The sequence below is a fragment of the Pseudomonas sp. Xaverov 259 genome (genome assembly GCF_019352915.1).
In the GTDB taxonomy this organism is placed as follows: Bacteria; Pseudomonadota; Gammaproteobacteria; order Pseudomonadales; family Pseudomonadaceae; genus Aquipseudomonas.
This window is the reverse complement of the sequence record NZ_JAAAFV010000023.1, coordinates 275,238-327,812: the sequence shown is the minus strand read 5'-3', so window position 1 is coordinate 327,812 and position 52,575 is coordinate 275,238. Positions and strand designations below refer to the sequence as shown.

At 60.5% G+C, this 52,575-nt stretch carries 53 protein-coding genes; 21 read left to right on the top strand and 32 right to left on the bottom strand.

The annotated features are described in order from the left end of the window. Positions 1-70: 70 nt before the first annotated feature. Positions 71-1,654 carry a murein L,D-transpeptidase gene (locus tag K0H48_RS08670; protein ID WP_219267142.1) on the bottom strand — a complete coding sequence of 528 codons (1,584 nt, stop codon included), beginning with the start codon at positions 1,652-1,654 and terminating at the stop codon, positions 71-73. A 41-nt stretch (positions 1,655-1,695) separates the two neighbouring features. Here K0H48_RS08670 and K0H48_RS08665 point away from each other — a divergent pair, with 41 nt between their 5' ends. Both K0H48_RS08665 and K0H48_RS08660 read left to right on the top strand, forming a co-directional pair. Then, the gene (locus K0H48_RS08665; RefSeq protein WP_219267141.1) at positions 1,696-2,409 is read left to right on the top strand and encodes a murein L,D-transpeptidase catalytic domain family protein; all 714 of its coding nucleotides are present in this window, start codon (positions 1,696-1,698) and stop codon (positions 2,407-2,409) included. Between the two features lie 30 nt (positions 2,410-2,439). Beyond that, complete coding sequence (locus tag K0H48_RS08660; RefSeq protein WP_200433656.1) at positions 2,440-3,186, top strand: creatininase family protein; 747 nt, start codon at positions 2,440-2,442, stop codon at positions 3,184-3,186. 132 nt (positions 3,187-3,318) lie between these two features. Here K0H48_RS08660 and K0H48_RS08655 read toward each other — a convergent pair whose 3' ends face one another. Next, positions 3,319-3,660 carry a hypothetical protein gene (locus K0H48_RS08655; RefSeq protein WP_219267140.1) on the bottom strand — a complete coding sequence of 114 codons (342 nt, stop codon included), beginning with the start codon at positions 3,658-3,660 and terminating at the stop codon, positions 3,319-3,321. 33 nt (positions 3,661-3,693) lie between these two features. Continuing rightward, positions 3,694-4,338 (bottom strand): ATPase, encoded by a 645-nt coding sequence (locus K0H48_RS08650; protein WP_219267139.1) that lies wholly within the window; start codon positions 4,336-4,338, stop codon positions 3,694-3,696. A 143-nt stretch (positions 4,339-4,481) separates the two neighbouring features. Here K0H48_RS08650 and K0H48_RS08645 point away from each other — a divergent pair, with 143 nt between their 5' ends. Beyond that, entirely contained in the window at positions 4,482-4,727 is a 246-nt protein-coding gene (locus K0H48_RS08645; protein WP_219267138.1) for a hypothetical protein, read from the top strand. A gap of 3 nt (positions 4,728-4,730) precedes the next feature. Here K0H48_RS08645 and yfcF read toward each other — a convergent pair whose 3' ends face one another. Then, complete coding sequence (yfcF, locus tag K0H48_RS08640) at positions 4,731-5,363, bottom strand: glutathione transferase (protein ID WP_219267137.1); 633 nt, start codon at positions 5,361-5,363, stop codon at positions 4,731-4,733. A 98-nt stretch (positions 5,364-5,461) separates the two neighbouring features. After that, entirely contained in the window at positions 5,462-6,340 is an 879-nt protein-coding gene (locus K0H48_RS08635) for a hypothetical protein (RefSeq protein ID WP_257626882.1), read from the bottom strand. A gap of 263 nt (positions 6,341-6,603) precedes the next feature. Between K0H48_RS08635 and K0H48_RS08630 the strand changes: the two genes are divergently transcribed. Next, on the top strand, positions 6,604-8,043 hold the full coding sequence (locus tag K0H48_RS08630; protein WP_219267136.1) for a lipase family protein: 1,440 nt from the start codon (positions 6,604-6,606) through the stop codon (positions 8,041-8,043). On the opposite strand, the gene K0H48_RS08625 is transcribed toward K0H48_RS08630, so the two are convergent. Then, positions 8,040-8,582 (bottom strand): DUF924 family protein, encoded by a 543-nt coding sequence (locus K0H48_RS08625; RefSeq protein ID WP_219267135.1) that lies wholly within the window; start codon positions 8,580-8,582, stop codon positions 8,040-8,042. The two genes, K0H48_RS08630 and K0H48_RS08625, sit on opposite strands and share 4 nt — an antisense overlap. A 142-nt stretch (positions 8,583-8,724) precedes the next feature. On the opposite strand from K0H48_RS08625, the gene K0H48_RS08620 reads away from it, so the two are divergent. Next, positions 8,725-9,789 (top strand): HoxN/HupN/NixA family nickel/cobalt transporter, encoded by a 1,065-nt coding sequence (locus K0H48_RS08620; RefSeq protein ID WP_219267134.1) that lies wholly within the window; start codon positions 8,725-8,727, stop codon positions 9,787-9,789. A gap of 30 nt (positions 9,790-9,819) precedes the next feature. Here K0H48_RS08620 and K0H48_RS08615 read toward each other — a convergent pair whose 3' ends face one another. Further along, positions 9,820-10,425, bottom strand: a complete 606-nt coding sequence (locus tag K0H48_RS08615; protein ID WP_219267133.1) for a LysE family translocator — start codon at positions 10,423-10,425, stop codon at positions 9,820-9,822. A 131-nt stretch (positions 10,426-10,556) separates the two neighbouring features. On the opposite strand from K0H48_RS08615, the gene K0H48_RS08610 reads away from it, so the two are divergent. The 7 genes from K0H48_RS08610 to K0H48_RS08580 all read left to right on the top strand — a co-directional run bounded on the left by K0H48_RS08610 (position 10,557) and on the right by K0H48_RS08580 (position 17,344). Then, positions 10,557-12,200, top strand: coding sequence for a sensor domain-containing diguanylate cyclase (locus K0H48_RS08610; protein WP_219267132.1), 1,644 nt, complete (start codon positions 10,557-10,559; stop codon positions 12,198-12,200). After that, positions 12,200-12,649 carry a GNAT family N-acetyltransferase gene (locus K0H48_RS08605; protein ID WP_219267131.1) on the top strand — a complete coding sequence of 150 codons (450 nt, stop codon included), beginning with the start codon at positions 12,200-12,202 and terminating at the stop codon, positions 12,647-12,649. The genes K0H48_RS08610 and K0H48_RS08605 overlap by 1 nt, the downstream gene beginning before the upstream one ends. 172 nt (positions 12,650-12,821) lie before the next feature. Beyond that, positions 12,822-13,919: a carboxynorspermidine decarboxylase gene (locus tag K0H48_RS08600; protein WP_219267130.1), complete on the top strand. Its 1,098-nt coding sequence runs from the start codon at positions 12,822-12,824 to the stop codon at positions 13,917-13,919. A 28-nt stretch (positions 13,920-13,947) separates the two neighbouring features. Then, complete coding sequence (locus K0H48_RS08595; RefSeq protein WP_219267129.1) at positions 13,948-15,192, top strand: saccharopine dehydrogenase family protein; 1,245 nt, start codon at positions 13,948-13,950, stop codon at positions 15,190-15,192. A 236-nt stretch (positions 15,193-15,428) separates the two neighbouring features. Continuing rightward, on the top strand, positions 15,429-15,779 hold the full coding sequence (locus tag K0H48_RS08590) for a hypothetical protein (RefSeq protein ID WP_200433667.1): 351 nt from the start codon (positions 15,429-15,431) through the stop codon (positions 15,777-15,779). A gap of 532 nt (positions 15,780-16,311) precedes the next feature. Then, the gene (locus tag K0H48_RS08585; RefSeq protein ID WP_219267128.1) at positions 16,312-16,647 is read left to right on the top strand and encodes a DUF6124 family protein; all 336 of its coding nucleotides are present in this window, start codon (positions 16,312-16,314) and stop codon (positions 16,645-16,647) included. A gap of 193 nt (positions 16,648-16,840) precedes the next feature. Next, entirely contained in the window at positions 16,841-17,344 is a 504-nt protein-coding gene (locus tag K0H48_RS08580) for a signal peptidase II (protein WP_219267127.1), read from the top strand. 41 nt (positions 17,345-17,385) lie between these two features. Here K0H48_RS08580 and glsB read toward each other — a convergent pair whose 3' ends face one another. Together glsB and K0H48_RS08570 are read right to left on the bottom strand one after the other, a co-directional pair. Further along, complete coding sequence (glsB, locus tag K0H48_RS08575; RefSeq protein WP_138817417.1) at positions 17,386-18,294, bottom strand: glutaminase B; 909 nt, start codon at positions 18,292-18,294, stop codon at positions 17,386-17,388. 136 nt (positions 18,295-18,430) lie between these two features. Continuing rightward, a complete protein-coding gene (locus tag K0H48_RS08570) occupies positions 18,431-18,841 on the bottom strand; it encodes a hypothetical protein (RefSeq protein WP_219267126.1) in 411 nt (136 codons plus the stop codon). Positions 18,842-18,950: 109 nt separating this feature from the next. Between K0H48_RS08570 and K0H48_RS08565 the strand changes: the two genes are divergently transcribed. After that, positions 18,951-19,802: a helix-turn-helix domain-containing protein gene (locus tag K0H48_RS08565; protein ID WP_219267125.1), complete on the top strand. Its 852-nt coding sequence runs from the start codon at positions 18,951-18,953 to the stop codon at positions 19,800-19,802. Here K0H48_RS08565 and K0H48_RS08560 read toward each other — a convergent pair whose 3' ends face one another. Together K0H48_RS08560 and K0H48_RS08555 are read right to left on the bottom strand one after the other, a co-directional pair. Further along, complete coding sequence (locus K0H48_RS08560) at positions 19,803-20,432, bottom strand: ribonuclease T2 (RefSeq protein WP_219267124.1); 630 nt, start codon at positions 20,430-20,432, stop codon at positions 19,803-19,805. Between the two features lie 37 nt (positions 20,433-20,469). Next, positions 20,470-21,450: a Gfo/Idh/MocA family protein gene (locus tag K0H48_RS08555; RefSeq protein ID WP_219267123.1), complete on the bottom strand. Its 981-nt coding sequence runs from the start codon at positions 21,448-21,450 to the stop codon at positions 20,470-20,472. A gap of 127 nt (positions 21,451-21,577) precedes the next feature. Between K0H48_RS08555 and K0H48_RS08550 the strand changes: the two genes are divergently transcribed. Further along, the gene (locus K0H48_RS08550; RefSeq protein ID WP_219267122.1) at positions 21,578-21,940 is read left to right on the top strand and encodes an NUDIX hydrolase; all 363 of its coding nucleotides are present in this window, start codon (positions 21,578-21,580) and stop codon (positions 21,938-21,940) included. Here K0H48_RS08550 and K0H48_RS08545 read toward each other — a convergent pair. The 9 genes from K0H48_RS08545 to K0H48_RS08505 form a co-directional block, all read right to left on the bottom strand. Further along, the gene (locus K0H48_RS08545) at positions 21,926-22,639 is read right to left on the bottom strand and encodes a transporter substrate-binding domain-containing protein (protein WP_219267121.1); all 714 of its coding nucleotides are present in this window, start codon (positions 22,637-22,639) and stop codon (positions 21,926-21,928) included. The two genes, K0H48_RS08550 and K0H48_RS08545, sit on opposite strands and share 15 nt — an antisense overlap. Continuing rightward, positions 22,632-25,280, bottom strand: a complete 2,649-nt coding sequence (gene acnA / locus K0H48_RS08540) for an aconitate hydratase AcnA (protein ID WP_219267120.1) — start codon at positions 25,278-25,280, stop codon at positions 22,632-22,634. The genes K0H48_RS08545 and acnA overlap by 8 nt, the downstream gene beginning before the upstream one ends. Continuing rightward, complete coding sequence (gene rocD / locus K0H48_RS08535) at positions 25,277-26,470, bottom strand: ornithine--oxo-acid transaminase (RefSeq protein ID WP_219267119.1); 1,194 nt, start codon at positions 26,468-26,470, stop codon at positions 25,277-25,279. The genes acnA and rocD overlap by 4 nt, the downstream gene beginning before the upstream one ends. A gap of 154 nt (positions 26,471-26,624) precedes the next feature. After that, complete coding sequence (locus K0H48_RS08530; protein ID WP_219267118.1) at positions 26,625-27,743, bottom strand: succinylglutamate desuccinylase/aspartoacylase family protein; 1,119 nt, start codon at positions 27,741-27,743, stop codon at positions 26,625-26,627. Positions 27,744-27,890: 147 nt separating this feature from the next. Continuing rightward, positions 27,891-29,144: an OprD family porin gene (locus tag K0H48_RS08525; protein ID WP_138815865.1), complete on the bottom strand. Its 1,254-nt coding sequence runs from the start codon at positions 29,142-29,144 to the stop codon at positions 27,891-27,893. Positions 29,145-29,266: 122 nt separating this feature from the next. Further along, positions 29,267-30,910 carry an ABC transporter ATP-binding protein gene (locus tag K0H48_RS08520; RefSeq protein WP_219267117.1) on the bottom strand — a complete coding sequence of 548 codons (1,644 nt, stop codon included), beginning with the start codon at positions 30,908-30,910 and terminating at the stop codon, positions 29,267-29,269. Further along, positions 30,907-31,785: an ABC transporter permease gene (locus K0H48_RS08515; protein WP_219267116.1), complete on the bottom strand. Its 879-nt coding sequence runs from the start codon at positions 31,783-31,785 to the stop codon at positions 30,907-30,909. Before K0H48_RS08515 ends, K0H48_RS08520 begins: the two co-directional genes overlap by 4 nt. Continuing rightward, positions 31,782-32,723 carry an ABC transporter permease gene (locus K0H48_RS08510; protein WP_078743062.1) on the bottom strand — a complete coding sequence of 314 codons (942 nt, stop codon included), beginning with the start codon at positions 32,721-32,723 and terminating at the stop codon, positions 31,782-31,784. The genes K0H48_RS08515 and K0H48_RS08510 overlap by 4 nt, the downstream gene beginning before the upstream one ends. Positions 32,724-32,725: 2 nt before the next feature. Beyond that, positions 32,726-34,288 carry an ABC transporter substrate-binding protein gene (locus K0H48_RS08505; RefSeq protein WP_219267115.1) on the bottom strand — a complete coding sequence of 521 codons (1,563 nt, stop codon included), beginning with the start codon at positions 34,286-34,288 and terminating at the stop codon, positions 32,726-32,728. A gap of 379 nt (positions 34,289-34,667) precedes the next feature. Here K0H48_RS08505 and K0H48_RS08500 point away from each other — a divergent pair, with 379 nt between their 5' ends. Genes K0H48_RS08500 through K0H48_RS08490 form a run of 3 tightly spaced genes read left to right on the top strand, consistent with a single transcriptional unit; the run spans position 34,668 to position 37,483 of the window. Then, positions 34,668-35,582, top strand: coding sequence for a LysR substrate-binding domain-containing protein (locus K0H48_RS08500; protein WP_219267114.1), 915 nt, complete (start codon positions 34,668-34,670; stop codon positions 35,580-35,582). A 24-nt stretch (positions 35,583-35,606) separates the two neighbouring features. Next, complete coding sequence (locus tag K0H48_RS08495) at positions 35,607-37,034, top strand: serine hydrolase (protein WP_219267113.1); 1,428 nt, start codon at positions 35,607-35,609, stop codon at positions 37,032-37,034. Next, a complete protein-coding gene (locus K0H48_RS08490; protein WP_219267175.1) occupies positions 37,031-37,483 on the top strand; it encodes a LysR substrate-binding domain-containing protein in 453 nt (150 codons plus the stop codon). The genes K0H48_RS08495 and K0H48_RS08490 overlap by 4 nt, the downstream gene beginning before the upstream one ends. A gap of 248 nt (positions 37,484-37,731) precedes the next feature. Here K0H48_RS08490 and K0H48_RS08485 read toward each other — a convergent pair whose 3' ends face one another. Genes K0H48_RS08485 through K0H48_RS08470 form a run of 4 tightly spaced genes read right to left on the bottom strand, consistent with a single transcriptional unit; the run spans position 37,732 to position 39,574 of the window. Further along, positions 37,732-38,226: a periplasmic heavy metal sensor gene (locus K0H48_RS08485; RefSeq protein WP_219267112.1), complete on the bottom strand. Its 495-nt coding sequence runs from the start codon at positions 38,224-38,226 to the stop codon at positions 37,732-37,734. After that, the gene (locus tag K0H48_RS08480; RefSeq protein WP_219267111.1) at positions 38,223-38,654 is read right to left on the bottom strand and encodes a hypothetical protein; all 432 of its coding nucleotides are present in this window, start codon (positions 38,652-38,654) and stop codon (positions 38,223-38,225) included. Before K0H48_RS08480 ends, K0H48_RS08485 begins: the two co-directional genes overlap by 4 nt. Next, positions 38,651-39,229 carry an RNA polymerase sigma factor gene (locus K0H48_RS08475; RefSeq protein WP_219267110.1) on the bottom strand — a complete coding sequence of 193 codons (579 nt, stop codon included), beginning with the start codon at positions 39,227-39,229 and terminating at the stop codon, positions 38,651-38,653. Before K0H48_RS08475 ends, K0H48_RS08480 begins: the two co-directional genes overlap by 4 nt. Before the next feature lie 33 nt (positions 39,230-39,262). Beyond that, positions 39,263-39,574, bottom strand: coding sequence for a YXWGXW repeat-containing protein (locus tag K0H48_RS08470; RefSeq protein WP_099547786.1), 312 nt, complete (start codon positions 39,572-39,574; stop codon positions 39,263-39,265). Positions 39,575-39,791: 217 nt separating this feature from the next. On the opposite strand from K0H48_RS08470, the gene K0H48_RS08465 reads away from it, so the two are divergent. Then, entirely contained in the window at positions 39,792-39,932 is a 141-nt protein-coding gene (locus K0H48_RS08465; RefSeq protein ID WP_178112676.1) for a hypothetical protein, read from the top strand. Here K0H48_RS08465 and K0H48_RS08460 read toward each other — a convergent pair. Continuing rightward, positions 39,929-40,177 (bottom strand): DUF1652 domain-containing protein, encoded by a 249-nt coding sequence (locus tag K0H48_RS08460; protein ID WP_138815854.1) that lies wholly within the window; start codon positions 40,175-40,177, stop codon positions 39,929-39,931. The two genes, K0H48_RS08465 and K0H48_RS08460, sit on opposite strands and share 4 nt — an antisense overlap. A 246-nt stretch (positions 40,178-40,423) precedes the next feature. Here K0H48_RS08460 and K0H48_RS08455 point away from each other — a divergent pair, with 246 nt between their 5' ends. Next, positions 40,424-41,368, top strand: a complete 945-nt coding sequence (locus K0H48_RS08455; RefSeq protein WP_219267109.1) for a sensor domain-containing diguanylate cyclase — start codon at positions 40,424-40,426, stop codon at positions 41,366-41,368. Positions 41,369-41,656: 288 nt separating this feature from the next. Here the strand turns inward: K0H48_RS08455 and K0H48_RS08450 are convergent, their stop codons facing one another. The 5 genes from K0H48_RS08450 to K0H48_RS08430 form a co-directional block, all read right to left on the bottom strand. Then, positions 41,657-41,917: a hypothetical protein gene (locus tag K0H48_RS08450; RefSeq protein ID WP_219267108.1), complete on the bottom strand. Its 261-nt coding sequence runs from the start codon at positions 41,915-41,917 to the stop codon at positions 41,657-41,659. 3 nt (positions 41,918-41,920) lie between these two features. Next, entirely contained in the window at positions 41,921-42,367 is a 447-nt protein-coding gene (locus K0H48_RS08445; protein ID WP_219267107.1) for a GNAT family N-acetyltransferase, read from the bottom strand. Positions 42,368-42,450: 83 nt separating this feature from the next. Further along, entirely contained in the window at positions 42,451-43,359 is a 909-nt protein-coding gene (locus tag K0H48_RS08440; RefSeq protein ID WP_219267106.1) for an AraC family transcriptional regulator, read from the bottom strand. Positions 43,360-43,395: 36 nt separating this feature from the next. Continuing rightward, positions 43,396-44,091, bottom strand: a complete 696-nt coding sequence (locus tag K0H48_RS08435; protein WP_219267105.1) for a fumarylacetoacetate hydrolase family protein — start codon at positions 44,089-44,091, stop codon at positions 43,396-43,398. Between the two features lie 66 nt (positions 44,092-44,157). Next, the gene (locus tag K0H48_RS08430; RefSeq protein ID WP_219267104.1) at positions 44,158-45,213 is read right to left on the bottom strand and encodes an AbrB family transcriptional regulator; all 1,056 of its coding nucleotides are present in this window, start codon (positions 45,211-45,213) and stop codon (positions 44,158-44,160) included. A 106-nt stretch (positions 45,214-45,319) separates the two neighbouring features. Here K0H48_RS08430 and K0H48_RS08425 point away from each other — a divergent pair, with 106 nt between their 5' ends. Further along, entirely contained in the window at positions 45,320-46,219 is a 900-nt protein-coding gene (locus K0H48_RS08425) for a LysR family transcriptional regulator (protein WP_219267103.1), read from the top strand. 13 nt (positions 46,220-46,232) lie between these two features. Here K0H48_RS08425 and K0H48_RS08420 read toward each other — a convergent pair whose 3' ends face one another. Both K0H48_RS08420 and K0H48_RS08415 read right to left on the bottom strand, forming a co-directional pair. Further along, complete coding sequence (locus K0H48_RS08420) at positions 46,233-46,562, bottom strand: hypothetical protein (protein WP_219267102.1); 330 nt, start codon at positions 46,560-46,562, stop codon at positions 46,233-46,235. Positions 46,563-46,652: 90 nt separating this feature from the next. After that, positions 46,653-49,145, bottom strand: coding sequence for a TonB-dependent siderophore receptor (locus K0H48_RS08415; protein ID WP_219267101.1), 2,493 nt, complete (start codon positions 49,143-49,145; stop codon positions 46,653-46,655). 255 nt (positions 49,146-49,400) lie between these two features. On the opposite strand from K0H48_RS08415, the gene K0H48_RS08410 reads away from it, so the two are divergent. Then, the coding region (locus tag K0H48_RS08410) for a DUF6531 domain-containing protein (protein ID WP_219267100.1) at positions 49,401-52,575 on the top strand (3,175 nt) is incomplete at its 3' end.

Genomic DNA, 52,575 nt, shown 5'->3' with positions numbered 1-52,575 from the left:
CCCCCTGCCACAACAAACCCGTCTGCCACAGTAGGCCAGCCCACAGTAAGTCCATCTGCCACATCGAGCTTCAGAGCACCGCCCCCATCGCCTTCACCAACACCGGGTCACGCCCATAAATATCCGGCGAGTACACCAACCCGCCTTGGCGATCGACCTCCACCGTCCAATAACCCAACAGCACCGGCACCGGTGTGGCCAGCCTGAATTCATGGGTTGTGCCGGTGGCCAGCAATTCTTCGGTGCGCGTGCGTTCGGCCGGGGTTACCAGCAGGTCGCGTAGCATCATCGGTTGCTCAACCCGCACACAGCCCGAACTGAAGGCCCGTGGGCCTTTGGTAAACAGCGGCTGGCTCGGCGTGTCGTGCAGGTAAACGGAATAAGGGTTGGGGAAGCGCATCACGATGCGGCCCAGCGGGTTGCGTGGGCCGGCCTCCTGGCGCAGCAGAATGTTGCCGGGGCGCGACCAATCCACCTGGTCGGCCGTGAGTGGGCGGCCTTGAGCGTCGAGCACTTGCAGGTTTTGCTGGCGCAGGTATTCGGGGTTGAGGCGGATGGCCGGGAGTTTGTCCTCACGCATGATGGTCGGCGGGATGGTCCACGTGGGGTTGAGGGTCAGCCGGGTGATGCGCGACTTGAGCAGCGGCGTTTGGCGTTCGGCACGCCCGACTTGCAGGCGGGTTTGCCACACCGGGATACCGGCCTGGTAGACGCTCAGTTGCGCGGCCGCAACGTTGACCACTACGCCTTCGGGCTCCAGGTCCTGGGCCAGCCAGCGAAAACGTTCGAGGTTGATGCGCAACTGGTCGCGGCGCATCGCCGGGCTGATATTCAGTTCGGCCACGGTGCCGGCACCAATCACGCCGTCGGCCTGCAACGAATGGCTGAGTTGGAAGGCCTTGACCGCCTTGACCAACTCGTCACGGTACTGCTGGCTGTTGCCCGTCGGCGCCTTGGCCAGGTAACCACCGCTGTACAAGCGCCGCGCCAGTTCGGGCACGCGCGGGTCTTCCATGCCAGGCTTGAGCAGCGGCCCGTTGGCAACCGGGTCCCAGTGGGGCAGCGGCTGCAGGCGCACAGTGGCATAGGTATTGCGCAAGCTGCGGTACAGGTCGGCGCTGGGGCGTGCCTGGTCAAAGGCTTGGGCCATGTCTTGCAGGCCGGCAGCGGCAAAAGCCAGCACTTGGGTATTGGGGTCGAGGGTGGGTGGCTGAGAATGCCACAGCGGCTCGAAACGCGACTGTTGCAGGCGCCCGTAATGCAAATCCTGCAGGGCCTGCAGGTATTGCCGGCTGCTGCCGATATCGCTGCACAGCACGTTACCCGTAGCCTCCACGGTAGGCAGGCTATAGTGGGTGGGGTCCAGGCCATCGTCGGCCAGCATCAGCAACTGAGATTGCAGTGCGTGGCGGCGCTCATCGGTCCACAACGGCACATTGCCCTGCTGCTGGTAGAGCGCCTGCAAGCGCGCTTGGGCCGTAGCGTCTGTCTGCGCGGCAAGGTTGGGGCAAACGCTGGGCAGTTGAGAAAGGGCCAATTGCACCGGGCTGGTTGAAACCACCGGCACAGCGTCCAGCGGCAGCTCATCAGCTGTCGCGACCAATGGTGCAACGAGCAGGCAAATGCTCAAGTAACATGCGTGTTTTTTGAACAATTGACTTAACTCCAATCCACAGCGGGGGGGATGTACTGTAGATGCTGACTTTTATATGCCGCGTCGGCTTGATCGCCGTGACCCTGGCTACGCTGAGCACTGTTGCGCTCGCCGCCACTGCCAACCCTCCTACTTTGTATAGCAGCCTGGCGCGCTCGGCTCCAGAACTCAATCCCACTGTACTGAAAAGCGCCCTGGGCGCGGTGCAATGCGCGGTCAATAACGGCGAGGAACGCTCGGATCGCCTGGCCGTCATTGACTACTCCCAGCCCTCTACCGCCCGTCGGCTGTGGATCTTCGACCTGCGCAAAAAGACCCTGGTGCTGCGCGACCTGGTGGCCCATGGTGCCAAATCCGGGGAAAACTTCGCCACGCAATTCTCCAATCGGGAAGGCAGCCACCAATCCAGCCTGGGTTTGTTTCGCACCCAGGAAAGCTACTTGGGCACCCACGGCTACTCGTTGCGCATGGACGGCCTGGAGCCAGGCTTCAATGACCAGGCCCGCGACCGCGCGCTGGTGATTCATGCGGCCGACTACGTCAACCCGGCGTGGAGCAAGCGCGAAGGCCGTATCGGCCGCAGCCAGGGTTGCCCGGCCGTGCGCCCGCAAGTGGCGCGCCAGGTGGTAGACAAGCTCAAGGATGGGCAGTTCATGTTCTCCTGGTACCCGGACCAGCGCTGGCTGAAGTCCTCGACGTACTTGAACTGCAAGCCCCAACAAGTGGCCAGTAGTCGTACAATCCGTGGTGGTTAGCCTGTCCCCACAGATAAAAGAGAGCGTCGCATGCTTCTACATACATCCACCTGGATCGAGATCGGGCAGTTTCTGGAGCGCAGCCGCACGGTGGTGATCCCTATCGGCTCCAACGAACAGCACGGCCCCACCGGCCTGCTGGGCACTGATTGGATGTGCCCGGAAATCATCGCCCATGAGGCACAGAAGAACGCCGACATCCTGATCGGCCCGACTTTCAATATCGGCATGGCCCAGCACCACCTGGGCTTTCCCGGCACCATTTCGTTGCGCCCTTCCACCTTTATCGCCGCGATTGGCGACTGGGTGCGCTCGCTGGCCGGGCATGGTTTCGAGAAGATCCTGTTTTTGAATGGCCACGGCGGCAATATCGCCACCATCGAAGCGGCCTTTTCCGAGCTGTACGCCGAAGCCAGCTACGCCCGCCGCCCAGCCGGGTTTGCGCTCAAGCTGGTGAACTGGTGGGACCTGGAGGGCGTCAACGAACTGGCCCACCGCCAATTCCCGGTGGGCCACGGCAGCCATGCCACACCGTCGGAGATTGCGGTGACGCAATGGGCGTACCCGGAGTCGATCAAGTCGGCGGAGTATTCGCCACAAATCGCCAACACCGGGCCGATCCGCGAGGCACTGGATTTTCGCGCACGCTTCCCGGATGGCCGCATGGGTTCTGATCCCGCACTGGCGACGGTAGAAAAAGGCGGTGAGCTGGTGGCGTTGGCGGCCAAAGGGCTGGTCAACACCGTAAACACCTTCAGCAACGAAGCCAAACCTTAAGCCGAACACACAGCACAATGTGGGAGCGGGCTTGCTCGCGAATGCGGAGTATCAGTCCACATAGCTACTGACTGATCTACCGCTTTCGCGAGCAAGCCCGCTCCCACATTTAAATCTGTGCGCCTACCAGGGTTACTTGCAATCCTGCGCCGCCAACTCCAGCCGCGATGGCTTGATCGCCGATGCCAGTGGCTTGCGCTCATACAGAAACACCTTGGTGCCATCCTGGGATTTGTAGGCTTCCAGCACATCATCGGCAGCAATCTTGCTGGTCAACACCACTTTGGCGTGACGCGAGTTCTGGGTCACGGTCGAGGTAATGCCGTGCTTTTCAAGCTTGGGCAATACGCACTGCACATAGCCTTCCGGGGTCTTGTCAGTTAGCAGAGTCAAGCTCGGAGCGTTGGGAGCGGTGATACAACCGGTCAGCAACAAAGGGGCTGCAGCCAAGGCCTGGACGAAAAAAGCGCGCATATAAAATCCTGAATATAAAAAGAAAGTTTCACATCAACCGGCTCGTACCAACGCCTTGAGCGACACATCGAACTGCTTCAACGCATCAAGCTGTACATCACGCTGCTGTTCAATCTGTGCGGCAATTTCCGGCGCCGCCTTGTCATGCACCCACACCGACGGCACTTGCTTGTGCACCGAGCCTTCGGCCTTGGCGATGTATTGCAGGTTCGCGTCATAGAACCGTGCAACAAAGCGCGCCTCCACCTGATCGTTACGCTGGGTCAACAGTTGGTTGTGGGTATCGAGCACCACCACCACATCCGGGTGCGCCTGCACCAGTTCATCCAGGCTGCTATAGACAGTGACTGTAAGAAAAGTGCCCTGCAGCGAACTCATTAACCAATCAATCGCCAGTTCCGGATCGGAGCTGTTGACGAACGCCTGGCGGATACGCCCGTCGAGGGCATCCTTGGCGCCGTTCATGGCCATGGCGTGGTAGCGTTCAAGGTAGCTGAGGTTGTCGCGGGTGTTTTCGCTGTACAACACCCCCACCGATTGCGCGTGCCGCAGGGAGTCTACGCTACCGACGAGGGGCAGCAAATGGCCGGTACGCAGATCATCGGCAATCGCCGGGTTGGCCAGCACTGCCGTGCCAAGCATCAGTACCATCAGGCCCAGCTGAATTATCGTCCTCATCGCGCATTTCCTTGAGCAGCGTGTCGATGGCGTGATTGTCCGCTTTTGGCACAAAAACAGAACTTGTGATCCTTGATGGTGACTATCATTTGAACCGATAGTGTCAGGCAGCCTAACCCCATAAAACCTATAAGGACCACGCCATGAAGCCCCACCAGAAAACCTTCGACCGCATCCGCGAAGCCGTATTGCCGGAGTTTCGCGAGCGGGTCGCCGATTACCTGGTCGATTATGAAAACGTGCTGCAGGACGACACCGCAGACGCCGACCTGCGTTGCGCCAGCGCCCAGCAACTGCGCGGCTACCTGCGCGGCTTGAACACCATGCGGGTACTGGGCATGGCCGATTGGGAAGACCTGGACCGGCGTGTGGCCCAGGAATGGCTGTAACCCTTAAAGCGCCGGACGTTGCAGGTTGACCCAGGCCTGCACCGAGGGCCGCTGCCATTGGCGCTGTGCATAGGCCACCAACTCGGCCGGCACGTTGTCACCGTTGAGGATCAAACGGTTGAGCATCACGGCCAGGTCAACATCCGCAATTGACCACGTGCCGAACAGGTACGCCGGGCTGCCTGCCAATAACGCCTGTGCCGCCTGAATCAATTTGTGCGCGGCCGTGTCACCGGCGGGCGACAACGGCGGCATTTTCTGCGCGTAAAACACCACCAGCGTCGAGCGTTCCTGGCGAATCGCCTGCAAGTCGCTGCGCAACCACGCCTGCACCTGGCGCGCCCTCGCGCGCTGTTTTGGCTCTGTCGGGTACACCGTGGTATCGGGGTAGGCCTCATCCAGGTATTCGCTGATTGCCGAAGACTCCGACAACGCAAAGTCGCCTTGCACCAACGTGGGTACGCGTTGGGTCAGGGACAGTTGGACAAATTCCGCTGCCTGGTTTTGCGCCGTGTCCAGGTCAAGGGTGACGGTTTCGAAGGAAAGGCCCTTTTCCAGCAGGGTGACGAATACCGACATGGCGTAGGGGCTGGTGTATTGAGCATCGACATAAAGCCGCAAAGACGGTGACAGCATAAAGGCTCTCCTTGGGTGAATGCCCACGCTACGAGATCGGCAGTTGGAAAGACAATGCGCGATTTTTATGGGGGTATTCCAAGTGGGAATGCGAGCCCTTATCCAGCGTTTGCCAACACCTGATCAAATACATAGCCCATCATGTTATTCAAGAACTTCTCTTGCCCATTGTCTACCGTGGTGCCTGAAACCTCAGTGGTGGTAAGTTCAATATCACTGAATGCGATCACTCGGCCCATCGTGCCGCCTACCAACCAAAAAAGCATATTAGCACCAAAAGTAGCCAACACCTTGCTGCCTGGGGGAAGTTGTGTTGCAGTCACTGCAAGTGATGCAGACCCCTTGATTGTCACGCCTGAAGAGTTGCCGAAATAGCTGCTCAAGTTTTCCGTTGTGGAAGATAAGCCACTGTAAACCCCCACAACAGGCACGCCAGCAAGCGTACCGGTATGCCCAAATCGCTGTAAAACATTCAACATGCCTACGGCGGTGCCATTGTCGCAGGCTAACAGTAACACGCCGCCTAATGCTGCATACTCTTTCAGTCTATCTGCCTGTGCCACGGTAAAATTACTGGTATGTAACCCGACAGACAGCACATCATATTTAGCCTTCAATTCAGCAGCCGTTATAGAGGGAGCAACAATATCTACCGTGGCATCAGTAGCGCTTACAGACTGGATTTTATTATAAATCCCGTCTGGCCCGTAATTTGCGGGCTCGTTAACCTGCGCCATCAAATTTGGGTAATTTGAACTACCAATTGCGATAGCCGTAAAACCAAACTTTATAACCCGCAACTTTACTGGCTTGGTCACGACCGCGGCGGCCGCCGAACAACAATGACGGTGCACATGAACATGCACATGTATATGCACATCCTCACCATGATTGGAGCAGCCCGCATGGTCTTTATGACACTCATCAGTTACAACAGTGCAACCCACGTCACTGGGGGGGTTGGTTGAATCAGACATGATCAAGACTCCTATGGCCTAAAAGCATTTCTTCCAGCCTCAACGCGTCGGGCAGAGGCTGACCTTCAGGCACTACACAGCCATTCCAAGGCTGAGTCTACTGTCAGAACTAACAGGTTCCTCGGCAAAAGGTGGCTGCCCACGTTAAAGGCAATCCTGGCGGAAACGGGCGACTTAGTGGCAATATCGCATCGTTTGACCTCCCGGCAAAACCGCTACGTCACTCGCAACACTCACCCATAGCTTTCAAGGAAGATAAGCTTATGAAACAAGCAGTTGTGGTTATCCACGGCATCGGCGAACAGCGCCCGATGGATACCTTGCGCGGCTTCGTCGAAGCCATGATCCCGGCGGACACGCCCGATGGCACACCGTTTTACTGGAGCAAGCCAGACCGGCTTTCGCGCAATTTTGACCTGCGCGTCTTGAAGTCCTCCGGCCGCACCAGCACCGATTTCTACGAGTATTACTGGGCCCACAAGATGCAGGGCACCAAGGTCGGCCACCTGCTGGGCTGGCTGTGGGATATTTTCAAGCGCCCGCGCCGAGACATTCCCGATGCCATCGTGCCTATCTGGCGCACCACGCGCTGGACGGTAGTGGTGCTCCTGCTGCTGATTGCCAGTGGCAGCCTCGCCACGGCCTGGGGCCGGTTCGACCACAGCGACAATCCCTTCGCACTGGTGCCGCTGCTGCTCGGCGCCATCGCCCTGGGGCTGCGTTATTCCGCGCTGTCCTACCTGGGCGATGCGGCCCGCTACCTGAGCCCCAACCCGCAGAATGTGGTGGTGCGCGAACAGATCCGCGCCGACGGCGTGGCATTGCTGCGCGCCCTGCATAACAAAGGCGACTACGACCGCATCATCGTCGTCGGCCACAGTTTGGGCAGCGTAATTGCCTACGACATCATCGGCTACCTGTGGCATGAACATCACGATCAACTGACCAAAGTCATCCCCAGCAACCGCGAACTGGCCCGCCGCTACGCCGACCACGAACCCCTGCAACCGGTGATCAAGGAAGCTCTGCCCAACGCCGGTGCAGCACTCGACGGAAGCCTTGGCAGCACCCTGAAATTTCGTGAACAGCAGGCCGAGGCGTTTATCGAGCAGCGCGGCCTGGGCAACCCCTGGCGCATCACCGATTTAGTCACGGTGGGTAGCCCCATGGCCCACGCCAGCCTGTTGTTGGGCCGCAGCGTGAGTGACTTCAAACAACGCATCGAGCGCCGCGAAGCCCCGGCGTGCCCGCCCACCGAAGACACCAAGGGCTACGGCTACAACGCTCGCCAACCGGTGATGCTGGGGCAAAAACCGTTTACCCCGCAGTACCTGCACCACGCGGCGGCGTTTGCCGTGACGCGCTGGACCAACCTGTACTTCCCGGCGCCCTATGGCCTGTTTGGCGATATCGTCGGCGGCCCGGTCAAACCGGTGATGGGTGCAGGCGTGCTGGATTTACCGGTCACCGTAGGCACCTGGAAAGGCTGGCTCGCCCGCTCCTGGCTCAGCCACACCCGGTACTGGAGCGAGCGCGGCGGCGCACAGGGCTACCTGGGCACGCTCACTCAGGATGAAAACGCGATCACCCATGGCCCGCCCCCCTCGGCCACCGAAGCACTGCGCTGGGCGGTCGACCTCAAGGGTTTGCGGCGCTTTCGTCCCGTGGGCGCCAAGGCAGCCTTGGTGCCCGCCGAGGCCTAGCCGGCGAAGCCGCCGGCCTTGAGAAACGCCTGCTCGGGTTGGGTAGTTGCCCTGGCCAGCACCGCGTTGCGATGGGGAAACCGCCCAAACCGTTCAATGATATCCGCGTGTTCCTTGGCCCAATGGTAGGTGCTGGCATCCAAATGCCGGTTCAACGCCACCGAACGCTGCTGGTCCGCCGGGTCTTCGGAATGTTCAAACGGCAGATAACAGAACGCGCGCAACTCAGGCTCGATCTGTTGATCCAACCCGGCGTCCACCGCCCGCCGCGCATACAAACGCGCCAACGGATCGGTGGCAAACATATGCGCTGTGCCGCGAAACGCATTGCGCGGGTATTGATCCAGCAAAATCAGTAAGGCCAACGCGCCGTGGGCCGAATCCAGCCAGCTTTCCAGCTCACGCCGGGCGGCTTGCATATGGGTGGCGTGAAAGGTCTCGCGAAAGGTCGCGTCAAACGCGTCGTCCTTGGTGAACCAGCGTTTCGGCCCTGCCTGCTTCCAGAACGCGATCACTGCCTCGGCAGATTGTTCGTGCATGCTCGTCATCGTCCTCTCCAACGCTTAACCCCAAAAAAAGCCGCACAGATTTCATCATCGACGTCGGCAATATCCATTAAGTTTCCCACGGGAGCCGCGCAAGCTTGCCTGCGGTCGCACCATTGCACATAGGGTTTACCTGATGATCCACCGTCTTGCCCAGGTTTTCAGCGATTCCAATCGTCAAGTGCGCAGCAAACTGTTTGGCATTTATGGGGTATTGATCGCCCTTAACGTCGGGGCCTGGCTCTGGGCGCTGGCGGCCTTCCACAACCACCCGGTGCTGCTCGGCACTGCCCTGCTCGCTTACGGTTTTGGCCTGCGCCATGCGGTGGACGCCGACCATATAGCGGCCATCGACAACGCCACCCGCAAGCTGATGCAAGAGCAGAAACGCCCGGTAGCCGTAGGCTTCTTTTTCTCCCTCGGGCATTCCTCCGTGGTGGTACTGGCCTCGATTGGCGTGGTGTTCGCAGCCTCGGCCATGCAGGCACACTTCGAAACCTTCAAAACGGTGGGCGGTGTGATCGGTACTTCGGTATCGGCGCTGTTTCTGCTGCTGATCGCCCTGATGAACCTGATCATCCTGCGTGCCATCTACAGGGCCTGGCGCCATGTGCGCGAAGGCGGCGCTTATGTGGATGACGATTTCGACCTGCTGCTGGCCGACCGTGGCGTGCTCGCACGCTTTTTCCGCCCGTTGTTTCGCCTTATCGCCCGCAGTTGGCACCTGTACCCGCTGGGCTTTCTGTTCGGCCTGGGCTTTGACACCGCCACCGAAGTCGGCTTGCTCGGCATCTCTGCCAGCCAGGCCTCACAAGGCCTGTCGCCCTGGTCGATCATGGTGTTCCCGCTGCTGTTCAGCGCCGGCATGTCGCTGGTCGACACCCTCGACGGCCACTTGATGCTCGGCGCTTATGGCTGGGCCTACCTCAAGCCGATCCGCAAGATCTACTACAACATGACCATCACCCTGGTGTCGGTGATCGTCGCCGTGGTGATCGGCAGTATCGAGGCGCTGGGGCTGATCTCGGACCAACTGGACCTCAAAGGCGCGTTCTGGGGCTTTATCGGCACGCTGAACGATAGCTTCGGCCTGCTCGGGTACATCATCATCGCGATCTTTGTCGCCAGTTGGGCGATCTCGGTGATGCTGTACCGCTGGAAAGGCTTTGACGCCATCGAGGTCAAGCGCCCTGTGGTCTGAAACTGCGCGCCACCAAGGCGAGCCCTCGGTTCAAGGCGCAAGGATGTGCAAGTAGAACGCGTGAAACATGAAATAAGCACAGCCGGCCAGCGCCAGCCCCATGCAGCGGTTGAACCAGGTAAACGCCGCCGCCCCGTTGATCCGCCGCCCCAGCAGCGCGCCCAGCAAGGCATAAACCCACGGCGCGCCGACCGCCCCCAGCCCCAGCAAGGCCGACACGCCAAAGATCGAGGCACCGGTAATGTGCGCCGCCGGCAACATCACGCTGGTGATTGGCAACACCGCGACGATGCCCTTGGGGTTGAGCAGCTGAATCACCAGGCCATTCCAGAAGGTCAGGGTCTTTGCAGGCGAGCTTGAAGCGTCATCCACCTCGGTACGCGCGGTGAACACTTGGTACGCGAGGTACAGCGTGTACACACCACCCATCAAAGAAATATACGGCAACGCCGCCCGGGAGATGACCGCTTCGCCGGTGTAGCCAAACACCACGAACATCAACAGCATCGCGCAGCCCACGCCGATATAGAACCCGCTGGAGCGCCGCAGTTTGCCCGTAAGCCCGGCATTCAGGCCCATCAAGTTGACGGGGCCGGGGCTGTACATGACGCTGAAGGCGTAGAGGAAAATGTCCATGGGGAACCTGCAGTAGAAGAAGTCAGGCGAGTCTACTGAGCGGGGTGGCGCGCAATCTTGAACGTTTGTGGTTGATGGTCATGCATCTATTACGGGTACTATGCTGAAAACAAATATTCAAATGAGCACCCATGATCAAAGCCAGCCTGCGTACTCACCTGACCTTATGGTTTGCCGGTTTGTCACTGCTCACACTGCTGAGCGTCGGGGTTTATGTAGGCCATATCGCCACTGAACAGATGAAGCAAGCCAGCGGCAATGCCTTGCTGAGCACGGCACGCTCGACTGCGGCCTTGCTGGCGGTGCAACTGCGTGAACGCCAGCTGGAAGTGTCTTTGCTGAGCAAGGCGCCGATCATGCGCAAGGGCAACCTGGATACGCCGGACATCCTCACGTTGATGGAATTGCGCACCCAGTCGCGCGCCGAATATGCCTGGATGGGCATTGCCGACGCCCAGGGCCGAGTGCTCCAGGCCGTCAACGGGTTGCTGGTCAACCAGTCGGTCGGCCAGCGGCCCTGGTTCCAGGCCGGCATGCACGGCGAATACACCGGTGACCCTCACGAAGCGGTATTGCTGGCCAAGCTGTTGCCCAGTTCGGCCAGCGGCGAGCCATTGCGTTTTATCGACTTTGCCGCACCTATCCGCAACGCCCAGGGCGAGACCATCGGCGTGCTGGGCGCGCATGCGCACTGGAGTTGGGTCACGCAGATCGTCGACTCAGCGGTGATGCAAAAAGACGCTATCCCTGATATCGAGGCCCTGATCGTCGACTTCGACGGCAAGGTGCTCTACCCCGAAAGCCTCGCCGGCGAGCAAATGCCGCAAGGCAAACTGATCACCCATTCCGGCTGGTGGGCCGGCAACGGCTACGTCACCGCCTCGGTCGCCGTGCCGAGCCCATCCAATGCGAACATGACCTGGTACATCATGGTCCGCCAGCCTCTGGACGTGGCCCTGCAACCGGCGCGGACGCTGCTGTATAAATTGCTGATACTCGGTGTGCTGGCGGCGGTCGCGTTTGTACTGGCCGCCTACTACCTCGCCTCGTCCCTCAGCCGCCCGATCGAACGCCTGGCCAAATCCGCCAGGCTCGTTCAGGAGCAGCAACCTGGCGCTGCATTCCCTCAGGAACACTCAGTGCTGGAGATTGCGCAACTGGGCCGCTCCCTCACCAGCATGACCCAATCGCTGCTGGCCAAAGAGCGCCAATTGCAAGAGGCCAACGCCTCCCTGGAAGCCACCGTCGCCCAACGCACGGCCGACCTCACCCAGGCCAACGCCGACCTGCTCAACCTGGCGACCCACGACGCGCTGACCGGCGTCTACAACCGCCGCCGCTTCGACGAAAAACTCGCCGAGAACAGCCTGCTGTTCCAACGCACGGGCCGCACCTTCGCCCTGCTGCTGATCGACGCCGATTACTTCAAGCGCGTCAACGATAGCTACGGCCACGCGGTCGGTGACGAGGTGCTGTGCCAACTGGCAGCCCTGATCGAAAGCAACACCCGCGCCACCGACTTTGTCGCACGTTATGGTGGTGAAGAGTTCGCGGTGTTGCTGCCCGAAGTCGAAGAGCCGGACAGCCCCGACGTGGTCGCCGAGAAAATCCGCGCGGCGGTGGCAGCCGCGAAATTTGCGACGGTGGGGCATGTGACGGTGAGTATTGGCGTGAGCCTCGCAGAGCCAGCCGACCGGGACTCCTCCGCGCTGCTCAAGCGCGCGGACATGCAGCTGTATCAGGCCAAGGGCGCGGGCCGTAATCGGGTGGCGTGATGGATCTCCGCCAAGACTTTTCGATAAAACGACTGGAAGATCTGCCCGAGCAGATCCACACGCTGCACGCGCAGGCCGTCGCCGAAGGGTTCCGGTTCCTCACGCGGCTTATCACCGAATGGGAAAACCGCACTACCCGGTTTGATCAACCCGGTGAGTGCCTTTTGGGGGTGTTTCGCCACGACCAGTTGGTCGCAATCGGAGGCGCTTCACGCGATCCGTATTCCACTCCCGACAACGGCCGAATACGCCGCGTCTACGTCGCTCCACCGATGCGTGGGCAACATATTGGAAAAACGTTGGTGCAACAGTTGCTGGCATTCGCCGCCATGCACTTTCAAACGGTGCGCCTGACTACAGACACAACGCAGGGCGCAGCGTTTTATCTACAGTGCGGGTTTCACTCGGTGACTGATGACACCGCCACTCACGCCAAGTACTTGAAGTGATTTGGCTCACCTGCAGCTACCGCAGACCGGTCTCGTAGCCATAAACAGTCATACTCAGACGCTACCCTTGAAAACCTGGCGTGCAAAATCCGCCCGCTAACCTTTCGATCTGATCCAAGTGCGGGCACAATGCGTGTCCTTTTTTGGCAGGCACCGCCGCAGGCTCTCAAAAATGATCAAAACGCCGTACTACCTCATCGATAAACAGAAACTTCTGGTCAACATGCAGAAGATTGCTTACGTGCGCGAGCAGTCCGGCGCCAAGGCGCTGCTGGCACTCAAGTGCTTCGCCACCTGGTCGGTGTTTGACCTGATGCAGGAATACATGGACGGCACCACCTCGTCGTCGCTGTATGAGTTGAAGCTCGGGCGCCAGAAGTTCGAAGGTGAAGCGCACGCCTACAGCGTGGCGTGGGCTGACGACGAAATCGAAGAGATGCTGGAGAACTGCGACAAGATCATCTTCAACTCCATCAGCCAATTGCAACGTTTTGCCGAACGCAGCGAAGGCAAGACCCGCGGCCTGCGCGTCAACCCGCAAGTGAGCAGCTCCGACTATTTACTCGCCGACCCGGCACGCCCGTTCAGCCGCCTGGGCGAATGGGACCCGGTGAAGATCGAAGGCGTAATCGAGCAGATCTCCGGCTTCATGTTCCACAACAACTGCGAAAACGGCGACTTCAGCCTGTTCGACAAAATGCTCGGCACCATCGAAGAACGCTTCGGCGCGCTGCTACACAAGGTCAACTGGGTCAGCCTCGGCGGCGGCATCCACTTTACCGGTGAAGGCTATGCCATCGACGCCTTCTGCCAGCGCCTCAAGGCGTTCTCGCAAAAATACGACGTGCAGGTGTACCTGGAACCTGGCGAAGCAGCGATCACCAACAGCGCTTCCCTGGAAGTCACCGTGCTCGACACCCTCTACAACGGCAAGAACCTCGCCGTGGTAGACAGCTCCATCGAAGCCCACCTGCTGGACCTGCTGATCTACCGCCTCAACGCCAAGCTGGCGCCGAGCGAGGGTGAACACACCTATATGGTGTGCGGCAAATCCTGCCTGGCCGGGGACATCTTCGGCGAGTATCAATTTGATCGTCCGCTGGCCATCGGCGATCGGCTGTCGTTCATCGACACCGCAGGCTACACCATGGTCAAGAAAAACTGGTTCAACGGCCTGAAAATGCCGTCCATCGTAGTGAAACAACTCGACGGTACAGTCGAGGTGGTTCGTGAATTTGGTTACGACGACTACCTGTCCAGCCTTTCGTAAGCTGGCGGATAAAGGAGAGATAAAGCAATTGAAAAAGAACGTTCTTATCATTGGTGCAGGAGGTGTCGCCAAGGTGGTGGCCCACAAGTGCGCGCAGCACAACGACGAACTCGGTCGTATTGCTATCGCGTCGCGCAACATCTCCAAATGCCAGGCCATCATCGACAGCGTCAAGGCCAAGGGTAGCCTCAAGGTACCTGCGGATATTAAAGCCTTTGCGCTGAACGCCATGGACGTGGAAGCGACCAAGGCCCTGATCCGCGAGACCGAGTCGCAGATCGTCATCAACGTGGGTTCCTCGTTCCTCAACATGTCGGTACTGCGTGCCTGCATCGACACGGGCGTTGCGTACCTCGATACCGCCATTCACGAAGAGCCGGGCAAGGTCTGCGAGACCCCACCGTGGTACGGCAACTATGAATGGAACCACCTGGAAGAGTGCAAACAGAAGAACATCACCGCCATCCTTGGCGTTGGCTTCGACCCGGGTGTCGTCAACGCGTATGCCGCGCTGGCGCAGCAACAGCATTTCGACCGCATTGATTCGATCGACATTCTCGACGTCAATGCCGGCAGCCATGGCAAATATTTCGCCACCAACTTCGACCCGGAAATCAACTTCCGCGAGTTCACCGGGCAGGTGTGGAGCTGGCAGAACAGCCAGTGGACCAGCAACACCATGTTCGAAGTCAAACGCACCGACGACCTGCCGGTCGTCGGTTCGCAGAACCTCTACCTCACCGGCCACGATGAAGTGCACTCGCTGTCGAAAAACCTCGACGTGCCCAACGTGCGGTTCTGGATGAGCTTCGGCGAACACTACATCAATGTGTTCACCGTATTGAAAAACCTCGGCCTGCTCTCCGAAAAGCCGGTCACCACCGCCGAAGGCCTGGAAGTCGTGCCGCTTAAACTGGTCAAGGCCGTGCTGCCCGACCCGTCGTCGCTCGCCCCAGGCTACACCGGCAAAACCTGCATTGGTGACCTGGTCAAAGGCACCAAAGGCGGCCAGCCACGTGAGATGTTCATCTACAACGTGGCCTGCCATGAAGAAGCCTTTGCCGAGACCGAAAGCCAAGGCATCTCCTACACCGCAGGCGTACCTCCGGTGGCCGCTGCGCTGCTGGTAGCGCGTGGCGAGTGGGATGTGAAACACATGGCCAACGTTGAGGAGCTGCCGGCTGAGCCGTTCCTGAAGGCGCTGGACGTGATGGGTTTGCCGACTCGGATTAAAGACGAGAATGGTGATCGGGCTTGGGATGCGATGGCCTGAGGGTTATTCCTTCAATAAGCATTTAAATGCCAGTCAGTTGACTGGCATTTTTTACGAGTGTTTATATTTTTTTTAAACCAAATAACGAGGCATATCAGCACACACCCTTTGATGAATTAAGACCACACAGTATCGCGAAAAATTATAATAAACTGTCAGTATTCACAGGTGTGTGCCCCTCTTTTAGTCACCATCATTATGCTGTATGACTCCCCAACCACGAAGGAGTACTTGAAATGGCATATACTCTCATTGGAAATTACGATGGCGGCCCTAATAACGTTTATCGCTTGGTCATAGAAAGAAACGATGAGTCGAAGGGCTCCTTTAGCGGCAAATTCCATGACGCGGGCACCAATAAGTGGGAACTCGTCAGTGGGAATTATAGTTTTTTCTCGGATGGCCGTGATGAAACGGTGCTTACGTTTAAAACCCAAGCCGGTGCATGGCGATGGGAGGCCGATTACCTGAAGGGTTCCCCTTCCTTTAAAACTTGGTTTTCCGTATTTACCTCGAACGCTGGTGAAAAATTGGAAACGTCTTTTAATTTAGAATCCAATACACCGCAAAGGGTGACAGCTGAATAGTCGCACCACCAATCACTATCTAACATGAATAACTACTAACTTCCCCAGCATTGCAAGCAACTAACTTTATAAAGATCATTCCCACGCAGAATGAACGAACGAGGCCCCTCAAACCCAATGGGATCAGTATGTGGGAGCTAGCTTGCCTGCGATATCAGTCTTCCAGTACCACATGGGTTGACTGAAACACTGCCATCGCAGGCAAGCCAGCTCCCACAGGTAATCGCGTGTGTTCAGATATTTCCCACAAGGGTTTCAGGTTGTCGGTCGGAAGTGGGCTCACTACTCTCTGCTTCGTCGCTGCCAATTCAGCGGCCGGATTTGACCGTCCGACTTTAAAGAGCAACTGCACCCCCACCGATCTTGGGCGTTTTTTTTACGCCTGATGTATCGTGTCGCGGCAGCTGTACGCGGGATACCTTCGGGTATGCCGGATTTGCTTCTTTAGCCGGTCGGTCAACCCGCGTATAGCTGCCACCCTAATTCGTTTGACCGCGATTCGTGGCAGCTCCATTTATAAAGGAGCCCCACCATGATCAAAGACAGCCCAAATCCCCCAGGCCAGCCAGACTACGACACCAGCACTCTGCACGAAGTGGCCTACCGTGCGATCAACCACTACCTCAACCCCGGCAAACCCATTCCCGAGCCCAGCGAAGGCATCTTCACCGTACGCGCCGACCTGGGCACCGAAACCCTGTTGGTCAACGCTTCCCAGGACTTGGCGTCCATCAGCGATATCGCCAACCACCTGGCGTTTGAAATAGAAGGCTCTCAACGTAATGTCGCACTGGGCATCTGCCGCATGCTCGAAGGTGTGCAACTGCTGGTGGACAAAGCCCTGAACGTGGCCCACCCAGCCGCCTGAAGATCGTTCCCACGCTCTGCGTGGGAATGCCGCCCCGGACGCTCTGCGTCCCACCTCCAGACCCGCGCAACGTGACGCGGAGCGTCACAAGGTGCATTCCCACGCAGAGCGTGGGAACGATCAATAGACGAGATAGAGCGCCTGAGCTATCTTCGGGCGCTCTATCGACAGACCCGAAACAGGAAGTTAACGCTTGAGCACGTCGCCCCTTCTGCGAGGCCGCACCTTCGCCCTCCTCGCCGGCATTGCCTTTATTGCTGTGGACCAACTTGTCAAACTGCTGGCCCTGATTTCCCTGCAAGCCAGCAGTTTCAAAATCGGCTCCAACCCGATCAACCTTGCGCTGGAACTGAGCCTCAACCCAGGCACCTTCTTGAGCCTGGGCGCCGCATTGCCGCCGCAGGTCAAACAGTTGATCTTTATCGTTGGAGTAGCCGTCGTGGTCGCGTGGGCCATGTGGTGGTCACTTTCCAACTGGAGCCAGCCGCTGCGTAAAGTCTTGCCGCTGTACGCGATTGCCTTGGGCGGCATCGCCAACTTGATCGACCGTGTGTTTCGCGACGGGCATGTCGTGGATTACATGGTGCTGAACGTGGGGCCCACACATACCGGCGTGTTCAATATTGCTGATATCGCGATCACCGCAGGCGCTTTGTTCCTGATGCTTGATCTGTTCATGAAGCCTCACAAGTCCTGATCAGCAAGGGGACTCATGCATCAGCGTGAATCCCCAGGCACTCAAAACACCGACCACCCAATCCGCTCGCTCAGCAATTCCAACGCCTTCATCCCCGCCAGCGAGTTCCCCGCCGCATTCAGCTCCGGCGACCACACGCACACCGTAAACTGCCCCGGCACCACCGCGACGATCCCGCCACCCACCCCACTTTTACCCGGCAAGCCAACGCGGTAGGCAAAGTTGCCGGCCTCGTCATACAGCCCACTGGTGGCCATGATCGAGTTGACTTGCTTGGTCTGGCGCGCGGTCAAGATCTGCTCGCCGCTGTGGGCACTCACGCCCTCGTTGGCCAGGAAGCTGAAGGCCCGGGCCAGATCCAGGCAGCTCATTTGCAGCGCGCAGTAGTTGAAGTAGCTGTGCAGCACCGCGTCGACGTCGTTGTGGAAGTTGCCGAAGGATTTCATCAGGTAGGCCATGGCTGCGTTGCGCGCGCCATGTTGCGCTTCGGAGTCGGCGACGACGCTGTTGACCAGGATTTGCGGGTTACCGGACAGGCGCCGCACGAAGTCGCGCATCGACAGAATCGGCACGGCAAAGCGTGACTGGTTGATGTCGCAGATCACCAGGGCGCCGGCGTTGATGAACGGGTTGCGCGGGCGCCCGCGTTCGAACTCCAACTGCACCATGGAATTGAACGGTTGCCCGGAAGGCTCGTGGCCCAGGCGCTCCCAGATGGTTTCGCCGCCATGGTCGATGGCCTGCACCAGGCTGAACACCTTGGAGATGCTCTGCACCGAGAACAGCGTGTCGGCGTCGCCGGCGCAATAGGCCGAGCCATCGTTGCCGTACACGGCGATACCAAGTTGGTTGGCGGGTACATCGGCCAGCGCGGGGATGTAGTCGGCCACTTTGCCCTGGCCGATCAGTGGGCGGACTTCGCCCAGGATCGAATCCAGCAGTGCCTGCATGTCTTGTCCGGTCATTCTTTTTGAATCAGTGGTAGGCGGGGCGCGGAGGATACTGTAATGCGTCCGCGAGGACACCCCTAGATCGTTCCCACGCTCTGCGTGGGAATGCCGCCTCGGACGCTCCGCGTACCGCAGTTCAAAAATACACCACATCCGACACCTGCTCATCGAGCACATCCCGCGCCAGCGCCCAGGCGCGGTCCTTGGACTCCACCACCAGCAGCGGGTAGCCCCAAGCCTTGCCAAACATCACCGCAAACGGCTTGAGGGCCAGGCGTTGCGCGGCGCTGGGTTCCACCTGGATCATGCCTTTGACGTAAGTGCGCAGCGCCTGTTTGTTTTTCTTCATCCAGATCGAAGCGTGTTTGCGCTCCTCATGGGAGTGCTCGTGGTTGTTTTCGTCGACGGCTTTTTCGTGCAGCAGCACAAAGGACTGCTGGCGAGCCAGCAAGCTTTCGAACACAACAAAAGCATCCTCAGGGCCGCCTTCGTTCGGGGCGTCAAACACGATTTTCACCACGGGGAAGGTTGTACTGTCGAGTCGCATGGCAAAGCACCTTAATGAGAGTGAATCTCATCATAGCGCTCTGCACACTGGACGCCATTGCACAGAATAGCCAGAATGTTTCGCAATTCGGCCAATGAGCGAATCCACCATGCAACGCCACCGCCTTGAAGAACGTGACCTTTCCCGGTCCAGGGACGCCGACCTGATCCCGCGCGCAGTGGTGGCCGTAGGCGCCACCAGCACGTCCGAGCGCTGGGAGCACACGCCGCACGCCCATCGCAAAGGCCAGTTGATGTACACCCTGCGCGGGGTGATTCATTGCCAGATCGAGGCCGGCATCTGGATCGTGCCGCCCCAGTGCGCACTCTGGATTCCGGGTGGCCTGGCCCATGCCGCGCGGGGTGCCGGGGAAGCGGAGGTGTATTGCCTGCTGATCGACCCGGACGCCGCCGGCGCCCTGCCCACCCAAGGCTGCACCTTGGCCGTGTCCGGCCTGTTGCATGAGCTGATCAGCAAGGCGGTAACGTTTCCCCATTTGTATGAAGAAAACGGCGCACAGGGCCGCCTGATCAGCACATTGCTCGACGAACTGGCCCAGGCCCCCATTGAGGACCTGCACCTGCCCATGCCCCAGGACCTGCGACTGCGGCGCCTCGCCGATAGCTTGCTGGCGGACCCCAGCGACAAGTCCACGCTCGAACAATGGGCACAGCGCATCGGCATGAGCGAGCGCAGCATGACGCGCCTGCTGCTGGAAGAGTTGGGGTTGAGTTTCGGCCGTTGGCGCCGGCAGTTGCATGTAATTTTGTCACTGCAACGCATGGCCAAGGGTGAAAGCGTGCAACGGGTGGCGCTGGACCTGGGTTACGAGAACGCCAGCGGCTTTATCACCATGTTCCGTAAAGCCGTGGGCCAGCCGCCGGCGCGTTACCTGGCGGATCGCGCCGGCGCGTCGAGTGCAACGGCGGCTGGCGCCATCGCGTTGCACCCGGACAGTTGATCAACGCTGAACCGGAATTCGGATATCGCCGCCTTTGCATTGGGTTTTAACACTCCTGGGACAGCCGGCAAACCGCAGCTCCTTGCTCAGGCACACGCGCACTTCGGACAGCACCTTGCCCTTGCAAATAACCGCCATCCCATGGTTGCCCATGGCCGGGTTGCTTTGCCTAAACAAGTTCTCGATCTCGCGTGCCTCCATATAATTGGGCACGTTAAACGGCTGCAACTGCTGCGGAATCTGCACGGCGGCCAGCGCTGTATCACTCGCCTCCAGATAGCTCGCAGCGTCCAGCCCGCTGCAGGTGCCGTGTTTGGCCCACTCGTGCTTGAGCAACGCCTGCGTCGGATAGATCAGCGCACCCTTGGCGAGGTCCGCCGCCGACAGCCGGGATTGCGTATCGCACGATGCCGGCCAGCCGCCTTTGGCGTATTGCGGCCAAAGCCCGTGCAACACAAACCCATAGCCCTTGCCCGTGCATTGCTCGTTACCGGGGTTGGTCAGGCAGAACGTCGGCGACCATGACAACGACAGCACATAAAAATCAAACTCCCCAGGCGTACCTTGACTACGCGGGGCCGCCAGCACATTAGTGGCCACAACCAGCCACAACAGCATCCAATATTTCATTTGCCTATTCCTGAAAGAAAAAACAGGTATATCCCGCTTAACCCGGCAAATTGGGGTTACGGAGTAACACCTTATCGAGGATCCGATCAGTCTTGAGCGCCTCGATCGCCAGTGATGGGTGCTCGGACTCACCACGAATATGTGCGTTCATGGCCAGCACGTGATGCCACTGGATATGTGCATGGCAGGGTATTTCCAGCACCTCATTCGCCTCACCTTCCAGGCGTAAAGGCTGGTCTTCAAATACCGCAAAGGTGATGCGGCCACGGCTGCCGATCAGCTCCACGCGGTCTTCGCGCCGGTCGGCGACAAAGTTCCAGCAACCCATACCCAGCGCGCCGTTCGCGAACGTCCAGCACGCCGTTACCGCATCTTCCGCCGCGTAATTGCCGGCCTGTCGCGCGGTAAACCCGGTGACCTCGACAATATCGCCGGCCAGGTACTGGAACAAATCGAACCCATGGCTGGCCAGGTCGGCAAAGTAGCCGCCACCGGCAATGGTCGGGTCGGTGCGCCAGTTGGCAGCGCTGGCATCGGCGGCGGCCGGTGGCTTGCACAGGCTCCAGGTCACGTGGCGCAACTCGCCGATACGCCCTTGCTGCAGCCAGTCGCGTACTTGCTGGAAGCGCGGCAACGAACGGCGATAGTAGGAGACAAACAAGTGCAGCCCGGCCCGCTCGAAGGTGCGCTGCATCAAGGCGCTTTGTTCGGCATTCAGTGACATGGGCTTTTCGACGCAGCAATGCTTGCCGGCCGCGGCCACCATCAGGGCATATTCGAGGTGGCTGTCGGGCGGTGTGGCGATGTACACCGCGTCCACTTCGGGGTCGTCGATCAAGGCCTGGGCGTCGGTATAGAAACGCGCGATGCCGTGGCGTGCCGCATAATCGCGCACTGCTTCTTCACGGCGCCCCATCACGGCCACCAGCGCCGAACCTGGCGCTTTGTAGAAGGCGGGTCCACTCTTCAGTTCAGTGACGCTGCCACAGCCAATCATGCCCCAACGTACGGTATTCATCAGTTGTCCTCGTCCGTTTTCATCAAGGGGGCAGTATCCACATGACCGCCCGTGCATGCCACCCTCAATCTGCATGACAATTGCATTACACTTTCATGACAGTCACTGAGCCAGGCAGGTGTAGACATTGAAAATACGCGCAACCGTTATTTGTGAACACGAGGGGCATATCCTCTTCGTGCGCAAGGCCCGCTCCAAATGGGCATTGCCGGGCGGCAAGGTCGAGCGCAACGAGCGCCCGGTCGGCGCCGCCGCCCGCGAGCTGGAAGAAGAAACCGGCTTGAATGTGGATGGCTTGCTGTACTTGCAGGAGCTGAAGGCCCGCGACACCGTGCACCACGTGTTCGAGGCCTCGGTGGTGAACATCAGCGAGGCGCGCCCTTGCAACGAGATCATTGACTGCCGCTGGCACGCTTATGGCGCCATGGATGAACTGGACACCACCGACGCCACCCGCCACATCGTCAAATCGTTCCTACGACGCCTGTAAGTCCGCGCTCTGCCCGCTGTCCAGCAACCCACGTTTGACCCCACCCTTGGCTTTCTGCCGTTCGACAAAGGATTTGACGAACGCGGCAGCGGCTGCGTGCGCCACCGGCACTGCCATGGCCTGGTGGATGGTCATGAAGTCATCGTCAAGCAGGCGCCAGTGCGCAGACACTTTGGTTTGCAGAAAATCCCTCACCCCCGCTGCCGCATCCAGGCCCTGCTCGATAAACCAGTCCACCGCCGCCGCAGAAGTGGGCGCACGCACCAGTTCGGCGTGCTGCACGGTTCGGCTCAGGTACAGGTCGTAGGCCGCGCCCTGGCCCACCGCGATGCGCTTGCCCGGCGCGTCCAGTTGCGCCACCCGGGTCAGCACCGAATCAGCCGCCACCAGGTACGTGCCCTTGATTGCCACATAGGGTGCGCTGAAGGCGATTTGCTGCTCACGCACCGGTTCGATCGCCAGGAACGCCACGCGCCACACGTCCTCGGCCAAGGCGGCAAAGACCTTGCCGGCGGCCTCGAAGGTGATCAGCTCAAGGCGGGCGCCCAGCTCTTCGGCCAGCGCACGCGCGAGTGCCACCGACACGCCTTGCGGCTCGCCATCGGCGCCGCGTTGCGCCAGCACCGGGTTGCCAAGGTTGATAGCGGCGCGCAGCACGCCATCCGGGGCCAGCTGTTGCAGTACTTGCGGGTCAATCATCGAGCACTCCTTGACGGGTCCGTTGCACAGTCTTTCGGATCACAAACGGCAATACGCCGCCGTGCTCAAGGTAACCAAGCTCTTGCAGCGAGTCGAGGCGCAAAGCCAACAGGCTCGTGGCAATACTGCCGTCGGCGCGCTCGATACGCAGGGTGACCGGGTTGTCACCCACCGTCAGTTGCGCAAGCCCCAGGAACGTCAGGCGCTCACGCCCATCCAGCGTGAGTTCCTGCACCGAGGCGCCCTCGGCAAAGACCAGTGGCAGCACCCCCATGCCAATCAGGTTGCTGCGGTGGATGCGCTCGATACTGCGCGCCACCACCGCCTTGATCCCCAGCAGGTTCAGCACCTTGGCCGCCCAATCACGGCTGGAGCCGGCGCCATAATTGATGCCCGCAAACAGTACGGTCGGCGTGCCGGTATAAGTTTGCGCTGCCAGGTACAGCGGCTGGTATTGCGTGCGCTCGGCATTCCACGCCCATACGCCTTGGCGCGGTGCTTGTTGCGGGTCCAGCAGGTTGTTCAGGCGCGGGTTGGTAAACGCGCCGCGCACCATCACCTCGTGGTTGCTGCGCCGGGTCGAGTACTGGTTGAAATCCGCTGCGGCCTCTCCTCGCTCACGCAACCAGGCACCGGCCAGGCTGTCGGCGGGGATAGTACCGGCCGGTGAGATATGGTCGGTGGTGACGTTATCACCCAGCACCACCAACGCCTTGGCGCCACTCAACGACAGGCTCGATGCAGGCAATAACGACACGTGCGCCAAGTATTGCGGGCGGCGCAAATACGTCGAGTCCGGGTGCCAGGCAAACTGCACACTGCCATCGGCCTCCAGCGCCTGCCAATGATGGGTACCCTGCCACAACAGTTCGCCACGCGCCTGAAACAATGCCGGGCGCACCACCTGACTCACCTGCGCCGCCACCTCGGCATCGCTGGGCATCAGCTCATGCAGATACACCGGCTTGCCCTGGGCATCCAGCGCCAACGGGTAAGCCGACAGGTCGATATCGATGCTCCCGGCTATCGCGTAGGCCACGCACAGCGCGGGTGACGCCAGGTAACCGGCCTGGACTTGCGGGTTGACCCGCCCTTCAAAATTGCGATTGCCCGACAACACCACCACACCCTTCAGCCCTTGCCGGGCGAAGACTTCGACATGCGCCTCAAGGCTGCCGGAGTTGCCGATGCAGGTCATGCAACCAAACCCCACCAGGTCAAACCCCAGCGCCGCAAAGTCCTCCAGCAGCCCAGCCGCTTCCAGGTAATCGGCCACCACCCGCGACCCGGGCGACAGCGAGGTCTTGACCCACGGCTTGCGCCCAACCCCACGTGCACGCGCATTCCGCGCCAGCAGCCCGGCCTGGATCATCTGCGCGGGGTTGGCGGTGTTGGTGCAACTGGTGATCGCCGCCATCACCACCGCGCCATGGGTCAGCTGCGCGGCGAATGACGGCTCAAAAAACTGCTGGCCAGCCTCCATCTGCACATGCTGATGAAAGGACGCTGCGGCATTTGCCAGGGATTGGCGTTGGTGCGGCTGATGCGGGCCGGCAACACTGGGCTCTACCTCGGCAAGGTTCAGTTCGATCAACTCATCGAACTGCGGCTCCACGGCTTGCCGCCACAAGGATTGCGCCGCCATATAAGCCGTGACTTTGGCCAGCAACGGCAGCGGTCGCGCACTCAACTTCAGGTAGGCCAAGGTCTCGTCGTCAAACGGGAAAAACACCACCGTCGCGCCATACTCCGGCGCCATGTTCGCCACCGTGCCGCGTGCCGCCCAGCTTAAGGACGACAGACCGGGACCGGTGAACTCGACGAACTTGCCGACCATGCTGCGCTGGCGCAACAGCTCAGTGACGGTCAAGGCCAGATCGGTCGCCGTCACACCGGGCCGCAAGGCATTGCTCACCCGAATCCCCACCACCTGCGGAAAGGGAATCGGCACCGGCTCACCGAGCATCGCCGCCTGCCCTTCCAGCCCGCCCACGCCCCAACCCAGTACGCCGATGGCATTGATCATCGGCGTGTGGCTGTCAGTGGCGACCATGCAGTCCGGGTGCAGCAGCACGCCGCCGTCGGCCGCCGGGCTTTCCCACACCACCTGCGCAATCGACTCCATGTTCATCTGATGGATGATCCCGGTGCCTGGCGGGATCACCTTGAAGTTGTCCAGGCTGGCCTGCGCCCACTTGATAAAGCGGTAACGCTCGCTGTTGCGGCGAAAGTCGATGTCGAGGTTGGCCTCCACCGCACCCGCTTCGGCGTAGTGCTCCACAATCACCGAATGGTCGATGGTCAACACCGCCGGTATCGACGGGTTCACCGCCGTCGGGTCGCCGCCCAACTGCGCCACCACGTCGCGCATGCCGGCGAAATCCGCCAGGGCCGGCAGGCAGGTGGTGTCGTGGAACATCAGGCGATTAGGCTGAAACGGCACCGCGCAATCCGGCCCCGTGCCGATCGCCCGCGCCAGCACTTGCGGCAACGAAGCCGGGGCGCAGCGGGCGATGTTTTCCAGCAGGATGCGCACGCAATACGGCAGCCGCTGCAACTGCACCGGCGTCAGCAGTTTATGCAGGTCGAGATAGGCGTAGCGCTGGCCGTCGACCGTCAGGTGGTTGAGGTAGTCACTCATAGCTGCGCGAACACCCGTTCGATGCGCGCCAGGCCCCAATCCAGCTCGTCGCGAGTGATGGACAGCGGTGGCGCGATGCGCAATACGTTTTCGTGGGTTTCCTTGGTCAACAGGCCTTCAGCCAGCAACGCTTCACAGATCGGCCGGGCATCGCGGTCCAGCTCCACGCCCACCCACAAGCCACGCCCGCGAATCTCGCGAATCGCGGGCGAGTTCATCGCCTTCAGGCGCTCTACCAGGTACTGACCGAGCTGCGCGCTGTTGTCGATCAAGCCCTCTTCTTCCAGCACGTTCAGGGCTTCCAGGCCGACCGCCGCCGCCAGCGGGTTGCCGCCGAAGGTCGAGCCGTGGCTGCCGGCGTCGAACAGGTCCATGATCGAGTGGTCGGCCACAAACGCCGATACCGGCATGATCCCGCCGCCCAGGGCCTTGCCCAGAATTAGCGCGTCCGGGCGAATGCCTTCATGCTGGAAGGCAAACCATTTGCCGGTACGGCCCAGGCCCGACTGGATCTCATCGAGGATCAGCAAGGTATTGGTCTCGTCGCACAACTGGCGCAGCTCGCGCAGGAACCCGGCGGGCGGCACGCGAATACCCGCCTCGCCCTGGATCGGCTCGATCAGCACCGCGCAGGTGTCGGCGGTAATGGCTTGGCGAAAGCTTTCGATATCACCAAAGCGTGCTTCGCTGAAACCATTGCAGAACGGGCCGAAATCCGCCTTGTAAGCCGCCTCGGATGAGAAGCCGACGATGGTTGAGGTGCGGCCGTGAAAGTTGTTATCCGCCACCACAATGTTTGCCTGATTGGCGGCGATACCCTTGACCCGGTAACCCCAGCGGCGCGCGGCTTTGATCGCGGTTTCGACGGCTTCGGCGCCGCTGTTCATCGGCAGCGCCGAATCAAAACCGCTGATGCGGCACAGGGCCTTGAGGAAGTTGCCCAATGGCTCGCTGTAGAACGCACGCGACACCACGCTGATCTTGTCGATCTGCGCCACGGCGGCAGCGCGGATACGCGGGTGCACATGGCCGTGGCTGACGGCGGAATACGCCGACATCATGTCCAGGTAGCGCTTGCCATCATCGCCAATGGCCCAGACGCCCTCGCCTTTGACGATGACCACCGGCAGTGGCGAATAGTTGTGGGCACAGAATTGGTGTTCGAGGGTGATTGCCGGGTTGGGGTGCATGGGGATGTCCTGCCAAATAAAGATCTAATGAACAAAAAAGATCAAATGTGGGAGCGGGCTTGCTCGCGAATGCGGTGTATCAGTCACCGGATGCGCCGGATGAAAGTTCGCCTTCGCGAGCAAGCCCGCTCCCACACTTGAAATGCATTTCAACTCAGGCGCTGAGCAGTTTGCCGCTGCGAATCGGCGTGGCGCCGGAGACACGGCCCAGCGGGTCGCCCGGCTTCACAAAGCGCACATCGCGGCGCATGTACAGCACGCCGGTGTTATGGCTGTTGACCGTGACCGTGTTGCCGCTGTGCGGGTCCACGATGTCAAACAGGGGTTGGCCCGCTTCAATCCGGCTGCCAACCGCCGCCCGGTGCACCAGCACGCCGGCGCTCGGCGCATAAAACTGTTCGCTGCCCGCCAACGGCGTGGCCGGGTTGCGCAACGCAGGCAAAGGCCGCGGTGTGCCTTCGATGGCGCCTAGGTGTGTGAGGTAATCGATGATCGCCGTGGCGTCGTGTTCGGCCAGCTCGTAGGACACATCCCGCTGACCACGATGCTCCACCGTCACCGCAATGCTGCTGTCCGGAATCGGGAAGCGATCCCCCAGACGCTCACGCAGGTTGACCCACAACAGGTACAGCGCTTCATCAAACGAATTGGCCTGGGAATCGGTGGCCAGCAAGGTGGCTTCAGCGCCGATGTAGCGCGCCAGCGGCTCAATGGTCGGCCACACCGTTTCGCCGGTGTACAGGTGCATCGCCGCTTCGCGGGAGCAGTGCAGGTCCAGCACGATGTCGGCATCGTGGGCCAGCAGCATCAGGGTCTGTTGCAGCGACTGGTATTCGTCCATCGGCTGGGCGGCGCGCAGGCATTCGCCCCAGGCGGCGCGGATCAACTCGCGGTTGGCGTTGATGTCCTGTCCAAGCGCATGCTCTACCTTGTCGGCAATCGCCTGGTACGGCACCGCAAAGCCTCGGTTGTAATTACGCCCGCTGCCCAGTTCAAACCGCCCGCTCGGCGCGCCCATGATGTATTGGCCCAGGCCCGCCGGGTTGGCCACGGCCACCAACACGATTTGGGCATTCAGGCGCCCGGCACTTTCCAGCGCCACCAGGCGCCTGCGCAGTTGTGCGGCCACCAGCATGGCAGGGGTTTCATCGGCATGCAGCGCCGCCTGAATATAGATTTTTCGACCTGCACCCACTGCACCGTAATGCTCACTCTCCACGTGCCTGTGGGTGCCTTGTGTCGCTTGCAGCAAGGGGTGTTGATTAAGTTTCATAAACCGGAAGTCTCGATATTCGAGTGACGTTTGCTTGGGGAAAATACTAACGAGACCAAGTGATCGCCGGTAAGGGCGGCCACCGCTATCTTGATCTGATAATCCGATCACGGTGGGAGCCGGCAAGCCCGCTCCCACACTGAGGGGTTACCAGAGCGCCAGGGTGTACCCCAGCATCACGCGGTTCTCGTTCACATCATTGAAGTAGTTGCCCTTGCTCAGGGCGTTGCGCCAGCGCATCGACACGCCTTTGAACGTGCCGCTCTGCACCACATAGCCCAGGTCCAGGTCGCGCTCCCACTCGCGGCCTTCGCGGTTAAAGCCGAGCACTTCGGCCGAGTCGCCCTTGGCGTACTTGATGCCGAACAACAGGCCTGGCAAGCCGAGGTCGGCGAAGTTGTAGTCGTAGCGCGCATGCCAGGCACGCTCGCGGGTCTGGGTGAAGTTGCTGAACTGGTACTCGGTAAACAGGTAGCTGATGGAGCCGTCCAGGTAGGTAAACGGCGTGGTGCCGTACTGGCGCTGGTAACCGCCGCCGATGCTGTGGCCGCCGTACTGGTAGGTAAACCGTGTGCTCAGCGCACTGTTGTCGACGTCGCCGGCCAGGCCCGCACCGTCCTTGTCGGAGTTGAAGTAGCGGATATCGGTTTTCAGCGTGCCGCCGCCCAGGCCGAAGTTGTTTTTAAAGCCCACGAATTGCTGCTGGTAGATGCTGTCAAGCGCGGCATAGTGGTAGCTGAGCAAGGTGTTGGGCGTCAGCGAGTAATCACCGCCGGCAAAGCGAAACTTGTCGCTCAGGGCCGTGCTTTTGTAGACCTTGCTGACGGTGGTCAGCTTCATGTCTTCGTAGTTGGTGGAGTCGCGGTCCTTGGCCTGGTCAATCTGACCGAGGGTCAGCTTGAGGTTGCTGATGTCGTTGGACACCAGTTGCGTACCATTGAACGACTGCGGGAACAGGCGACTGGTGTTGGGTTGCAGGATCGGCAGGTCCGGCACCAGGTAACCGATGCGTAGTTCGCTCTTGGCGAAGCGTGCCTTGGCCGTCACGCCGAGTTTGGAGTACTCGTCGGAGACATTTTTGTCGCTGTCACGCTGTAACAGGCCAGTACCGGAAAGGCCTGGGCTGGAGTCGAGTTTTACCCCCAGCATGCCGATCGCATCCAGGCCGAAGCCCACGGTGCCCTCGGTAAAACCGGACTTTATGCCCAGCAGAAAGCCTTGGGCCCACTCGGCGCGCATCGACTGCGATGCGTTCTCGCGGTAATCACGGTTGAAGTAGTAGTTCTTCAATTCCAGCGTACCGCTGCTGTCCTTGATGAAGTCGGCCTGGGCGGCGAACGGGATCATCCCGCTGCTCACGACGCCTACGCCGGTGATGAGTTGAGTCAGGGATTTTTTCATTTTTTTAAGCTCCTGGCAGTCGGTTTAGGGGTGTTTTTATTGTTCTTCGGGCATGGCTTCGCCGTTCGCGCAAATCAGCGATTTGCGCGGCGGGTGAAGTCAGCTCTGATTTACAACTCTGGCTACAGCGCTAGCGGAACGGGGCCTTGGCGGATGCGGTAGCCACCGTTTTCCAGTTTCTCCAAAGGGCTGGCAGCGGCCAGCAGCTTGCGGGTGTAGGGGTGTTGCGGGCGGTCGAAAATCTCGTCGCGCGCACCCATTTCCACCACCCTGCCCTCGCTCATCACCGCCACCCGGTGGGCAATGCGCTCCACTGCCGCGAGGTCGTGGGAGATGAACAGGCAGGCAAAGCCGTACTGCGCTTGCAGGCGTTCGAACAGCTCCAGAATCTGCTTCTGGATGGTCATGTCCAACGCCGAGATCGGCTCGTCGGCAATCACCAGCCGTGGGTGGCGCACCAACGCGCGACCAATCGCCACGCGCTGGCGCTGACCACCGGAGAGCTGATGCGGGAAACGCTCGACAAACTGCTCGGCCAGGCCGATATCCACCAGGGTTTTCATCACCCGCTCACGTTTTTGCTCGGCGCTCATACCGGGCACGTGGCGCAGCGGTTCGGCGAGGATGTCGCCGATCTTCATGCGCGGGTCGAGGGACGAATACGGGTCCTGAAAAATCATCTGGCATTGCAGGCGATGTTCACGGTTGCCGGACTTGAGAATGTCCACGCCTTCAAACTCGATAGCGCCGGCGCAGGCTTTATTCAGGCCGACAATCGCCCGGCCCAGAGTGGTTTTGCCCGAGCCACTGCCGCCCACCAACGCCAGGGTTTCACCCGGTGCGATACTCAGGTTCGCCGAGTGCACCACGCGCTTGAACTGGCTGCGCCCCCACAGGCTGCGCGGGCCAGGGTGTTCGATGCACACATCCTTGACCGCCAGCAGCGGGCCATCGGCCTTGGGCAATGGCGCCAGCACGCCCCGCCGGGGCAAGGCTTCGAGCAATTGCCGGGTGTACTCAGCCTTGGGCGATAACAGGATTTGTTCGATGCTGCCCTGCTCCACCGCGCGGCCTTCGCGCATCACCACCACTTTGTCGGCGTAGCGCGCCACCAGCGACAGGTCATGGCTGATAAACAAAATCGCCGTGCCCTGCTCGCGGGTCAGGTCGAGCATCAGTTTCAATACATCCAGTTGCGCCAGGCAATCCAGCGCGGTAGTGGGCTCGTCGGCAATCAGCAGTGCCGGGCGCAGCAGCATCACCGAGGCGAGCATGATGCGTTGGCGCATGCCGCCGGAAAACTCATGGGGAAACGCCACCAGGCAGCGCTCGGCGTCCTTGATGCCGATATGGCCGAGCATTTCCAGGCTACGCTCGCGGATTTGCTGCTCCGTCAGTTTGGTGTGCAAGCGCAGGCCCTCGGCCATCTGCTCGCCGATGCTCATCGAGGGGTTGAGCGAGACCATCGGTTCCTGGAACACCATGCCGATCTTGGCTCCACGCAGTTGGCGCAGTTGCTCCGGCGCAAGGCTATTGAGGTCGTGACCCTGGAAGCGCACCTGGCCGCCGCAATGCTGCAGCGGCGGTGGCAGCAGGCCAATGGCGGCGCGGGCGGCCATGGTCTTGCCGCTGCCGGACTCGCCCACCAGCGCCACGATTTCGCCTGGCGCGATGGTAAAACTCAAGTCATTGACCGCCAGCGGGCCGTGGGCGCCGACGCGGATTTTGAGGTGATCGACGGCCAAGAGTACGTCAGTCATGTTCATTTACTCATCCGTGGATCGAGGCGGTCACGCAAGGCGTCACCACACAGGTTGAACGCCAGCAGCGCCATGGCGATGCAGACCCCGGGAAACAGCCCCAGCCAACTGGCCGTGGCGATATACGGCCGGCTGGCCGCGAGCATGTTGCCCCAGGTGGCGGCCGGTGGCGGCACGCCCAGGCCGAGGAAGCTCAAGGCGCTTTCGGCGAGGATCGCCCAGCCGAACATGCTGGTGGCCAGTACACACACCGGCGCCACGCAGTTCGGCGCAATGTGACGCAGCATGGTGTACAGCTCGGAGTTACCGATCACCCGCGAGGCTTCGACAAACTCCTTCTCGCGCAGCGACATCACCGTGCCGCGCACCACCCGCACCACCGATGGCGTATACGCCAGGCTCAACGCGAAGACGATGCCGTACAGGCTCGGACCGATGATCGCCATCAGGCCCAGCGCCAACAGGATGCCGGGAAATGCCAGCAACGCGTCGTTGATCATCATCAGGCCACGGTCGACCCAGCCGCGCAGGAAGCCGGCGAGCAGGCCCAGGAAGGTGCCGGCGACAATCGCCATGCTCACCGTCAGCACACTCACCCACAGGCTGGTGTGTGCGCCGATCATCAAGCGGCTGAGCACATCGCGGCCGTATTCATCGGTGCCCAGCAGGTGCGCGGCGGTGGGTGCCTGCAAACGCGCCAGCAGGTTCAGCGCCAGCGGATCGCGGGGCGTCCACACCAGGCCGAGCGCGGCCATGATCAACAGCAAGGCCAATAAACTCGCACCTATCAGCGCGTTCAACGGCGGCACACGCCAGGCCCTGGGGGCACGCGCAGGCGCCGCCAGCAGCACCTCGGGGGCAACAGGAAGTGGCTTATTCATAACTTAACCCTGGGGTCGAAGAGCGGGTACAGCAGGTCCACCAACAGGTTGACCAGCACATAAACAAAGGTCACCAGCAGCAGGCAGCCTTGCAGCACCGGGTAGTCCCGGGCGTAGATCGCGTCGACCATCAGCCGACCGATGCCCGGCAGCGTGAACACGGTTTCGAGCACGGCGATGCCGCTGAGCAGGTTGCCGAGGATCAGGCCGATCAGGGTCAGCGTCGGTGCAAACGAGTTGCGCAAGGCATGCCGCCACAACACGGCGCGCTCCGATAAACCTTTGGCGCGGGCATGGGTGATGTACTCCAGGCGCAGCACTTCAATCGCACTGGCCCGGGCCATGCGGGTGATCGCGCCCAGCTCCACCAGCGTCAGCGTCACAATTGGCAGCACGATAAACGTCACGGCCTGCCAGGGTGACTGGCTGAACGACACATAACCCACCACCGGCAACCAACCCAGCTTGATACCGAACGCATACAGCAACAGCAGGCCGAGCCAGAAGCTGGGAATCGACAGCAGCAGCGTCGCCGTCGAGACCACGCCAAAGTCCAGCGCGCTGTCCTGCTTCCAGGCCGCGAGCAGGCCCGCCGGCACGGCGATCAGAGCCGCCAGCAACACCGACACCAAAACGATCCCGGCGCTCACTTGGAAGCGATCCAGAATCAGCGGCAGCACCGCTTCATTGGTGGTGATCGAATGCCCGAGGTCGCCGCTGAGCACCGCTTTAAGCCAGATCACAAACTGCACCGGCAGCGGCTGGTCCAGGCCCAAAGATGCACGCGCAACTTCCAGGCTATGGGCGTCGGCCATGTCGCCGAGCATCAGCAGCGCCGGGTCACCCGGCACCAGGCGGATGATCGCGAACACCATCAGCGAGATCAGCAGCAAGGTCGGAATCGACATTGCCAGGCGTTGAGAGATAAAACGAAACATCCTTAATTGCTCCCGGAAGCGGGGACGCTGACGGTCCACAGGCGCGGCTTGGACACCGGCCAGGTGCGCAGGCCCTGCACGTAATCACGGCTGGCGGCAATCGCGTTGCCGTTGTACATCGGGATCAGCGGCACGTCCTTGAGCATCTGCTGATGCAGTTGGTCGAACAGCGCCTGGCGCTTGCTGATGTCACCTTCACGCTGTGCCTCACGCAGCCAGTGGCGCGCCTCGGGGTTGTCCCAGACCTTGCGGGCTTCCTTGTCCTTGTCGCCGGTCATCGAATCAAAACTCAGGGCCGGGTCGAGGCGCTCGGAATACGGGAACGCCATCATCTGGTAGTTGCCGCTCTGGTAGCGCTCCAGCTGGGTGCCCCACTCCAGGGTTTCCAGCTCCAGGTTGATGCCGCTGGCTTTGGCCATGGCTTGCACGAATACGCCCATGTCGAAGATCGCGGCGTAGCGTTTGTTGACGATCAGCTTGATCGGCTCGCCCTTATACCCAGCCTCACGCAACAGTTGCGCGGTCTTGGCCGGGTCGAAGGTGTAGCCCTGGTCTTCGACGCCAGTGTGGTAATGACTGCCCCGCGCAACCATCGAGTTATTGGCCTTGGAGCGGCCACCAGTGAGGGCTTCAACGATCTGCGCGGAGTCCAGGGCGTGAGCGATGGCCTGGCGCAGGCGCACATCTTTAAGCAGCGGGTCGCGGGTCTGGAACAGCAACGCATTGACTGACATGGTGCCGCTGGAGGTCACGCGCACGCCGGGGTTGGCGGCAAGCTCGGTGGCGTCCATCGGCGTCACATCAATCAGCAGGTCGACGTTTTTCGACAGCAACGCCGCCTTGGCCGCCGCCGGATCGGGGATCACCAACAGGCGCACACGGTCCAGGCTGGTGGTTTTGTTGCCGGTGTAGCCATCGGGGTCTTTTTCATCACGCGAGGTGTAGCTGGCATTGCGCAACAACTCGATGTATTGGCCGGGCTTCCACTCGCCCAGCTTGAACGGGCCGGTGCCGATCGGCGCCTTCCACGTGCCGTCGGCGTTGAGCGAGTCGGGTGACAGAATGCCGCTGCCACCACACTCCGGCAGCGCGGTGCTGGTGAGGAACAGGCCATTGGGCTGGTCGAGGGTGAACACCACGGTGAGCGGGTCGGGCGCGCTCATGTCGATAATCTTGGCGCCGCCATGCCCGTCGAACTCCGGCGCACAGCGCCATTGGGTCTTGGGGTCGAGGAAGCGTTTCCAGGTCCACAGCACCTCGGCGGACGTGAGGGGCTTGCCGTTCTGAAATTTCACCCCGTCGCGCAGGTGGAAGGTGTAGCGCAAGCCATCGTCGGAGACTTGCACGTCCTTGGCCAGCAGCGGGCCGACGGTCGCGTCTTCACGAAACGCCACCAGCCCTTCGGTGATGTGCATGATCACTGCGTCAGAGTTGGTGTCGCGGTTCACGCCCGGATCGGTGCTGCGGATATCGGCGTTAAGCGCCACCTTCAAGACACTTTCAGCCTGGGCAGTGCCCATCAGCGTCGCAGACAAGGCGCCTGCCAGGATTAAAGTCTTGTTCATTGATAAATGCACCTTAAGTGTTCCTTACGCATGGGTTCGGACGCTGGCAGGACCCAAAAAGAGGCACGGCCGAACTCCTGAATAGTTGTTGTTGTTTTAGTCGCCGTTCACGGTCGGCGAATGTTCCTGGGCCGATCTTATTCTTCACGCGGCAAGCTTGAGAAGAACGCTCCAGGTGATCAGGCTCGGCCAATCCGATCACCCACGGGCTTTGCATCGCTCAACCCTGAGCCTACCGAAAAATCAGGGGTTGGAGCCGTTTCCAAACGATCAAAAATAATGAACCTGATCGGTCAAACCGATCTGTGCGCACCTATAGTCATCAGATAAGCTGGCAGGCATTCAATGGTTTAAACGCTGCAACCTGAGGCAGTCCTTCATGACACTCACCCATCTTCGGGCGTTTTGCGCTGTGGTTGAAAAAGGCAGCTTCCGCTCTGCCGCACGCCAATTGGACGTGGCGCAAAGCACCCTGACCCAATCGATCCAGACCCTGGAAAAAGAACTCGGCGTGGTGCTGTTGCAACGCTCGAACCAAGGCATCAACCTGACGTCGGCCGGTGAAGTGTTTCTGGTGCGTGCGCGCTCCATCACCCTGGACTGCGAACGCGCCCTGCTCGACCTGCAACCCTGGAAAGGCGAGCCCGAAGGCAATATTGCCCTGGGCGTGACCTCCGAACCGCTGGCCGAACTGCTGCTGCCGGTGCTGAGCAACTTCACCCAGCGCTTCCCGCGCATCCAGGTGCATGTGGCCAGCGACACCACCAAAGGCCTGGTAGAAAAAGTACGCGACGGTCGCCTGGATTTTGTGCTGTGCCCACTGGCGCCGACGGTTACCGACATCGACCTGGCCATCGACCGCCTCTACAGCTCCAACGCCGGCATCATTGCGCGCAAGGGCCACCCGTTGGCCCAGGCCAAATCCGTGCAGGCGCTGGTGGATTGCCAGTGGATCAGCGTGCGCCCCTCCGGCGTGGTCGGCGGCGCCGAAAACCGTCTGGTGGAGCTGTTTCGCACACAGGGCCTGGCGCCACCGAAAATTGCGATCACCACCGACTCGCTGCTGGAAACCCTGCACATTGTCTCGGAAACCGACTACCTGACCATCGAGCCGCGCATGCTGCCGGGGATGAAACTGTTTTCCAGCGCGCTGACCACCATTGCGATCGAGGAACCACTGGCGGCGCGCGATGTGTGCCTGATCAGCCGCCGTTCCTCGCCGTTGACCGGCGTCAGCCAGGAACTCACCAGCATGCTGATTTCCTATTCCCGGCTGGTGCATCGCAGCCGTTGAACCTCCCTGCTCAAGAGCTTTTTCATGCCTTTAACTTCCTACGATGGTTTACCGCGTGCCAGTGCCAGCAGCCTTGGCGTTGACCCCGACCGCGTGATTGCGTTTCTCGATGAGGTCAAGGCTGCCGGGCTTGATCTGCACGGCTTCATGTTGCATCGCCACGGCCACGTCGTTGCCGAGGGCTGGACCTGGCCGGTCGACCCCAACGAACCGCGCGTGCTGCATTCAATGGCCAAGAGTTTTACCGGCTGCGCCATTGGCCTGGCCATCGAAGAAGGCTTGTTGACGCTGGGTGATCGGCTGGTGACGTTCTTTCCCGATGAAGTACCGCACGATGCTGACCCGCGCCTGGCCGACATGACCGTCGAACACCTGCTGACCATGCGCACCGGGCATGCCGCCAATACGTCCGGTTCGGTGTGGCGCGGTATCGCCACCAGCTGGATCGCGGAATTCTTCAAGATCCCGCTGGCCTATGCGCCGGGCACCGAATACGTCTACACCAGCGCGGCCAGCTACATGCTCTCGGCGCTGATCAACCGTGTCACCGGGCAGACCTTGCACGCCTACCTCAAGCCGCGCTTGTTTGCGCCGCTGGATATTCACAACGAAACCTGGGACATCGGCCCGGATGGCGTGAACCCTGGCGGCAATGGCCTTACGGCGCCGGTCTCGGCGGTGCTGAAGCTGGCGGTGCTGCATGCCCAGGATGGCGTCTGGGAGGGTCAACAGCTGTTGCCTGCAGCCTGGGTCAAACCGGCGACGCAGCCTCAGGGTGGGCCGAACAGCCGCTACGGCTACCACTGGATGATGAAACCCGCCGGCGCTTTCAGCGCGCTCGGGGTGTTTGTGCAGATGGCGGCGGTGTACCGCGAATACGGCGCAACGCTGGTGCTTGTAGGCGGGATGAAAAACTCTGCGGAAATTACTCCGTTTATCGAACGGCACTTTCCAGCAGCGTTTGACGGTGGTGCAACGCCCGATGCGGATGCACGGCTGCAGGCGCGTCTGGCGAGCATGGCGCAGCGACCGTCGCTGGTCTCGGCCTGCGCGGCACCTGCCGATTCGAAGCGGGTGTTTTTAATGGCTGAGAATGGGCTCGGCGTGCGGCAGTTGTCGTTTGATTTCAGCGCCGATGTGCTGACCTTTGAGTTGACCGACAGCCACGCGACTCACCGCCTGACCGTCGGTATCGATCATTGGCGCGCAGGCACCACCAGCATGCCCGGCCGCGCCTTGCACCACGGCTATGAGTTTAACGCCGCGCAGATCGTCGCCGGTGCTCGCTGGCTGGATGCGGTGACGCTGGAAATGACCTGGATCTACCCGCAGACGGCGTTTCGAGATCGCGTGATCTGCGTGTTTGAAGGCAATGGGGTGAGCGTTGCACGCACGGTGAACGTCAACAGTGCGCAGCGCGAGCAGGAAGTGCTGATCGGCGCGTTAGCCTGATCGCCTCCACCGGCTTTGGTAACATCTACCAGCAACGCCTGTTCTTCCACGACCTTGTCTGCCTGATCGGCCGCCACCACGGCGTCACCGGGCCACAGCTGAGCCTGGAAGAGTTCTGCACCCTGGAACACGTGCAAGTGCGCGATGGCAGCCGGAGCCAGGAGATGTATGAGAGCTTTCTGGCCGAGCAAGGGATCAAACGCAACATCGTGCTGCAGATCTCGCACTACATGAGCATGCCGGCGATTATCGAGCGCTCGGACTTGATTGCGGTGCTGCCACGGTCAGTGGCGCATATTTATGAGAAACACGCGGCAGTCAGGGTGATTGAACCGCGAGTGGGGATACCGGTGTATAGCTTGAAGCACCATTGGCATGCACGGAATCAGAAGGATCCGCGGCATGTGTGGTTGCGCAAGGTGGTGGTGGGGATTTTTGCCGAGGCGTGATACCGAGGTGCCTGCATCGCAGCGGTGCGACGATTCGACAAGCCAGCTCCCACAGAAAAGCAGCTCTTCAGTGCATGCAAATCCGCAGCCGACCTCATATTCAAAACCGCATGCGGTCAACTGTGGGAGCGGGCTTGCTCGCGAAGGCGGTGGGTCAGTCAATTTATCTGTCACTGACACACCGCCTTCGCGAGCAAGCCCGCTCCCACATTTAGACCGCATTGCATCAGCTGGATGTGAGCAACCGCTCAAGCACGCGGTCTAGCGCCCGCCACCTGCGGCAACTTCTCGCGGTTTTTGGCCTGCCCACGCTGGTACAGCGCCTCGACCAGTTTCTGCCGTTCATCCTGTGGCAAATTGCTCGCGAACTGTGCCAGCGTTGCGTCCACCAACGCCCGCAACGCCACATCTGCCTCGCGGGCCTTGGCCAGTTCAGTCACCAGTGCATCGCGGTCCAGCGTCGGCGCTTCGAGCTGTTTGATCACTCCCAGGCGTGCTTCCCGGCCGGCCATGATCAGCGGCTGGCTGTCGGCGCGGTTGTGGCGTAGCAGCTGACGCAATTCCTTGCGTCGCTCCATCGGCAACTTGATCATCGCCTGGCGCAGACCATGCTGGTTGACCACCGCTTCGGCGGGCTTGACGTTGGCCATCCAGTGATAGAGGCCGCCGCCCACACCGCCGATCAAAAATACGTTGAGCAATACCGAAAAGACCAACCAGGGTTTAAGGGATGTTGGGGTCATTGCTCGGTTTCCTCGGCGTTGACGGTGAAGACGACATCGGCGTCGCCCTGATCGAAGACGCTGGGCAGCACGTCGGATGACAACATCGGCAACGGCACACTCAGCGACGCCACCAGTACCCCGGCGGCAATCCCGGCAATGCCCACGCCGACCAAGCCTGCGGGCGAGAGCCAGTTGGCATAGCGCGACCAGAACGACACCCGCCGTGGCGCCGACTTGCGAATCTGACGCGCAAGCGCTGGGTCGTTGAAAACGAACTGATGGCTGTCCAACTGGGCGTCGAGCCAACCGACCTCGCGCAACGCCTCGCGGGCGCGGGGGTTGCCGCTGTCGAGCAATGCCTGGGCAGCGGCTCTTTCGGCGCTGGGCCAGCGATGCAGGCTGGCTCCATAGGCATCAGCCAGGTGCGCAAAGCGTTCAGGTGTCATGGTTTTCCCCTTCCTGGGCGGGCGAGCCCGGGTGTGTCGGCAAGTTGGCTGCGCAACTGGCGTCGGGCCCGCGACAGCAGGCTCTCCAGTGCCTCGACGCTGATGTTCATCAGGGCCGCGGCGTCGATGTTCGACAGCTCCTGGTAGTACTGCAACACAATGGCTTCGCGCTGGCGCTCGGGCAAGGTCGCCAGGGCGGCGGCCATCCTTGCATTGCGGTCCGCGGTTTCCAACTGTTCATCAGGCGACGGTGCGCTGTCCGCCAGCTCCAGCACCGCGTCCTCATTCAACGGGTGCTCCTTGCGCCGGCGCAAGCGGTCATGGCACAGGTTGAGTGCCACGCGGTGCAGCCACGTATCAAACCGCGCTTCGCCGGGGCGCCACTTGGCCGCCTGGCGCCAGATGCGCAGGAAGCTTTCCTGGGCCACGTCCTTGGCTTCGTCGGCATCCCCTAGCAGCCGACTGGCGAGCGCCAGCAAACGTGGCAGCTTGCGCGTCACCATTTCGTTGACGGCCGCAGGTTCGTTGTTGCCGATACGCGCCAGTAGCTCAACGTCCGGATCAGTGTCTTTCAATCAGGTAATACTCGGTCCGGGGGCTAAGAGGTTTCAGCGGATCCAGTGCCCTTCGCGCCAGTACCAGTTGGGGCCACGGGATTCCCAGTGCCCAGGCTCCCAGCGCGCGTTACGCACCACTTCCTGCCAGTGGCCCGGCACCCAGGCATACGCGCCGCGTTCCCATTGCCAGTGGCCACGGTCCCAGACAAAGCCTGGGCGTTCAGCCGGGATCACTTCAACGCGTTCGGCCGGTGGGGCCTGGCGGATGATCACTTCGGTCTGGGCAAAGGTCGGGGTGCTGACAAGCGCGGCGAAGGCCAGCGGGACCAGCAAGGCGTAGCGCAATTTGGCCAGTGGGTTCATGGCAACTCCTTCATACGGCGGACGAAAATGTTCGCATCTGATGGGTTGAACGCTGGGCACAGGAAAATCCGTCGCGAGAAACCCAAGTTTTTTCTCGACGCTGGAAGTATTGCTCAGGGGATGAATACGCTGGATGAAATGTTTGAAAGCATCGCGACGGATTTGCGCAGGTGGCTGCGTTCAAGACGTAACGCAGAACACACAATGAGGAAATATCATGACCCGTCGACTCTCTATGCTGGTTGCCGCCCTGCTGATTGTCAGCCTGAGCGGCTGCGTGATCCTGCCCGAACACCGGCATTGCTGCTGGCGCTACTACGGCGCAGTCGACACCTCGACCAGCAGCGTGAACAGCTAGCCTACCGCCGCAAAACCTCGGCGCCCGGCCTTGATCTCGGTGCGCAGTTCGCCAATAAGGTTTGAGATGGCACGGATGCTGTCCAGGCCTTGGGGCGAGACCCGGGTCAGCAACAGATCGACGCGACCCGACGTCGGCTCGAACACGCTGATGCGCAGCGAACCGTCGCTGTTGAGGCTGCAATCACAGGCCAGCGGCATGAAGCCGGTGGCCATGATCTTATTGAGTTCGTCGATCGCAATCATGCTGAGCCCCCGTCCCTGGGTCCGACCCTGTGGGTGTGATGCAACCAGCATAGATAAGGTTTTGCCTGCTACTGAACAATTAATTCAAAAGTGATACCTGCGCCGCATTTTGCCCGGTAAACGCTAGTGCGCTGGCGCCAAAAAGCCAGCACACAACCTCTCGTCTGCTGCTTTGGCAAGGGCTTGACTCACGATCTGTATCAAAAGACGCTCTTGGCTTTTAGTCATCACCCCGAGCCGCCCGCCATGAGCATTGTTCCCCCGAGCCAGCCCGACAGCGACGTGTACAAAACCCTGCTGGAGTCGACCAACGCCATCCCGTGGCGCATCGACTGGCAGAGCATGACCTTCAGCTACATCGGCCCGCAGATCGAAGCGCTGCTGGGCTGGACCCCGCAAAGCTGGGTGAGCGTGGATGACTGGGTCGAACGCATGCACCCGGACGACCGTGAATACATGGTGAATTTTTGTGTGTCGCAATCGCGCGCCGGCGTGGACCACGAAGCCGACTACCGCGCACTGACGGTCAACGGCGACTATGTATGGATCCGCGACGTGGTGCATGTGGTGCGCAAGGACGGCGAAGTCGAAGCCTTGATCGGCTTTATGTTCGATATCAGCGAACGCAAGAAGACCGAAGAGCACCTGATCCGCCTGCAAAAACAACTGGAGGAATACTCCTTCCAGGACGGCCTCACCGGCATCGCCAACCGCCGCATGTTCGACACCGTGCTCGAACGCGAATGGGCCAGTGCCCTGCGCAGCCAATTGCCGCTGTCGTTGATCATTCTGGATATCGACTTTTTCAAGCAGTACAACGACCACTACGGCCATATCAAGGGCGATGAAGCCTTGCGCCAGGTGGCCCGCACCTTGTCCCAGGCGGCCAACCGGCCACGGGATTTTATTGCGCGTATCGGCGGCGAGGAATTTGTGTGGTTGCTGCCCGAAACCGACGCAGCCTCAGCCCGGCAAGTGGCGCAACGCTGCCTGCACTTGATTTGCCAGCAGCAGATTGAACATGCCGTTTCGCCGGTCTCCAAGTTGCTGAGCCTGAGCCTGGGGGTAGGCACGCATACCGTGACGCCCAACAGCGACCTGCTGGCGTTCGTCGAGTCGGTCGACAAGTTGCTGTATCAGGCCAAACGCAATGGACGCATGCGCGCAGAGTTTGCCGAGAGTGAAGTTTGACGCCGAGGTCAAATTACGCGCAAAAAAAATCCCAAGTAGCTGATGGAAACTTGGGATTTAAAAATGCATAAACCGTGGGAGGTGAACGCCCGGCTATAGTAACGACTGTAAAAACCTGTAACAAGATTATTTTATTCCTTTCGTCGGATTAAAAGCCGCGTAAGTCATTCAATAACCACACAATTTTTAAGGCAGCCAAGCCATAAAGTGCCACTTTTTGGTGCAATAAGCCTATATAACCCTTATCACTTCGTGGCTATATATCCATTATTCAAATGGGGTTATTGCTTATAACGGCGCGACACTCTCGCTGTAACGCTTTCTGAGTTGTTTACAGGCTTCAAGCGAATCCAGAGCGGTCGTCGAAGTAGCACGGGCCACACTTTCAAGGTGTTGGCACAGCACCAGGCGTTCGGCCGCCTCTTCCCGTTCCAGGTCGACCTGAGCATTGAAGCGCATAAACAAGACGCCCAGCAGCACCGCGGCGCACACAACCCCGATCGCCGCATAGCGAAGGCCGTTGTTGGACGGAGGTTCTGCCGGGTTCATGATTCAGGGCGCCCTGCTCTTTTCATAGCGCACATCGTCGCCATCGACCCGGCCCACCTGCGTCCAACCCAAACGCTGATAAAACCCGTTGGCGCGGATGTCATCGCGCCCGTCGGTGATCAGGTACAGCGTCTGGTGGTGCTCAAACAGCGCGTTTTCAGCCATCGCCATGAGTTGGCGGCCCAGACCCCGGCCTTCATAGGCGGGCAGTACGAACATCGCAAATACCTCGCCGCTGTCAAAGTTGACCATCGAAAAAGCAGCCGGCTCGCCCTCCACTTCTGCCAGCCAGACACACGGCGCTTCGCGGATGCTGTCTGCCAGCACCTGTGGCGTAATGCCCAGATCCGCCATCTGCTCACGGCTCAAGTGGTTCTGCACCACGGCGGTGCGAATGGCGAACAACGTGTCGATATCCGCCAACGTCGCCAGCCGAATAAGGGTTTGCATAGATGCCTCCTCCGTGAATGCACGCAATTGTATGTAAATAGAAACACAGAGATTGTCGTGGATTTGTAAGAGAAGGCGCTCGACTACAGGGGTTTTGCCTGTTGTTGACGCCGAAACTGCCCTGGCGCAAGGCCATGGGCCTTGCGAAAACAGCGGGAGAAATACGCCTCGTCGGTAAACCCGCAACGCAGGGCCACTGCACCGATCATCTGCGCGGTGTTGAGCAATAAGGTGCGCGCCAACTGCATGCGGCGATCGAGCACCCATTGGGAGAAGGGTTTGCCGGTTTCTTTGCTCAGCAGGTGGGTGAGGTAGTTGGGTGACAGGAACGCAGCGGCCGCAGCATCAGTAAGATTAAGGCTCGGCTCATGCAGATGCTCGCGGATATAGCCGTGCACCCGTGCCAAGGCGTCTTTGCGCCCACGCCGGGTGGCGTTATTGGCGGCGAACGCCTGCAAGGGTTCGGCGTACTGCTGGCAAACCAACCCGATCAGTTGGAACAAGTAGCCCTTCAAGCGCTCACGGGCGCCGAAGGTGCGCTGGGCGTCCAGGGTGCGCATATGGCCGAGCCAGGTGTGCACTTGCTCAAAGTCCGCGTCATCAAGGATGAAGTCCAGGTGCTCCTGAAAACGAAACGGTGACAGCTCCGGCGCCTGGCTGATGGGGATGTCTTCCAGGTCCAACGGATCGCAGGTGAGCTGTGGCAGGAAGAACGCCTGGCTGAAGTTGATCAGCATGAACTCGCCGTCTTGCGGGTGGGGAATCACATGCAGGCGATGGGGCAGGATAAACGCCATGGCTTTGTGCGGGAACGGACGCACCGCGCCGCCGATATGTTGCACGGTGTCGCCGCCCAGGTTGATCTGGATCTGGAAGTATTCATGCCGATGCGGGCTGGTCAGCGCCGCCCGCCCGCGCTTGTCGCGGATATAGAAGTCGGGGCGGTCGCTGCGTTGTTCCATGCCATAGGTGGTGACGCGGGTGCCTGGCATAACGGTCTCTCGAATGGCCTGGGCACCACTTTAGCCTCAACCCTGGCTTAGGGTGAAACTCAACTGGCCGATGCCGTCGATGCCGGCGGTCACCACATCCCCAAGCTGCAACGCGCCGACGCCCGCCGGGGTGCCGGTAAAGATCAAGTCTCCTGCCTTGAGCGCCACGGATTTTGAGGCGTAGCTGATGATCTCGCTCACCGACCAGATCAGGTCAGCCAGGTCGCCGAACTGGCGCTGCTCACCATTGACCTTGAGCCAGATCTTGCCGCTGGCCGGGTGACCGATGACGCTCGCAGGTTGCAAGGCGGTGCTGGGCGCTGATGCATCGAACGACTTGCCCCAATCCCATGGGCGCGCGAGTTTTTTCGCCTCGGCCTGCAGGTCGCGACGGGTCAAGTCGATGCCGACGCCATACCCCCAGATATGCGACAAGGCGTCTTCAGGACTGATATCCACCCCGCCCTTGCCGATGGCCACCACCAGTTCCACCTCATGGTGCAGGTCGGCGGTCAGTGGCGGATAAGCGATCACGCCTTCGGCCGGCACCACCGCATCCGCCGGTTTCATGAAGAAAAATGGCGGTTCGCGATCCGGGTCATGCCCCATTTCGCGGGCGTGTTCACTGTAGTTACGGCCCACGCAGAACACGCGACGCAGCGGGAAACGTGCGTCGCTGCCCTGTACGGCCAGGGATGGGGTTGGCGCGGGGGTGAATACGTAATCAGTCATGGCCTGTGCCTCTTGGTTTACCTGGCGCCAGTATGGCCAGCAGCGCCAAGGCAAAGTTGGACAGGCTTACGCAGATTTTGCACTGGCCGGTGTTTGTATCCGCAACGCTCGATCAAGCCAGCGATACAGCGGCAGGCAGGCGGCCTGGATCAATAACATGCGGATAATCTGCATCGCCGTCACCAGCGTGACTGCCAGCCCAAGCGCCTCGGCGGTCAAGCTCATTTCCGGCGCACTACCGGGCATCATGCCCAGCGCCAGCGACAACCACGAGAATCCCAAACCGGCACCCAGGCCCCATGCGGCCAGTGCGGTAGCAATTACCGAACCTGCCAGCAGCAACAGCACCTTCAACAGAAAACCGGGTGCGCGGCGCAAAAAGCTGCGGTCGAACGTGGCGCCCAGCGCACACCCTATCAACAGTTGCCCGCAGCCACTGAGCCAAATGGGCATGCTCATCGACAGATTGTTGCAACCCACGCCGACCGCACAGATCAGCAACGGCCCAAACGTCCAGGGATTAGGCAGGTTGCAACGCTTGAACGCCAACGCCGCCAGCAAGCCCATGGCCAGGATGAAAATCAGCCACGGCCAGACCACCGGCAACGGCGTGCGCACAACGCTATGTGCCACACCAAAGTTTGCAGCAGCAGGCACTGCCAGCAGGATGAGCAACAACCGCAGACTGTGGGCGGCGGCGATGAAACTGGTGTCGGCCTGGCGTTGCTGGCCCAGGTGCACCATCTCGGTGGAATTGGCAGGCATCAAGGCGAAAAATGCGGTGGGCAGCGGTACGCCCCACCGATGCAGAACCAGCACCGAGCACAGTGCCAGCACCAGCGTCAGCAGGACAGCCGTGCCGATCAAGCCAAAGTGGGCCGCCACTTCCTGCATGACCGGCAACGTGAAGTGGCAACCGATGGCCACCGCCACAATCAACTGCCCGGCTTTGCGCCCGTGAGGTATTTGCGGTACCAGGCCGCCGCCACAACGTGTCAGCAAAACTGCCAGCAATGAACCTATAACCCAAGGCAAAGGCCAGCCCGCCCAGTGGGCAAGGCCGCCGCCCAAGGCACCGACGATCAGCGTTACAGGCCAGTAAAAGCGAGGGTCACGGGGCATGATGAAATCCGACATGGAGAAGAATGCCGACAGGTTATAGACTTGCGCTCATCACAAAAAATATCCATTTGTGAAGCCTATTATCATTCTTTTTTATGTGAGCCCTATGAATCTTAAAGCGCTGGAGTACTGCGTGGAAATTGCTCGCCAAGGCAGTTTCACTAAAGCCGCGCAGGCCTTGCACGTAGCCCAGCCGGCCCTGAGCATGGCGGTCAGCCGCTTGGAAGATGAGTTGGGGGTGGCGCTGTTCAACCGGGCCACACGCCAGATTAGTGTCACGGCCGAAGGCCAACTGTTTCTGGCCCATGCCGAAAAATGTTTGCAGGGCCTCGCCGGCGCCCGCCGCGAACTGCAGGACCTGGACCAATTGCACAGCGGCGAAATCCGCGTCGGCGTGCCGCCCATGTATGGCATCCGGCACATTCCCGAATTGCTGATGCAATTTCGCGCGCGCTATCCGGGGATTGCCATGCATGTGGTGGAGGGCAGTGCCGATGACATCAGCGAACGCCTGGCCACACGCAACATTGACGTGGCGCTGCTGGAGTCACGGCGGGTCAATCCGCAGTGGCAATCGGAATGGCTCGGCAGTGATGAGATGGTGCTGTGCATGAACCAGGAGCATGCATTGGCCGGGTTCGCCTCAATCCCGGCAGAACGCTTGCAGGGCCAGGCCATGTTGGTGTTCGACAACACCTTCCTGCAACGCCACCTGCTGGATGCTTTTTGCAGCAACGCGTGCGTGCAGTTCAGCATTGCCCTGGAAAGCAACTTCGTGCCGCTGGTAATCGCCGCCACGCGCAACGGCATGGGCGCGTCCACCCTCTTGCGCTCGGTTCAAATCCAGGAAGCGGGACTGGTGGGTGTTTCCTTCGAGCCCGCGCAGTTCATGCACTTCAACCTGTGCTGGCGTGCCAATGAGTACCTGTCGCAGGCCAATCGGCGTTTTATCGAAATAGCCCGGGCGTTTTTCCAGGAGGACGCCGGTTCGCCGCTGTCACGTTGAACCGGCGCAGCGATCATTTGCGCGCCACTTTGTAGCGCAGGCAATCCTGGTAAAAACTCTGGCGGATGACTTCGGGCTTGAGCCGTGAGCGGCTGTCGTAGGTCTGCTCGGTGATACCCATGGCCATCATGCGCATCCACGACTTGCTGAACTTGATGGTCTGGATCTTCTGCCGCGCGGCATACAGCGACACGCCCGACAGCTTGAGTTCCTGAGCCCTGGCGGCGGTGCCGGCGCCCCAACTGCACATGTACTTGTCGCCCTCGCGCAACTCCCGTGCCTGCACGGTAGCCGCGCCGCCAGCCAGGGAGCAGGCGATCAGCATCATTCCAACAGTGCGCATTTGCATCCCCACCTAACCACCTGAAAATAAAAGTGATTTTGGCGGGGATTTTGTTACAAAGGGGCCATTAAATTGCCTTACTGGCAATTATCACCACTGGTAAGTGGCACTCGCCTGCACGGTACGCTGCGAGCCATACCAGCACCACGAATAGGAGTAGCACGAGGCCACGTATTCCTTGTTCGCCAGGTTGGTGGCGTTCAGCGCCAGGCGCAGGTTGTCTTTGGGGTTGGCGATATTCGGAATGTCGTAGTGCACCGCCGCATCCATCAAGGTGTAGCCAGGCACTTTCAGGGTGTTGGCGGTATCGCCCCAGGACGACCCCACATAGCGCGCGCCGGCACCCACGCCGAAGCCCTTGAGCCGGCCATCGTGGAAGGTGTAGTCGGCCCACGCCGAGGCCGTATGGCGTGGCACGCCGTAGGTGGTGGTGCCCTCAACGGGAACCGCCGGCCCGGTGCCGATATCGCTGATCGGCGCATAGCGGACGGTGCTGTTGGATTTGCTCGCGCGGTTGTCCAGGTACGCATAAGCCGCAGTAATGTCCAGGTTGTCGTTGAGGCTGGCCTTGCCTTCCAGTTCAAAGCCACGGGACTGTTGCTCGCCGTCCTGGATCTGGCAGCGACCACTGCCACACAGGTGCGTCGGGTCCGGGTCCATGGTCGGCACGTTGGATTGGCGCAGGTCGAAAATCGCCGCGGTGATAAAGCTGTTACTGCCCGGCGGCTGGTACTTGATGCCGACTTCGTACTGTTTGCCTTCGGTGGGCTTGAACACCGAACCGCCATAACCGGTGCCCGATTGCGGGTTGAACGACTCCGCATAGCTGGCATACGGCGCCAGGCCATTATCGAACAGGTAAACCAGGCCAATGCGTCCGGTGAATGCCTTGCTGTCCAGCGACGACTTGCTCTTGGCGCCGGAGCTGATGGTTTTGGTGGTGCTGTCGGTGCTGGCCCAGTCATAACGACCGCCCAGCAACAGCACCCATTGGTCCCACTTCATTTGCTCTTGCAGGTAAACACCGGTCTGCTCGCTGCGCGCGGTGGCGTCGGTGCTGAACGCGGGCGTGGTGACCGGTGCGCCGTAGACCGGGTCGAAGATATCCAGGTTCGGGCCACTGCCATACCCGGTTTTGGTGTCGGTGCGGGTGTTCTGGTAATCGAGCCCCATCAACAGCGTGTGCTGCAACGAGCCAGTGTCGAATTTGGCCTGCACCTGGTTATCGAGGGTGTAAGCGTCCATGTCCACATCGGCAGCGATGGTGGAGCGCTTGGAGGTGCGGTAATCGCCCATCAGGTAGCTGTTGTAGATGCTGCGATAGACGCCCTCGGCCCGCAGGTAGCGGGCGTTCTGGCGCAGCGTCCAGACGTCGTTGAAGTAATGTTCGAAGGCATAGCCGAGGGAGTAATGCTCGCGGTCGCTTTTCTCGAAGTTCTTTTCACCGTCGTAAAAATCCACATCGATCTTGCGTCCGGTAGGGCTGCGCAGCACCGAGCCCCAGGCCGGCACCGACCCGTACGACGCGCCCTTCGGGTCTTTCTGGAAATGCCCGAGCAAGGTCAGCGAGGTAGCATCGTCCGGGCGCCAGGTGAAGGCGCTGGACAGCGACTGGCGGCGAGTCTCGGTGTGTTCAACCTGGCCATCGGCATCATCGAACAACCCAGCCACGCGGTAGGCATACACACCTTGATCATCAAGCGGGCCGCTCAGATCGAAGGTGGTGCGCTTCTTGTTGAAAGTGCCGTATTCCACGCCGACTTCATGAAGCGGCGTGTCCAACGGGCGTTTGGTGACCATGTTGATCACCCCGCTTGGCGTGCCCTGCCCGTACAGCACCGAGGCTGGGCCGCGCAGTACTTCGACGCGCTCCAGGTCGAAGGCGTCTTTCTGTGGCAAGGCATCCCGGCTTGACGGCATGCGCAGGCCATCCAGATAAGTAGCCGGGGCGAAACCACGGATGGTCAACTGGTCAAGGCGCGAGGCCGTAGCGCCACGGGTTTCGGGGACCACGGCCGCGCTGTAACGCAGGATCTGGTTGAGGCTTTCGGCGTTTTGCGCACGCATCTGGTCCTTGGTGACCACCGAAATCGACTGCGGCGTCTCGATCAGCGCGGTATCGGTCTTGGTGCCCGACAGGCTGCGGGTGGCGACATAACCCGCCACCGGCCCGGTGGGGCTTTCGCTCTGGTAGGCGCCGCTGATGGTGGTGGCCTGCAACTGCATGGCGCCGCCATCGTCCGGGAGCGCTTCGAGGCGGTAACGGTCGGCGGAGATCTTGATGGCCTGCAAGCCACTGCCCGCGAGCACTTGCGCGAGTGCCACGTCGGTGTCGTATTGCCCGCTCACACCGTTACTGTGCTTGCCGCGCGTCAAGCCTGCATCAAACGCCAGTACCAGCGCGGCCTGCTCGGCGAGGCTATTGAGGGATTGGCTCAAATCACCGGCAGGAATCGAGAACCGGCGCAACGCACTGCCAGTTTCTTCGGCAAAGGATGGCTGGACGGCGAACAACGGCACAGCGGCAAAAGCCATCGCCACTGACAGGGCCAGTGGGTGCAAGGGACGAGCAAGGCGCGACATGGGAAATCCTGCGTAATGGAGGTTCTATTAACCATGACGGCCATGTCGCGGAATCGGGCAAGGATGCGAGTCATTTTTATTTGAGGTGTTTTATTGCAATGAGTTGGATCGCTTTTTTGCGTAGTCCTTCGGGATAGTTTTTCGCGTTTTTTACCCGCCCTGCGTCATCCCATTCTGATTTTTCCAACCATTCGTCCAGCGGCTTTTTCCTGCAGCAGACTCCGACGCCTTGCCATTTTTGCCGAGACGTCACGGATGACCAACGCTGCCCACATCGCCTTTATCGAACATGAGCTGAATGGCTTTCATCAGAGCCTGGCGGAGTATCGCCGGCAGATGGACGCCTGGTATGCGCGTGCGCTGGACACGCTAAGCCATGCTGCGGATATGCCGTCGCTGCTGAGGATGGACCGCGTGCTACGGGTTGGTGATGCGCAGCAGAGCGTCAGTATTTCCGACATGGGCTTTTCCACCGTAGCCCTGTGCCCGGTGGGCGGCGAGCTGAAAATCCAGAGCCTGTTCGAATCGGCGTATGACGTGCCGATCGGCAATATCCTGGTTGAGGTCATCCGGCTGGATGACGGCAGTTCCACGCTTGTCATGCTCGATGAGCACGGCAAGGGTTCGCATTTTTGTGCCGCAGGTGGGCGCTATCAGGTGCGGGTGCAGGGCGGCGTTTCTGCGCAGCAAGTGGACGCGCTGTTTGCCTCCTACGCCGGGCTGACGGCCGACCTGGAGCACTGGCTGCGCGAGCAGTGGAAGGATTTCAAACCCTATTGGCAGCAATCGACCGCCACCGCGATTGGCAGCGGTGTGCTGGCGGGCAGTTGGGCGGCAATCCGCGATGTATGGGACAGCATCAAGCTGGTTCAGGCGATTCTTGAAGACCCACTGAAATTCGCTGAGCAACTCGGCGCCGAGGCCGCCAAGTTGGCGCAGTTGGCTACCGATGCGCCCAAGGTCATGGAACAGGCCATGTTACTGGCCAGCGATGAGGCCGCGCTGTACCTGATGCTGCGCACCGCGATGCTCTGGCTGGACGCGCTGCCACCCGGCGAAATCGCGGAGACAGCGGCAGGGTTTGTAGTGTCGCTGCTGATTGATCTGGTGATCGGCGCGGTACTGACCATCGCGTTACCGGCAGCCGGCGTGGCTTATCTCAGTTTGCGGCTGGTCAAGTACGGCGCGCGGGTTTTGGATGCCGCTGTGGGTTTTGTCAGGAGCCTGCTCGGGATTCTGACCACATTCATGCAGGCGGTGGACCGTTACAAGGCGGTGGCAGTTCGCGGTGTGGTTGGCGGGCTGAAGCAAGGCACGCTGCAAATGCGTTGGCGGGCGCGGCAGAACGCGGCGGTGAAGCAAAAAGAACACGTTGACGATGCGCCGGCTTCGGCCAAGAACCTCAATGGCGATGCGGCAGCCCCTGCGGACAAAACCGTTACCAACGGTTGCCCGGTGTCGATGGTTACTGGCGAGGAATTGCTGACCCTCACCGACGGCACGCTGGACGGGGTTTTGCCGTTTGAGTGGACGCGGTTGTATCGCACCAGTGCGGTGGAAGTGGATGGCGGGTTGGGGTTTGGCTGGAGCCATTCGCTGGCGCACAGGCTTTCTGTTTCCGGTGATTCGGTGGTGTGGACGGATCATGAGAATCGCCGTACCGAGTTTCCGTTGCCTACCGCCGCTCGACCGGCGATTACTAATAGCTTGGCCGAAGCGGCGATCTATTTGGGTGACTTGCCCGATGAACTGGTGCTGGCCCAGGCGTCGCGGTTTTATCACTTTCACGATGGCGTGCTGGTTGCCATCAGCGATGCGTATGACAACCGCCTGCGAGTTTTTCACGATCGTTTGGGGCGGGTTGAGCGGCTGGATAACGGCGTGGGGCGCTCGCTGTTTTTACGATATGAGTTTGGCCGCATTGTGGCGGTGGACTATCAGGTTCATCGGGCCAAAGGGCATGAACCCTTCGAATGGGTGACGGAGCAGAAGGTTGTTTCCTACGCCTATGACGACCTTGGCCGATTGGTTTCTGCGACCAATGCTGTGGGTGAAAGCGAGGTTTATCGGTACGACGAGCAGCACGTCATTCTTGAACGTGGGTTGGCCGGTGGCGCGAGCTTCTTTTGGGAGTGGGAACGGGCTGGCAAGGCGGCGCGGTGTGTTCGGCATTGGGCCAGCTTTTCGCAGATGGATACGCGGTATGCCTGGGGTGACGACGGCAGGGTTACGGTTAATAACGCTGATGGCAGCCGGGAAGTTTACGTCCACGATGACCGCGCACGGCTGGTGCAGCGCATTGATCCGGACGGTGCTGAATACTTCAAGTCTTATGACGATAAGGGTCGGCTGACAGTCGAGCAGGACCCGCTTGGGGCGGTGACGGCGTACCAGTACGAAGACGCCGGACGCTTGGTGGCGATGTTTCCGGGGGACGACGAGCCGACGTCCTACGAGCATGACAACGGGTTCGTTCGGGTGGTACGCCGTGGTGAGGCGGTTTGGAAATACGAGCGTAACGATCAGGGCGACGTCATTCGCAAGACCGATCCTGACGGCAATATTACGGACTACAGCTACAACAAATATGGGCAGCTGACGGGGGTTTGGTTTCCCGATAACAGTTGCCATCGGCTGATCTGGAATGAGCGTGGGCAGTTGCTTAAAGAGCTGCTGCCCAATGGTGGTAGCAAGCGTTATCGCTATGACGATCTTGGTCGTCAGGTTGCCCGCGAGGATGAGCAAGGTGCCCTGACCCAGTTTCAGTGGGACAGCGTGGGGCGGTTGATTCGTGTCGTTTTGCCCGGTGGCGCGACGCGCGAATACACCTACAACGCCTACGGAAAAATCACCGCCGAACACGACGAACTCGCCCACGTCACCCGCTACGAATACGCCGACGGCCTGCACCTGATCAGCCGCCGTATCAACGCCGATGGCACCCACGTTAAGTACCGCTACGACAATGCGCGCCTGCTGCTGACCTCAATCGAAAACGAGGTAGGCGAAACCTACCGGCTTGATTACCACCCCAACGGCCTGATCCAGCAGGAAATCGGCTTTGACGGCCAGCGCACGGCTTACGTGTATGACCTCAACGGCAACCTATCGGAGAAAACCGAACACGGCGACGACGGCAGTCAGCTCGTTACCCGCTACGCGCGAGACCACGCCGGCCGCCTAGTAAGAAAAACCCTGCCAGACGGCAACATTGTCGACTATGCCTACGACCGCCAAGGCAATCTCCTCAGCGTCGACGACGGCCACTGGGCGTTAGCCTACGAATACGACCCACAAAACCGCCTCACCGCCGAACACCAAGGCTGGGGCACATTGCGCTATGGCTATGACGCCTGCGGGCAGCTTAAAAACCTGCGCCTGCCGGACAACAACCGCCTCACCTTCAACCACGACAAAGGCGGCCACCTTG

Excerpts from the sequence above, each read along its gene's own strand:
- K0H48_RS08665 (WP_219267141.1), top strand. The coding sequence starts at position 1,696 with ATGCTGACTTTTATATGCCGCGTCGGCTTGATCGCCGTGACCCTGGCT.
- K0H48_RS08660 (WP_200433656.1), top strand. The coding sequence starts at position 2,440 with ATGCTTCTACATACATCCACCTGGATCGAGATCGGGCAGTTTCTGGAG.
- K0H48_RS08655 (WP_219267140.1), bottom strand. The coding sequence starts at position 3,660 with ATGCGCGCTTTTTTCGTCCAGGCCTTGGCTGCAGCCCCTTTGTTGCTG.
- K0H48_RS08650 (WP_219267139.1), bottom strand. The coding sequence starts at position 4,338 with ATGAGGACGATAATTCAGCTGGGCCTGATGGTACTGATGCTTGGCACG.
- K0H48_RS08645 (WP_219267138.1), top strand. The coding sequence starts at position 4,482 with ATGAAGCCCCACCAGAAAACCTTCGACCGCATCCGCGAAGCCGTATTG.
- yfcF (WP_219267137.1), bottom strand. The coding sequence starts at position 5,363 with ATGCTGTCACCGTCTTTGCGGCTTTATGTCGATGCTCAATACACCAGC.
- K0H48_RS08635 (WP_257626882.1), bottom strand. The coding sequence starts at position 6,340 with ATGTCTGATTCAACCAACCCCCCCAGTGACGTGGGTTGCACTGTTGTA.
- K0H48_RS08630 (WP_219267136.1), top strand. The coding sequence starts at position 6,604 with ATGAAACAAGCAGTTGTGGTTATCCACGGCATCGGCGAACAGCGCCCG.
- K0H48_RS08625 (WP_219267135.1), bottom strand. The coding sequence starts at position 8,582 with ATGCACGAACAATCTGCCGAGGCAGTGATCGCGTTCTGGAAGCAGGCA.
- K0H48_RS08620 (WP_219267134.1), top strand. The coding sequence starts at position 8,725 with ATGATCCACCGTCTTGCCCAGGTTTTCAGCGATTCCAATCGTCAAGTG.
- K0H48_RS08615 (WP_219267133.1), bottom strand. The coding sequence starts at position 10,425 with ATGGACATTTTCCTCTACGCCTTCAGCGTCATGTACAGCCCCGGCCCC.
- K0H48_RS08610 (WP_219267132.1), top strand. The coding sequence starts at position 10,557 with ATGATCAAAGCCAGCCTGCGTACTCACCTGACCTTATGGTTTGCCGGT.
- K0H48_RS08605 (WP_219267131.1), top strand. The coding sequence starts at position 12,200 with ATGGATCTCCGCCAAGACTTTTCGATAAAACGACTGGAAGATCTGCCC.
- K0H48_RS08600 (WP_219267130.1), top strand. The coding sequence starts at position 12,822 with ATGATCAAAACGCCGTACTACCTCATCGATAAACAGAAACTTCTGGTC.
- K0H48_RS08590 (WP_200433667.1), top strand. The coding sequence starts at position 15,429 with ATGGCATATACTCTCATTGGAAATTACGATGGCGGCCCTAATAACGTT.
- K0H48_RS08585 (WP_219267128.1), top strand. The coding sequence starts at position 16,312 with ATGATCAAAGACAGCCCAAATCCCCCAGGCCAGCCAGACTACGACACC.
- glsB (WP_138817417.1), bottom strand. The coding sequence starts at position 18,294 with ATGCAGGCACTGCTGGATTCGATCCTGGGCGAAGTCCGCCCACTGATC.
- K0H48_RS08570 (WP_219267126.1), bottom strand. The coding sequence starts at position 18,841 with ATGCGACTCGACAGTACAACCTTCCCCGTGGTGAAAATCGTGTTTGAC.
- K0H48_RS08565 (WP_219267125.1), top strand. The coding sequence starts at position 18,951 with ATGCAACGCCACCGCCTTGAAGAACGTGACCTTTCCCGGTCCAGGGAC.
- K0H48_RS08560 (WP_219267124.1), bottom strand. The coding sequence starts at position 20,432 with ATGAAATATTGGATGCTGTTGTGGCTGGTTGTGGCCACTAATGTGCTG.
- K0H48_RS08555 (WP_219267123.1), bottom strand. The coding sequence starts at position 21,450 with ATGAATACCGTACGTTGGGGCATGATTGGCTGTGGCAGCGTCACTGAA.
- K0H48_RS08545 (WP_219267121.1), bottom strand. The coding sequence starts at position 22,639 with ATGATTGACCCGCAAGTACTGCAACAGCTGGCCCCGGATGGCGTGCTG.
- acnA (WP_219267120.1), bottom strand. The coding sequence starts at position 25,280 with ATGAGTGACTACCTCAACCACCTGACGGTCGACGGCCAGCGCTACGCC.
- rocD (WP_219267119.1), bottom strand. The coding sequence starts at position 26,470 with ATGCACCCCAACCCGGCAATCACCCTCGAACACCAATTCTGTGCCCAC.
- K0H48_RS08530 (WP_219267118.1), bottom strand. The coding sequence starts at position 27,743 with ATGAAACTTAATCAACACCCCTTGCTGCAAGCGACACAAGGCACCCAC.
- K0H48_RS08525 (WP_138815865.1), bottom strand. The coding sequence starts at position 29,144 with ATGAAAAAATCCCTGACTCAACTCATCACCGGCGTAGGCGTCGTGAGC.
- K0H48_RS08520 (WP_219267117.1), bottom strand. The coding sequence starts at position 30,910 with ATGAACATGACTGACGTACTCTTGGCCGTCGATCACCTCAAAATCCGC.
- K0H48_RS08515 (WP_219267116.1), bottom strand. The coding sequence starts at position 31,785 with ATGAATAAGCCACTTCCTGTTGCCCCCGAGGTGCTGCTGGCGGCGCCT.
- K0H48_RS08510 (WP_078743062.1), bottom strand. The coding sequence starts at position 32,723 with ATGTTTCGTTTTATCTCTCAACGCCTGGCAATGTCGATTCCGACCTTG.
- K0H48_RS08505 (WP_219267115.1), bottom strand. The coding sequence starts at position 34,288 with ATGAACAAGACTTTAATCCTGGCAGGCGCCTTGTCTGCGACGCTGATG.
- K0H48_RS08500 (WP_219267114.1), top strand. The coding sequence starts at position 34,668 with ATGACACTCACCCATCTTCGGGCGTTTTGCGCTGTGGTTGAAAAAGGC.
- K0H48_RS08495 (WP_219267113.1), top strand. The coding sequence starts at position 35,607 with ATGCCTTTAACTTCCTACGATGGTTTACCGCGTGCCAGTGCCAGCAGC.
- K0H48_RS08485 (WP_219267112.1), bottom strand. The coding sequence starts at position 38,226 with ATGACCCCAACATCCCTTAAACCCTGGTTGGTCTTTTCGGTATTGCTC.
- K0H48_RS08480 (WP_219267111.1), bottom strand. The coding sequence starts at position 38,654 with ATGACACCTGAACGCTTTGCGCACCTGGCTGATGCCTATGGAGCCAGC.
- K0H48_RS08470 (WP_099547786.1), bottom strand. The coding sequence starts at position 39,574 with ATGAACCCACTGGCCAAATTGCGCTACGCCTTGCTGGTCCCGCTGGCC.
- K0H48_RS08465 (WP_178112676.1), top strand. The coding sequence starts at position 39,792 with ATGACCCGTCGACTCTCTATGCTGGTTGCCGCCCTGCTGATTGTCAGC.
- K0H48_RS08460 (WP_138815854.1), bottom strand. The coding sequence starts at position 40,177 with ATGATTGCGATCGACGAACTCAATAAGATCATGGCCACCGGCTTCATG.
- K0H48_RS08455 (WP_219267109.1), top strand. The coding sequence starts at position 40,424 with ATGAGCATTGTTCCCCCGAGCCAGCCCGACAGCGACGTGTACAAAACC.
- K0H48_RS08450 (WP_219267108.1), bottom strand. The coding sequence starts at position 41,917 with ATGAACCCGGCAGAACCTCCGTCCAACAACGGCCTTCGCTATGCGGCG.
- K0H48_RS08445 (WP_219267107.1), bottom strand. The coding sequence starts at position 42,367 with ATGCAAACCCTTATTCGGCTGGCGACGTTGGCGGATATCGACACGTTG.
- K0H48_RS08440 (WP_219267106.1), bottom strand. The coding sequence starts at position 43,359 with ATGCCAGGCACCCGCGTCACCACCTATGGCATGGAACAACGCAGCGAC.
- K0H48_RS08435 (WP_219267105.1), bottom strand. The coding sequence starts at position 44,091 with ATGACTGATTACGTATTCACCCCCGCGCCAACCCCATCCCTGGCCGTA.
- K0H48_RS08430 (WP_219267104.1), bottom strand. The coding sequence starts at position 45,213 with ATGCCCCGTGACCCTCGCTTTTACTGGCCTGTAACGCTGATCGTCGGT.
- K0H48_RS08425 (WP_219267103.1), top strand. The coding sequence starts at position 45,320 with ATGAATCTTAAAGCGCTGGAGTACTGCGTGGAAATTGCTCGCCAAGGC.
- K0H48_RS08420 (WP_219267102.1), bottom strand. The coding sequence starts at position 46,562 with ATGCGCACTGTTGGAATGATGCTGATCGCCTGCTCCCTGGCTGGCGGC.
- K0H48_RS08415 (WP_219267101.1), bottom strand. The coding sequence starts at position 49,145 with ATGTCGCGCCTTGCTCGTCCCTTGCACCCACTGGCCCTGTCAGTGGCG.